Genomic DNA, 53,544 nt, shown 5'->3' on the forward strand with positions numbered 1-53,544 from the left:
CTGCCGAGGCGAAGCCCAGGCGCGGCCTGCTCCGCCCGTTGCTGATGTTCGGCGTGCCGCTGATCGTGCTCGCGATCGTCGGCTATCTCTGGCTGACCTCCGGCACCTCGGTGTCGACCGACAACGCTTACGTCCAGCAGGACAAGGTCTCGGTCTCGACCGACGTCGCCGGCCGCATCGTCGAGGTGGCGGTGAAGGAGAACCAGCACGTCAAGGCCGGTGACCTGCTCTTCCGCATCGATCCCGACCCCTATCGCATCGCGGTCGCCCAGGCCGATGCGGCGATCGCCAACGCACAGGTCGAGCTGCAGACGCTGCAGACCAGCTACCAGGGCACCGGCGCCGACATCCAGGCCGCGCGCGACAAGATCGCGCAGGCGCAGGAGGACTTCAACCGCCAGGCCGAGCTGATGAAGCGCGGCTTCACGACGCGCGCCAGCTACCAGGCGGCGCAGCACGCGGTCGAGCAGGCCAAGGCCCAGCTCCAGAGCGCCGAGTCCGACGCGGCCGAGGCCAAGTCGAAGCTCGCGACGGGCGCCGCCGTCCCCGGCGAGACCCCCGCCATCGCCGCCGCCCGCGTCCAGCGCGCCAAGGCGGTGCTCGACCTCGCGCGCACCGAGGTCCGCGCGCCGGTGAGCGGCTATGTCAGCCAGACCGGCAGCCTGCAGGTCGGCCAGCAGATGATCACCGGCCTTTCGGCCGTGACGATCGTCTCGGACAAGCCCGCCTGGGTCGACGCCAACTTCAAGGAGACCGACCTCAACAAGATGCGCGTCGGCCAGTGCGCGCTGCTGAGCTTCGACGCCTATCCGGGGCTCAAGCTCAAGGGTCACGTCCAGTCGCTCGGCGCGGGCACGGGCAGCGTCTTCTCGGTGCTGCCGGCGCAGAACGCCAACGGCAATTGGGTGAAGGTCACCCAGCGCGTGCCGGTGCGGATCGCGATCGACGAGAAGAGCCCGCGCGAAATGATCGCCGGCCTCTCGACCGACGTGACCGTCAAGTTCAGCGGACCGTGTAACTGAGATGGCCACGGCAGCTCCCGGCCGTGGCAGCCGGGCGGGCGAGGCGCCTCCCCCCACGCCCCCACGCCCGCAAGCCGGCGTCGCCGCGCTCGAGACCAGGAACCGCGGCCTGCTGACGATCGGCGTCATGATGGCGACGGTCATGCAGATCCTCGACACCACCATCGCCAACGTCGCGCTGCCGCACATGCAGGCGGCGCTCAGCGCGACGTCGGACACGATCACCTGGGTGCTGACGAGCTACATCGTCGCCTCGGCGATCGCGATCCCGATCACCGGCTGGCTCTCCGACCGGCTGGGCTCGCGCAACCTGTTCCTCTTCTCAACGATCGGCTTCGTCGTCGCCTCTGCGCTGTGCGGCGCGGCGCAGACGCTCACCGAGATGGTGGCCTTCCGCATCCTCCAGGGAATCACCGCCGCCTTCCTCAATCCCTTGAGCCAGACGGTGATGCTCGACATCAACCCGCCCGAGCGCCAGGCCAAGGCGATGTCGATCTGGGGCATGGGGATCATGGTCGGCCCGATCATGGGCCCGCTGATCGGCGGCTACCTCACCGACAATTTCAACTGGCGTTGGGTATTCTACGTCAACCTGCCGGTGGGCGTGATCACCATCGCCATCCTGTGGTTCCTCCTGCCCTCGCGCCCGATCCGCAAGCGGCCGTTCGACATCTTCGGCTTCACCCTGCTCTCGCTGGGCATCTCCTCGCTCCAGCTGATGCTCGACCGCGGCCAGCAGCAGGACTGGTTCGCATCGACCGAAATCTGGATCGAGGCGCTGGTCGCCGGGATCACGCTGTGGATGTTCGCCATCCACCTTGCGCTCGGCAAGCAGCCGATGTTCGACCGCGACCTGTGGAAGCACCGCAACCTCGTCACCGCGGTGTTCTTCATGCTCGTGATCGGCCTGGTGATGATGGCGACGATGGCGCTGCTGCCGTCGATGCTCCAGTCGCTCTACGGCTTCTCGGTGTTCGATACAGGGCTGCTGCTGATGCCGCGCGGCTTCGGCGTGGTGATCACCATGGCGCTCTCGGCGCAGCTCATCCAGCGCGGGCTCGATCCGCGCTGGACCGTCGGCATCGGCCTCGCGATCGCCGCCTATTCGCTGTGGGAGATGGCGGGCTGGACGATCGAGATGGGGACGATGCCGTTCATCATCTCGGGCGTCGTCCAGGGCCTCGGGCTCGGGCTGGTGTTCATGCCGCTCAACGGCCTCGCCTTCCAGGGCCTGCCCGCGCACTACCGCACCGAAGGCTCGAGCGTGATGAACCTCGCGCGCAGCGTCGGCGCGTCGGTTGGCATCTCGATCGTCACCACGCTGCTCGCGCGCAACATCCAGACCAGCCACCAATATCTGAGCGAGCACGTCACCGCGGGCACCATGTCGGGGCTCAACCTGCTCGGCCAGCTGCCCGTCCAGGCCGGGGCGGTGATGGGCATGGTCAACAACATCGTGAACCAGCAGGCTGCGATGATCGCCTATCTCAACGACTATTGGCTGATGGCGCTGGTCACCGCGGCAAGCGTGCCGCTGGTGCTGCTGCTGCGCGTCTCTAAGGGGCCGATAGAGCGCCCGGATCCGGCCGCGGCGGGGCATTGAGCGGACGCCGCAGCAACGGTTGCCGCCGGACGTAGGACAGGCTCCGCCACAGCCATTCGAGCGGCCCGCTGACGAAGACCTGCATCCAGGCGTTGGCGAGGACGATCAGCAGCGCGATCCCTGCGGTCGAGATCACCGCCATCTTCGCCCAGCCGAACGTCCCCCAGGCGAGCAGCCCCCAGGGCGCGAACAGGATGTACTTCCCCACGAACTGCTGGGTGAAATAGAGCGAGAAGGCCATCCGCCCCGGTGCGCGGAACACGCCCAGCGCGGCCTGGCCGGCGCGGGTCTGGTAAAGCCAGTTGACCAGCGCGAGGTGCCCAAGCCCCATCGCCAGCCGCGCGGGCTCGGCGGTGAACCATAGCGTCCGCGGCCCTGGCCCGAACGCCATCGTCTCGCCGATGCCGATCAGCCGCGCGGTGATGCCGAAGCCATAGGCGGCGAGCAGCATGCCCAGGTAGAAGCGCCTGCTCCGCCCGCCCTGGATCACCTGCCACTTCCACAGCGCGACGCCGATCAGCATCGTGCAGAAGGCCTCGACGACGTCCCAGACCAGCCAGGTCTGCGCAAGCACGCCCCAATAGCCCCAGGCCTCGCGCGCATAGGGGATGAGCCCGCCCTTGTGCGCGGCATGCTCCTCGGCGATCCGCTGGCGCATCTCGGGGCCGGGAGTGCGCTGCGCCTCGACCTTGCGCCAGTCGGCGAGCGCCTTCTGGTCCGTCTCCGTAAGCGCCGCGCCCGCCACCTGGCGCGCCTCGGCCGCCTCGACCTGGTGGACCAGCACCGTCCGCCCGGCATATTCGCGCGCGCCATATTCGGGAATGCCGACGATGCAGCACGCCATCCAGCCGAGCCCGAGCACCATCAGCCACTTCGGATCGAGCCGGCGAAACGGGAAGAGGAACAGCGCGGCGAGCGCATAGATGTGGAGGATGTCGCCCGGCCACAGCAGGACGAACACGTCGAACAGCCCGAAGCCGAGCAGCCAGAAGTTGCGGCGGTAATAGAGGTCCGACACCGCCACCGGCCCGTCGCCGTCCATTGCCTTGCGCGCGATCACCATCATCCCCGCGCCGAACAGCAGCTCGAGCAGGCAGCGCTGGGTGCCGGCGAAGAACAGGTTGACGAACGCCCAGGCGTGCTGGTCGGCGACCGACCAGCCGACCGAGCGGATGTCGGCCGAGAATTGCCAGATCGGCGCGGCCATATAGGGCACGTTGATGTAGAAGATGCCGAGGATCGCGATCCCGCGCGTCACGTCGAGCACGTCGATGCGCGCCTTCGCCGGCACCGGCGCCAACGCTGCTTCGCTCGACTCGCTCATCTTCGGACCCGCCACGCTCACTACGCGGGCGCAACTAACCTGGAGCAAGTCAATTTGGCGTAAAGACGCGCCTCCGGTTTAGCGGAAAAACCGGCCCCAGGCCTCCATCGGCGCGGCGTCCGCATAGGCCTCGGCATCCTCGGGCAGCGTTATCCAGGGCTGTTTGGTCGAGGTGAAGATGTGGACGACGGGGCTGAGCCGCTCGCTCCCGTCGATCGTGCCGGCGCGGACGATCACCAGCCCGGGCCGCGCCTCGTTGGTGTTGTAGAGCCGCGTGAGGCATTCGGGGCAATAGCGCTGGATGCTCCGCGACCCGCTCGGCCCCGTCATCGCGACTTCGAGCGGGCTGCCCTCGACGCTGAGCACCGCTTCGCGCACGGGCATCTGGTGCGCGAACGACGCGCCGGTCGAGCGCTGGCAGAGCGTGCAATGGCAGGCATAGGTGAGCGGCATCGCCTCGACGTCGAGGCTGTAGCGAGTCTTGCCGCAGCGGCAGCCCCCGGTGACGGTCATAGGTTCGTTCCCCCTTGGATGCGCCGGCAATGACTTCCCTTAAACCGTCATCCCGGCGCAAGCCGGGATGACGGTAGGTAGTTCTATCTCACCTCACCCTGCCCGCCTTGACCAGAGCGAGAAGAAAATCACGCCGCCTTCTTCAGATGGCGCCGCCCCAGCAATTCCGCGATCTGCACCGCGTTCAGCGCCGCGCCCTTGCGGAGGTTGTCCGAGACCACCCACAAGGCCAGGCCGTTGTCCACCGTCGGATCCTCGCGCACGCGGCTGACATAGGTCGCATATTCGCCGACGATCTCGACCGGGGTGACGTATCCCCCGTCCTCGCGCTTGTCGACGAGCATCACCCCCGGCGCCTCGCGCAAGATCGACTGCGCCTGCTTCGCGCTGATCTCGTCCTCGAACTCGACGTGCACGGCCTCCGAATGGCCGACGAACACCGGCACGCGCACGCAGGTCGCGACCACCTTGATCTTGGGATCGAGGATCTTCTTGGTCTCGACCACCATCTTCCATTCCTCCTTGGTGAAGCCGTCGTCGAGGAACTTGTCGATGTGCGGGATCACGTTGAAGGCGATCTGCTTGGTGAACTTCTGCGGCTCGGCGGTGTCGCCGACGAAGATGTTGCGGCTCTGCTCGAACAGCTCGTCCATCCCCGCCTTGCCCGCGCCCGAGACCGACTGGTAAGTCGCGACCACGACGCGCTTGATCTTCGCGGCATCGTGGAGCGGCTTCAGCGCCACCACCATCTGCGCGGTCGAGCAATTGGGGTTGGCGATGATGTTCTTGGCGCGATAGCCGTCGATCGCCTGCGGGTTCACCTCGGGGACGATCAGCGGCACGTCCGGGTCCATCCGGTAGAGCGACGAATTGTCGATCACCGTGCACCCCGCCTGCGCGAACCTGGGCGCGTGGATCGCAGTCGCTTCCGATCCGATCGCGAACAGCGCGATGTCCCAGCCGGTGGGGTCGAAATGCTCGATGTTCTTCACCTTGAGCATCCGCCCGGTCTCGCCGAACTCGATCTCGTCGCCGGTCGAGCGCGCGCTCGCGAGCACCGCGAGTTCGTCGATCGGGAATTCGCGCTCGGCGAGGATGTTCAGCATCTCGCGCCCGACATTGCCGGTGGCGCCGGCGACCACGACCCGATAGCCCATCGAATACTCCTCAAGGAAAGCGTGCCGCCGCTACGCCCGCATGGGCGGCGATGCAAGCACGAGGACCCCTAAGATGGGGTCGCGGTCCGGCGGCGCAATGGCTGGGCGGTTGGCTTTCGGTCGCGGGACATTTTCCATCAGGATCCGTCACCCTGAACTTGTTTCAGCGTCCAATTCTCCACGAGCGACACCGCCCGGAGGAGAGTTGGATGCTGAAACAAGGGCCCGTCATCATTTGCGAGACGGGATTGAGCACTCCCTAACCGTCATCCCGGCGAAAGCCGGGACCCAGGGTTACAAAGGGTGTTGCTCGCGGCCCTGGGTCCCGCCTTTCGCCGGGATGACGTCAGGGGGGTAGCCCGTTCAAGAGGACACGCTCAAGTTCGGCGTGACGGCTTGTTGGTTGGTAAAGGAACGGCAAAAGAGCCGAACGTCGATCCAGGCTACCCCCGCCGTCCCGGCTTGAGCACATGCGAGGTCATGTCCTCGAACAGCTCGACCACGTCGCCGCTCCGATCCGCACCGGGGAATTCGTCGGGATGGATGAACTCGTCGGCGAACCAGGGATAGCGCTTCGGGTCGAACGCGCCCTTCAGCCACTCCACCGCGGCGCGGATCGCCGGCGCGTTGCGCGCGCTGCTGTGATAGTAGATCCACAGGTCGAAGCGCAGCTGGAACGGCAGCGACAGCGGGATCAGCTGCTTGCTGAGCACGCGCGCATAGGTCGGGAAGGCGCCGATCCCCGCGCCGTTGATCACCGCCCAGTAGAGCGACATCGCCGAATTCGAGCGGATCGGCATGAACCCCGCCGGGCGATCGGTGCCGACGAAATAGTCGATCAACCCGGAATTAACGCCCGGAGCGAATTGTTCGACGAAGCGGTGGTTGCGGCGCAGGTCCGCGAAGGAATTGGGCTCGCCGAACTCGCGCAGATAGGATTGCGAGGCGAACAGCATGAAATGCAGCGCGCCCAGCCGGGCGCGGACCAGCTCGGGATTGCGCGGCTCGCGGAAGGTGATGCCGACGTCGACGTCGTGCCCCCGCTCGCTCGACGCGTCGTAGCTGTGCTCGAGCGAGATGGTCAGGTCCGGCAGCTTCTGGTTGAGCTCCATGATCTGCGGCGTGAGCCACACGCTGCCGAGCGCTTCGGTGCAGGCGATGCGAATCTCGCCGGGCTTGACCAGCACGTCGTCGCGCCCGTCGGCATAGGTGCTCGACGTGTTGCGCATCTCGCAGGCGACTTCGTAGAGCGCGGTGCCGGCGTCGGTCAAAGTAACGCCCTTGATCGCCCGGCGGAGCAGCGTCGCGCCCGATTCCGCCTCCAGGCGTTCCACCCTGCGACGCACGGTGTTCACCGAAAGCTGCAGCTGGACCGCCGCCGCTCGGAAGCTAAGTGCCTCGCAAACCGCCAGAAATGCCCGCAGGTCGTCCCAATGGACGTTGCGCGCGATCGCGCGCACCCGCTGGGCGTTCCACGCCGGAACGGGGCGTTCCAAACTTTGGATCGCCGGTTTCGCGTCCACCCCCGCTATCCTTCCGTTACCAACAACATGCACGTCCATCCATCGACCAAGGAGCCGCCCGTGCGATCAGATGTCATCCCCTCCGGAAGCGGGCATCTTGGCCGGATTCGCTTCTCGGAACAAGTCGAGCGCGTCATTGAGCGTTATCGGGCGCACGAACAGGATCGCCGGATCGCCACCTGGCCCGAAATCGTGGCCCAGCACAAGGCCGCGAATACCGCCTTTCCGCTCGCTTCGATCGATGCCGTGCGCGCCGTCTGGCAGCGCAATCCGAACGTCTTCTGGCTGGTCGGCGCCGCGGACGCGCCCAATCCCGCGCTGTTCGTCTACCTGCCGCTGACCGCGGTCGGCGCGTCGAAGCTCGTTTCCGGCGAGTTCGACGGGCGCGCGCCCGACCCCGCGCTGATCGCCACCCCCGGCGAACCGCCGGCCGCGCTCTATTTCTGGCTGACCCTCGCCGAGCACCGGATGCGCAAGGGCCTGCCCGGCCTCGCCCGCTGCATCGCCGACGCCTCGCCCGAGCCCGTCCCCTTCTTCTCGCGCGCGATGACCGACGCGAGCCGCACGATCAGCCAGGGCATGGGCTTCATCCAGGCGCGCGAGGCCTATCCCAACGCGCCCGAATGGCTGCTGGTGATCCTGCCCGAGGGCAAACCCGACCGCCGCACCCAGCCCAGGCTCGACGTGCGCATGGTCCGCAGCTTCGAGGACATGGCGACGATCGTCGCGATCCGAAGCGCGACTTATCTCGCCGAACAATTCTGCCTGTATTCGGAAGAATTCGACGGCAACGACTTTTGCGCGACTCAATTTATCGGCTATGTAGACGGCGATCCTGCGGGATGCATCCGTATGCGTTACTTTGGTGACTTCGTGAAGCTCGAGCGGCTCGCAGTCCGCCGCGAGTATCGTCACACTCGCCTCGCCTTCCGGCTGGTCCGCGAAGCGGCGCTGCTGGCACGGCGCAAGGGGTTCCGCCTCGCCTATGGCCATGCCCGCGAAGACCTCGTGCCCTTCTGGCGCATGTTCGGGGGCCGCGAGATGGAGGGCCGTCCCGCCTTCCGCTTCGCCGACATCAACTATCGCGAGATGACGATCGATCTCGGCGCGATGCGCAACGATGCGATCCGCCTGGGCGTCGACCCGCTCGTCTCCATCCGACCAGAGGGCGACTGGGATCGCGCCGGCCCATTGGAACTGTCGAACCTGCGGCCAAGCAGGGAACAGCTGATCAGGAAACACACCAGGACCATCCGGGGGAACATGAATGACTGACGCCAAATCCCGCCGAACGACCCTCGCGGAGCTGTTCACCGAAGCCGGCGACGGCCAGATCTCGCCGCTCAAGCGCGCCCAGGCGCTCTACGACATGCGCCGCGCGCGCGAGCCCTTCTTCGGCGGCAACGCCGACCTGTTCGGCGAGCCCGCGTGGGACATCCTGCTCGATCTCTACATCGGCCATGAGCGCGGGGTGGAGATGTGCGTGAGCGACGCATGCATCGGCGCCTGCGTGCCGCCCTCGACGGCGATCCGCTGGCTGGCGATCCTGGAGGAGCGCGGGCTGATCGAGCGCGATGCCGATCCGTTCGATGCCCGCCGGCGCTGCGTGCGCCTCACGCGCCGCGCGCGCGAGCTGCTCACGGCCTATCTGCTGTCCTGCTGACAAGCCAAGCGATCAAGGCTGAGCGGCGCGTCCGACGAGTTCGGCACGCGCCGCGTGCGCGCGCATGATGTCGAGCCCGGTCTCGACATGGACAGCGGCAAGCGGCAGCCCGGCCAGATCGCAGACCCGCACCAATTCCTCGCCGATCGCGATCGCCTGATTCAGCAACTCAACCTGACTCGCCACGCTGGATACTCCCGGAAACTGCCTCTCCGGCAGGCGCTCCTCTTAAGTCGAAGCGTCCGCCCGAAACAATTTCGATCCTGTACCTACAGGCGGCTTCACCCAGGATTAACCGCGTTTCATTCAAGTAACGTTCGCGCGCTTGAGCAAAGGCTGGCGCTGGACATAGGCGAGGCTGCGCCACAGCCATTCGAGCGGGCCCATCCGGAAGACGAGCAGCCAGAGGTTGGCGAGCACCACTTCCGCCGCGATCACGCCGAGCGCCACCGAATAGAGCCCGCCCCAGCTCAGCTTGTTCCACAGCCCCGGTCCCCACGGCGCGAACAGGATGTAGATGCCGACGATCTGCTGGAGGAAATAGAGGCTGAACGCCGTCCGCCCCGCCGCCTTGAACGGCGCGAGGACCAGCCGGCCCGCGCCCGAGCGCATCGCCAGGTTGATCAGCCCGACATGGCCGAAGGTCATCGCCATGCGGCCGATCTCGTAGGTGATCCAGCCGATCTTGGGAACCGGGTCCATCGTCAGCGTCTGGTCGGCGGCGATCCAGCGCAGCGGAATCGCGACGGCATAGCCCGCGAGCATCAGCGCCCAGTAGAAGCGCGCGCTCCGCCCGCCCTGAATGATCTGCCATTTCCAGAAGGCGATGCCGATCAGCATCATGCAGAACGCCTCGAGGATCGACAGCGGCAGCGAGGGATAGATGAACATGATCCAGGCGCCGATCTCGAACTGCGCATAGGCCAGGAAGCCGCCGGCGTGCGCGGGCTTCTCGGCGGCGCGCAACTGGCGGATCTCCTCGCTGTGGCCGTAGCGGTTGTCGACGATCTTCTTCCATTCCTCGAGCGCCTTCCTGTCGGCGTCGCTGAGCGGCTTGTGCGCTTGGCTGTGGGCCCAGGCGGTCTCCATCTTCGCCCTGGCCTCGACGCGCTCCTGGTATTGGAACGCGCCGACGCCCGCGACGACGAGCAGGTTCGCCATGCCGAGCGCGAGCAGCAGCTTCGGCCCCAGCTTGCGAAACGGGAAGAGGAACAGCGCGGCGAGCGCATAGATGTGGAGGATGTCGCCCGGCCACAGCAGCACGAAGATGTCGAACAGCCCGAAGAACAGCAGCCAGAGGTTGCGCCGCCAGTAGAGGTCGGCGACCGCCACGGGCCCATCGGGCGCCATCGCGCGCGCCGCGAACACCATCAGCCCCGCGCCGAACAGCAGCTCGAGCAGCCCGCGCTGCGTGCCTTCGAGCATCACCTGCACCGCGAACCAGCTCGCCGCGTCGGCAGGGGTCCAGCCGAAGATGCGGACGTCCATGAACTGGCTCGGGATCGAGAAGCCCATGAAGGGGCTGTTCATGAAGAAGATGCCGAGGATCGCGAGCCCGCGCATCACGTCGAGCACGTCGATCCGCGCCTTGCCGCTGACCGGCGCGAGCGAAACCGTCGATTCATTGTCGTTCATTGCCACGCCCACCCCCTGGCAAATGGAGCCGCAGGCTATTCCGCGCGCGTGACGGAGTCGAGACTCAGCGTGGCGCGCACCGGCCGAATAGCCAACGCGCGGCCGCGGTTTCGGCCCCCTCGGGCGTCGTCGCGGCATCGGGGAGGATCGCGCCGCGATAGTCGCGGCCGGTGCGGTCGCGCACGGCCGAGACGGTGACCACGAGCAGCGCGCCGTCGGCGAGCGGGAAGATACGGTTGACAGTGGCGAGCCCGGCGGTCGGTATGCCGAAGCTGCGCGTCCGCGCGCGACCGGCGAAGGCGATGGCAACCATCTCGCCCGAGCTCCCCGTCCGCGGGCCAACGAGCACCGCCAGCGGCGCCGCCGCGTGCGCCAGCCCGAAGCGCGCCGCTCCCGGGAAACGCCCCCAGGGCTCGGGCGAGCGCCCCGACTGCACGAAGAAGCCGAATGGCGGAGCGCCGAGCAGCGGATCGAGGCCCGCGAGCATCGGCCACATGTTGCCGCCGTCATTGGCCCTGAGGTCGATGATCCAGCCGCAGAGCGGCGCGCGGTCGAGACGCTCGAGCGCGGCCCGGAGCATGGCCGAATAGCGCGCGGCGCGCTCGGGTCCGTCGGCGGCCACAGTCAGAAGCCCGGGCAGCCGCACCACGCCGACCCGCCCGTCGCGCAACTCCGCCGCGGGCATCGGCGCCGGAGTGCCGCTCGCCGCCGCGCCCTTCGGGTCGAAGCGCAGCTGGTCGGCGGTCAGCAGGAAGCTGTGCCGCTCGCCGAGCGCCCTGAGCAAGCCGCGGATCGCCGGATAGACGTCCGCCCCGGCGCGCGCGCCGGCGATGCGGTCCTCGGCCCATGCCGTGAGCGCCGGCCATTCGACCGTAGCGCGATTGATATGGTTCGCCTCGAGGATGCCGATCGCGGCGCCGAGATAGGCCCGCGCCACTGCGCTCGGCGCCGGCGGCGGGATCGACTGCCAGAGCAGCGCCGCCGCCAGCATCGCCGCCGCTCGCCGCATCGACCCCTCCCGGCCCCGCCGCCGCGCCTAGCGGGCCGGCGCCGAGCGATCGAGGAAGTCGAGGATCGTGGTCCACAGATGCACCGCCACCGGCCCGCCGACGCGGTGGGTATAGCCGGGGTAGAGCATCATCTCGAACGGCACGTTCGCCTTCTGCAGCGTCGCGAACATCACGGTCGAATGCTCGAGCACGACATTGTCGTCGGCCATGCCGTGGATCATCAGCAGCGGGTCGGCGATCTTGCCTGCCTCGCCGATCGTGTTCGACGCCGCATAGGCCTCGGGCACCATGCGCGGATCGCCCATGTAGCGCTCGGTATAGGCCGTGTCGTACAGCTCCCAGCGCGTGACCGGCGCACCTGCGACGCCCGCGGCGAACACCCCCGGCGCCTTCTCCAGCAGCTTGAGCGACATGTATCCGCCGTAGGACCAGCCATAGGTCACGATCCGCCCGGGATCGACATAGTCGAGCGTCTTCAGATAGTTCGCCCCGGCAACCTGGTCCTCGACTTCGACCGAGCCCATCGCATGGTAGAGCGCGTCCTCGAACGCCTTGCCGCGGTTGGCGGCGCCGCGATTGTCGAGCTGGAACCAGATATAGCCGCGGCTCACCAGATATTGCTGGAGCGCCCCGCCCCATTGCCGGCTCACCGTCTGCGAATGGGGGCCGCCATAGTGCTGGAAGAACACGGGGTAGCGCCTCCCCGGCTCGAGCTTCGGCGTGATCATCTCCCAATGGAGCTCCGTGCCATCGGCGGCCCTGATGGTGCCGAAGGTCCGCTCGCGGTGCGCGGCGAGATAGGGGTGATAGGGATGCGCGGCATCCGTCACGGCGTTCTCGCTCACCCAGGCGAGCCGCTTGCCCGCGACGTCGGCGAGATAGACCTGCGCGGGCTGCGACACGTTCGAACGCGTGACGATCGCGCGGGTCGCGGCCCCGTCCATCGACGCGTCGTTCCACCAGCCCGCCTCGGTGAGCCGCGTCAGCGTACCGGGATGCTTGAGATCAAGCGCATAGAGGTGCCGCTCGAGCACGCCGTCCTTGTTGCCCGTCAGGTAGACCCGCCCCTTCGCTTCGTCGACGCCCACGAGATTGGCGACTTCCCAATCGCCCTGGGTCAGCTGGGTCCATTGCCCGGCCTTGAAGCGATAGAGATGGCCGTGGCCATCGCGCTCCGACCACCAGATCAGGCTGCCATCCTTGAGCGGCTCGAGGATCTTGGAGAGGTTGACCCAGCTCCTCTCGGCCGATTTCTCGCTGAACAGCAGCGTCGCCTTGCCAGTGGCGGGATCGATGCTGAGCAGGTCGAGGGTCTTCTGGTCGCGGCTCAATCGCTGGACGAGCAGCGCCTTGCCGCCCCAGGCCCATTGCACCCGCGCCAGATAGATGTCGGAGTCGCTCCCCAGATCGGCCTTCACGCGATGCTGGCCGTCGGGATCCATGATCCACAGCTCGACCAGCGCATTGTCGGTCCCCGCCTTGGGATAGCGCTGCTGGTAGACGGTGGTGGTCTCGGCCCCGATCGCGGTACGCGTGACGATGCCCACCGGCGCCTCGTCGAAGCGTTCGACCGCGATGCGGCGGTCGTCAGGGGACCACCAATAGCCCTTGAACCGGTCGAGCTCCTCCTGCGCGACGAACTCGGCCTCGCCCCAATGGATCGTGCCGGCGCCGTCGGTCGTCACTGCCGCGCCCGCCGCGCCGCCGATCGGCATGACGACGAGGTTCTGGTCGCGCACGAAGCTGACGTGGCCGCCCGCGGGGCTCACCTCCGGGTTGAGGATCGTCCCCTCGCCCGTCGCCAGCTCGCGCGCCTCGCCGTCGAGGCTCGCGAGGTAGAGCTTGCCGTCGAGCGGCACGAGGATGCCCTTGCCGTCGGGGGTCCAGTCGTAGCTGACGATTCCCTTGAGCCCGCTGATCCGAGCGCGCTCGCGCTGCATCTTCTCGGCCTCGCTCAGCGCTGCGCCCGATCCGATCCTCTTCGAATCCACCAGCATCCGCCACCGGCCCGTCGCCGTGTCGAGCGCCCAGAGGTCGTAGCGCTCCTTCTCCTCGTCGCGATTGCGCAGCAGCGTAAGCAGCTTGCCGTCGGGCGAGAGCTTCATCGCGCGCGGCGCGGTGCCGGCGAGATCGGGGCTGGCGAAGACACGCTCGAGCGTGAGCGCCGGCGGCGTCGCCTGCTGCGCCTCAGCCGGCATCGCCGCACCGCCTGCGATCCCCGCCGCCGCCGCCACCGCCACTCGCCATAGCCACCGCCACATGCCTCTCTCCGTTCGCGCAACGGCGGGCCTTATCGCGGGCGGCGATGCGCCGGTAAAGACCTCTGCCGGGGTTCAGACGGCCGGGCGGCGCGATGGCGAAAATATCCAAATAACGATACGGCTACGCAACAAATGAATAAATCAGCATTACAGTTGAAACCAAGTTCAACTCGCGATAGAATTGCGCGGGTTTCGTCAGCAGGCATCGCCATGACCTCCGGCCGGCGGCAGATGCTTCAGCGATCTGTGTGAATTATTGAGTAAATCATCAGGTCAATTTGATCTGGTGGAGAGAATATTTCTACGCATCGGAAACAAAATAAGAAAAATTCGTTACAAAGCCGGGCGAAATTAACGCTTTGTTAACTATTGTTATCGGATGCTTAACCTTCACCAATCCGCACAAAAGCGGGCTCCGGGTCGCGTGGTCTTGCAGGAGCTATGACGCAGATGTCGTCTCTGCACCGGATTGAACTGGCAGATGATCGGGGGGCGGCGATCATGGCGCGCGTCCTTCAGGCGCGGTGGCCCGCGCTCACCACCCTGACCCCGGCGAGCATCGGCGTCGCCGAGGGCACCGACGCGACGCGCGAATTCCTTCGCACGGTGCGCGAGCTGAGCGACGCGGGGTTGTTGAGCTATGAGGCGCTGGTGGTGGGCCCGACCGGCCCGGTGGTCATCGACGCGGCGCTCACCGCGCGCGGGCGCGAGGTCCTTCGCGCTTAGTCGGCATCGCGTTCAGCCGTCGGCTGGCGGCGCATAGTACAGCGCCCAGCTCTCCGAAGCGAGCAAGGCGAAGCGGCGAAGCAGGTCCAGGTCGCGCGAGGTGAAACTGCGCTCGCCCCGGCACATCACGATCAGTTCGCCGGCCGCGCCGTCATCCAGCCGAACCGGCACCCGCGCCTGCGAAGCGTAGCCGAGGTCGAGCGACCGGACCGGGTCAGTAACGGCATCGCCCTCGGGCGTCTCGCCGGCAGAAACCGCGATGACCAGCAGCTCGCCGTCGTCCTGCTGAATGTCGATTGCTGCGATGTCGGCGTCGAACACCGACATCACGAGGTCCGCGATACGGTCGAAAACGCGTTCGACCGACGGCGTCGCTTTGCCCGCGCCGAAATGGCTATCGGCCTCCGACAATGTACCCCCCTTGAACACCCCCAACATCTGGCTGCTCTCCGCCTGATCTTGCGATCATCTTTAGCGGCATAGCCAGTGTTATGGCGATTAAGGACAATTCCCGAAGCAAGCGCAACCCGATTGCAATGGCCGGAATGTAAATGCTGAACCGCTTCGGACCTAATGTGGTTCCTGCGAGCGGCATTTTCCGTGTCATTTCGGGACGGTGCGGTTTGATGCTGCGATGATTGCACAGTAGCGTCCCGCCATGGCCGAATACGACGCCTCGCCCGAAAACGGCTATGCCGGCCACCCCGAGACCGGGCTGATCTTCGCGCGCATGCTCGACGGGCGCGGCGGCGCCCGGCCGATCGACTGGGCGCATTGCGCCGGCTGGTCCCCCTCGACGCCGGGCGAGACCTTGTGGCTCCACATCGATCGCACCGCGCGCGGCGTCGAGCCCTGGCTGATCGCCGACCTCGGCTTTTCCCAAGCCACCGCGGAGGCGCTCACCGCCGACGAGACGCGCCCGCGCGCGTTCCGCGAGGGCGATGCGCTGGTCACGGTGCTGCGCGGGGTGAATTTCAATCCCGATGCCCAGCCCGAGGACATGATCACGCTGCGCATGTGGGCGAGCAACAACCGCGTGCTCACGCTCCGCCGCCGCCCGCTGCAGACGCCGCGCGACCTGCTCCTCCAGCTCGAGCGCGGGCACGGGCCGCGCACCACCGGCGACCTCGTCACCGAGATGATCGAGCAGCTCATCGCCAAGATCGGCGGCTCGATCCTCGACATGAACGCCAAGATCGACGAGCTCGAGCTCAGGTCCGACGACATGGACGCCGAGGAAGTGCTGGGCGTGATCGCCAACATCCGGCGCAACTGCCTGGGGCTCAAGCGCCACATGTCGCCGCAGCACGAAGCGCTCGAACAGATCGGCCGCAACCCGCCGCACTGGCTGAGCGAGAACAACCAGCGCGACATCCGCGAGACGATCGACCGGCTGAAGCGCTATCTGGAAGACCTCGACGTCTCGAAGGAAAGCGCGATCGTCCTCCAGGACGACATCAACAACCGCGCCAACGCCCGCTCGAACCGGACGGTCTATCTCCTCTCGGTCGCCGCCGCGATCTTCCTGCCGATCAGCTTCGTCACCAGCCTGCTCGGCGTGAACGTCGGCGGCATCCCGGGCACGCAGGAACCGATGGGCTTCTGGATCCTGATCGCGGCGCTGGTGGCGCTGGTCGTCGCTCAGCTCGCGATCTTCCGCTGGCTGAAGTGGCTGTAGGCGCCCCGCCGTTCTCCTTCTTCCGTCATGCTGAACTTGGGCATGTCATCATTTGCGAGGCAGGATTGCCCCGAATCGTCATCCCGGCGAAAGCCGGGACCCAGGGTTGCAGAGGGCGTCGCTCGCGGCCCTGGGTCCCGGCTTTCGCCGGGATGACGGCCTGGAATAGGCGGGCCGGGGTGGCGTTCACCCTTCATTGACTCTCTTCCCGCGGAAACGCCCGCGCGGCGCTGCGTTGGGGTGCGGCGAAGAGGAGTTTCCCCATGACCGCCAACCACGACGTCTCGAAGCTCGACGACCTGATCGTCACCACGATCGACAGCGCGCGCGGCTATGCCAATGCCGCCGACCATGCCGATGCCGAGCGCTACGCCGCCTTCTTCCGTGAGATGGCGACCGAGCGGCTCCACCTCGTCGACCTGCTCTCGGCGCAGAGCCGTGCCGAAGGCGGCACGCCGGCCGAATATGGCTCGACAGCCGCGACGATCCACCGCCGCTGGGAAGACCTGCGCACCGCGCTCGGCGGGGGCGACGCGGCGATCCTCGCTGAAGTCGAGCACGGCGAGGACTATCTGCTCGAGGAATGGCGCCGCGTGCTCGACGACGAGCGCATGTCGACGGACAGCCTCGCGGTGGTGCGCCCGGCGTTCGAGACGGTCCAGCGCGGCCACGCCCGCGCCAGGGCGCTCCGTGACGAACTGGCCGCAGCGAGCTAGGCGCGGCTGCGGGCGCTCCGCCGCGGTGGATCGCCATAGCGATTCGCGCCGGGCTGGCTCGGGACGAGGCCGACGACGATGAAGGTCGCAATCCCGATCAGTCCCCAGAACCAGTCGAACCAGGGCGAGACCGGGGCCGTGAGCGCATCCAGGATGAGCAATGCGGCCAGCAGCCACGCCAGCCGCCCGCTGCAGCCGAAATCCTGGAGCCGCGGTCCCACCGTGAGGATCACGACCGCTCCGAATCCGCCCCAGAACACGCCCGGCGCTTCGCGCAGCAAGAGGCTTGCGAGCGCAAGCGCGGCAGTGCCGGCGAGCAGCATCGTCCAATAGCGCTGGCGGTTGATCCGATCCTGCTTCCGCATCGCCGCCGCTTCTATCAGCGCCGCTGCCGCTTTGGAAGCAGCCCCGAGCCCGGCGCCGGCGGCTCGCCGAAGCGGTTGGCGGCGCGGTTGCCCGGCACGCTGCCCAGCACGACCAGCATCGCGAGGATCGCCACCACCAGCAGCCCGATCGCCTCGAGCATCGCCTCGACCGGGACGTTGGCGCGGATCAGCAGCCCGACGAAGACGATCTCGCCGGCGATCGGCATCGCGACCAGCCAGCCGGTCAGCCCGAGGTCGTGCAGCCGCGGCACCGCGAGCATCACCAGCGCGAGCTCGCCGAGCCCGGGTGGCGTCACCCCGAGCACGCGCGCGAGCAGGAACAGCCCGGCGAGGACCGCGAACAGCGTCCAGTAAGTCGCGCGGTTGCTCCGCCCCTGCAGCATCGCCCACATCGCCGGCCTCCTCTCGGCGACGAGCCTATCGCCGCAAGGCCCGAACGCAAGCGGGGCGCGGAAACCTTACGGCTTCCGCGCCCCGCGAATGGCTTGCGAACGCTCGCCTTATTCGGCGGCTTCGGCCTCGGTCGGACGATTGTCGCGGCGCTCGGCGATGCGCGCCGACTTGCCGGTGCGGCCGCGCAGATAATAGAGCTTGGCGCGACGCACGACGCCCTTGCGGACGACTTCGATGCTGTCGATGTTCGGCGAATAGAGTGGGAAGACGCGCTCGACGCCCTCGCCGAACGAGATCTTGCGGACGGTGAAGTTCGAGCCCATGCCCTTGTTGGCGCGGGCGATGCACACGCCTTCGAAATTCTGCACGCGGGTGCGGTCGCCTTCGACGACCTTCACGCCGACCTTGAGCGTGTCGCCCGGGCGAAACTCGGGGATCTTCTTCGCCGCGGTGAACTTGGCGATGTTCTCTGCCTCGAGAGTCTGGATCAGGTTCATTGGTCTTCGTCCTGCTTTCGTCGCCGCGCGCCAGAGGGAGGTTGGACCCGAGCGCCCTCATGGCGCTCCCAAAGGTCCGGCCTCCTTAGCCGTGTATCGGTCTCGGCCATCTGGCGTCGCCAGGCCTCGATCCTCGCATGATCCCCCGATCGCAGCACTTCGGGGATCGTGCGCCCTTCCCATTCGACAGGTCGGGTATATTGCGGATATTCGAGCAGCCCCGTCTCGAAGCTCTCGTCCATGCCGCTGGAAGGCGCGCCCATTACGCCGGGAATGAGGCGAATGCAAGCGTCAAGCAGCGTCAGCGCGGCCATTTCGCCGCCCGAGAGGATATAGTCGCCGATCGACACGGGCTCGACCGCGCGGCCTTCGAAGAAACGCTCGTCGATCCCCTCGAACCGGCCGCAGACGATCGTCACGCCTGGCCCCGCGGCGAGCTCTCGGACGCGCGCCTGGGTCAGCGGGGCACCGCGCGGCGTCATCGCCAGCACCGGCGCGGGCCCAAATTCCGGCGCCGCGACGCTGTCGAGCGCGGCGGCGAGCACATCCGTGCGCATCACCATCCCCGCGCCGCCGCCTGCGGGGGTGTCGTCGACCGAGCGGTGCCTGTCGGTGGCGAAGTCGCGGATCTGGACGGCGTCGAGGCTCCACAGCCCCTCGCGCAGCGCACGCCCGGCCAGCGAAACGCCAAGCGGGCCCGGGAACATCTCGGGGTAGAGCGTCAGCACGGTCGCAGCAAAGGCCATGCGCGCCCTTCGCGCCTCATCGCCCGCAAGGCAAGGGGGCCTGGCCGCGCGCCCATCCACGCGCGGCCAGGCCCGGCATCCGGCGCCTTTGGGGTCGCCCCGGATGGCGGCGCGGCGGCAAGGCCCCCGCCGCGCCGACCTCGTTTTCCGGATTCGTTAATAACGGACTACACAGTCGTTTTTTGAGTCGCAATAGCTGCGCGCGCAGAGGTGCGACGAGGATCAGATGCCGAGGTTGAAGGCAGGTGCGATGGCGGAACGGCGGCAGCGGATCGCGCTCGCCGCCTATCGTTGTTTCGTGCGCGAGGGGTTCGCCGCGGCGTCGGTCGACAGTATCTGCGCCGAGGCGGGGATCAGCAAGGGCGCCTTCTACGTCCATTTCAAGAGCAAGGAAGCGCTCGTCCATGCCGTCGCCGAGCTGCGGTCGGAAGCGATCCCGCCGCTCCCCGGCGATTCGGCCGAAACATTGGCCGACGCGATCGTCGAGCTGCTGATCGGCGGGATGATCGACGTGAAGGCCGCACGCTTCGAACTGGAGGCGATGATGGCGAGCATCGCCGACTCCGAGCTCGGCACCCGCGCGCGCGCCAATCTCGACGCGATCCGCGACCGCATCGCCGAGGCGCTCGCGCGCTTCGGCAATCCGGCGAATGCGGAAGGAGCGATGACGTTCTGCCTCGGCGTGATCCTCCGTTCGGGCACCTGGACGCCACCCGAGCGCGATGCGGTGCGCGAGGCGCTGGCGCGGCTGCTCTCGGCCTAGCCCCGCTTCCCCGCCACCGCGAGCGCGATCGGCAGCCCGACGACGAGGCAGAGTACGACCTGCACGGCGCCGCCGATGATCACCAGCCCGCCCAGCAGGCCCAGGCCGACGTGCACGTCGGGCGGCGGCGGGCCGAGATAGGCGGCGAACCCGAAGCCGATCCCGGCCGCGCCGGCGATCACCAGCGCGATCAGCAGCGCCAGCCCGACCGCCGCCTTGCGACGCGCGCTCCACTGCGGGCGAAGGCGCGCGACGAGCCAGGTCGCGCCCGCCGCACCTGCCGCAGCGACCACGCCCATCGCCATCATCACCACCCAGCCCGACATGCCGTCTCCATTCAGCTCCCGCCGCAGCCGCCGCAGCCGCCACCGCCGCCGCCGCCGCCGCCGCCGCAACCACCGCCACCGTCACCCCCGCCCGAGCCGCCATCGCCGCCCGAGCTTGCGCGCATCGCGTGATAGCCGCCCATGTCCGATCCGGCGAGCACGCCGGTGCCGAACAGCGCGACCGCAAGGCCGGCCTCGTCGGTGGCTGGCGCGCGCCGCAGCCGGTCCCCTCGCTTGCGCTCGGTGGCGAGGATCTCGCGCCCGCCGCGCGTCCGCCGGTCGACGACGATCAACCGCACCAGCGCGAACACGCCGGTCGCCACCATCAACAGCACCAGGAAGGCGACCGGCTTGCCGCGCGACAGCCCGACTTCGAGCTTGATCGCACCGAAGCCGAGCAGCAGCAGATAGGGGGTGACCTGCCAGAAGCGCATCTGCGCCACCGTGGCACTGTCCATCAGCAGCCCGGCGCCCACCAGCTGCTTCTCGGCCTCGCGGCCATGGGGCCTGAGCTCGCGGTCGATCTCGCTGAGCCTGGGTTGCGGCAGGCCGAGCACCTTGCGCTCGGCGTCGGTCTTCCAGGCCGTGCGCGAACCCACGACGAACTTCCGGCCCCCGCCCAGCCCCAGCGCGTCGGACGAGAGCAGCCGCGAGACGACCGAGTCCGAGAAGCGCGTCGCCCCGCCGGCGAGATAGGCGAGCAGCTCGGGATCCTTGACCGGCCGGGCATTGCCCTCGGGCCGGAGCCAGGCCGGGATGAGGATGCCCAGCAGGATCGCCACGGCGAAGAGGATTGCATAGAGGAAGAGGAATGAAGGTCCGGACAGGTCAAAGGGTCCGAGCGACATGACGTCAGCCTTCCTTTCTACCAAAGCAGCGGCACCAGTGCCGCGGCCGCAAGCGCCGCCAGCAGCGCGGCCCATGCCGCGCGCCGGGGCAGGATGAGCATTTCGCGCGGGTGCACGCGGCGTGCCCGGGGGGCTTCGACCAGCAGGTGGCGCGCCTCGGGCCAGATATCGGCCGGCGGCGATCCGAACTGCCGTTCGTAGCATCTGAGAGTCTCGGCATATTGCGCGAAGTGGCGGTTGCGCTCGTCCGCCCCGCCCGCGGTGGGGCCGTGGTGGAGCTTGCAGCCGAGCACCCGGGGGCAGAAGCGCTCCCAATAGTCGCGCGTATAGGTGAGATGGAGGTGCCACGCCTGGTCGACTGCGTCGGACGGCGTGACCTCGCGACCCTCGGTGGCGGCGAGGAAGCAGAATTTCTTATACTCGAGGATCACCCGCTCGGCATGCGCCTGCGTCCAGCCATTCTCGCGCGCGAGCCGCTGCGCGAAGCTCAGCGCAGTGCCTTCAGGGCCGATGGTGTAAGGGAAAAGCGATGCCCAGACCGGGTGATCCGGTTGCGAAGCCTGCTGGAATGCGGACTCGCTCATCTAGATTTCCTAGTAACACACTAGGCGTTGGGAGTCGATGGGAATTGAGGGTTAACGGCCCCCTCCCTACGATCATCGTCCCCACCTACCGTCATCCCGGCGAAAGCCGGGACCCAGGGCCGCGAGCGACGTCCTGCTTGGCCCTGGGTCCCGGCTTTCGCCGGGATGACGACTGTGAGCGGGAGAGCCCGTTGCAGTCGCTGGAGACGGGAACCTATTGCTCCACAAACCCCTCAGCCACCACCAGCCGAGCGTCATCCCATTCGGGCACCGCATCGGGCCGCATCGGCACCATGAAGGTCTTGCCGTCGGGCCGCTCGATCTCGATCACGTCGCCCGCGCCGAAATTCTCGACCGCGCGCACCTGACCCAGCGCCGTCCCCTCGCTGGAGACGGCGGGCAGTCCGATCAGGTCGACGTGATAATATTCGCCTTCGCCCAGCGGCGGCAGCGCCGAGCGCGGCACGGTCAGTTCCGTGCCGCGCAGCGCTTCGGCACCATTGCGGTCCGCCACTTCGGCGAAGCGCGCGATCGCACCGTTGGGCCCGTCGCGCAGGCTCCCGAGCGTCAGCGCGCCGCCGTTGAAGGCCTTGAACGCCTTCAGATCCTCGGCGAACACCTTGAGCCGGACCTCCCCCGTCACGCCGTGCGCGCCGATGACGACGGCGAGCGTGACGGGGCGCCCATTCACCAGGGCATTCACCAAGGGCTCAGCCCTCGGCCGGCGGAGTCTGCTCGGCGACTTCCTCGACGACCGCTTCGGCCTCGGGGGTCGGCTCCTCGGTGGCAGCCTCGACCTCGGCGGCGATCACCGCCTCGGCTTCCTCGGCCTTCGCCTCTTCGGCCGCGGCCTCGACTTCGGCCGGCGCCGCAGCGGCGGCAGCGGCCTCGGCCTTGGCGTCCTCGGCAGCCTTCAGCTTCTCGGCCCGCTCCTCGGCGCGCTCCTTGGCCTTCTCGCCCGGCTCGGCCTTGTTCGGGTTGTTGCGCGCGGCGCGCTCCTTGACGCCGGTCGCGTCGAGGAAGCGAGCGACGCGGTCGGTCGGCTGCGCGCCCATCTTGAGCCAGTGCGCAGCGCGCTCGGTGTCGAGCTTCACGCGCTCGGCATTGTCCTTGGCGAGCAGCGGGTTGTAGACGCCGATCTTCTCGATGAACTTGCCGTCACGGGGCGAACGCGCATCGGCGACCACGATCCGGTAATAGGGGCGCTTCTTCGAACCGCCGCGCGAGAGACGCATGCTGAGAGCCATGTTACTTCACTTTCCTTTTCTGAACCAAAGACTTGATTACTTTTTCCTGATGAAATTCTGAAAGCCGGGCGGCAAATTGGGCGCGCCGGGAAGGCCCGGAAGGCCGCCGCCCATCTTGCCCATCAGCGCGCCGATGTCGGGGCCGCCGCCGGGGCCGCCCTCGCCGCCTGGGCCGCCCGCGCCACCGGCACCGCCCATGCCACCCATGCCGCCGCCGCCACCGCCGCCGAGCATGCCCATCAGCCCCTTGAGGCCGCCCATCTTGCGCAGCCGCTTCATCGCGGTCTGCATCTCCTGGTGCATCTTGAGCAGCTTGTTGACGTCCTGAACGGTCGTGCCGCTGCCCTTGGCCACGCGGATCTTGCGCTTGGCGTTGAGCAGCTCGGGCTTGGCGCGCTCCTTGGGCGTCATCGACGTGATCATCGCGTCCATGCGCAGCAGGATGCGATCGTCGACGCCGCTCGCGTTCATCGCCGCCTGCGCCTTCTTCATCCCCGGGATCATCCCGGCGAGCGCGCCGATCCCGCCCATGTTGCGCATCTGGGCCAGCTGCTGGCGCAGGTCGTTCATGTCGAACTGGCCCTTGGCCAGCCGCGCCGCCATCTTCTCGGCGTCTTCCTGCTGGATCGACGCCGCCGCCTTCTCGACGAGGCTGACGACGTCGCCCATGCCCAGGATGCGGCCGGCGACGCGCTTGGGATGGAAGGGCTCGATCGCGTCGAGCTTCTCGCCCATGCCGGCGAACTTGATCGGCTTGCCGGTGACGGCGCGCATCGAGAGCGCCGCGCCACCGCGCGCGTCGCCGTCCATGCGAGTGAGGATCACACCGGTCAGCGGCACCTGCTGGCCGAAGCTGGTCGCGACGTTGACCGCGTCCTGGCCGGTCAGCGAGTCGACGACGAGCAGGATCTCGTTGGGCTTCGCGATGTCGGCGACCGCCTTCATCTCGTCCATCAGCGCCTGGTCGACGTGGAGACGGCCCGCGGTGTCGAGCATCAGCACGTCGAAGCCCTGGAGCTTCGCCGCCTGGAGCGCGCGCCGCGCAATGTCGACCGGCTGCTGGCCGGCGATGATCGGCAGCGTCGCGACCTCGGTCTGGGTGCCGAGCACCGCGAGCTGCTCCTGCGCGGCGGGACGGTTCACGTCCAGCGACGCCATCATCACCTTCTTGCCCTCGTTCTTCGAGAGCAGCCGCGCGAGCTTGGCGGTGGTGGTGGTCTTGCCCGAGCCCTGGAGGCCCACGAGCATGATGACGGCGGGCGGGGCGACCCCGATCTCGAGCTCGGCGGTGTCGGGCCCGAGCATGTCGACCAGCGCGTCATGGACGATCTTGACGACCTGCTGGCCCGGCGTGATCGAGCGCAGCACCTGCTGGCCGACCGCTTGCTCGGTGATCTTGTCGACGAACTCGCGCGCGACCGGCAGCGCGACGTCGGCCTCGAGCAGCGCGACGCGGACTTCGCGCATCGCGGTGCGGACATCGGCCTCGGTGAGCGCGCCACGCCCGCGCAGGCGCTCGAAGACGCCGCCCAGCCGTTCGCTCAGACTATCGAACATCGGTCGTGATCACTCCAAAATCCGCTCGCGAATCGCTAAACGCAAAATACGCCGGCGGACGAAACCTCGTCGGCCGGCGTACGCCCTTGGGCGCCTATGGTTCAGCGTTCCGTGGAACGGCTTGCCGGGGCCCATAGCTGGGAAGGGGGCGGAAGGCAAGCAAGGGTGTGGCTGCCCAATTCCTCCCCCAGCCTGCTGGGGGAGGGGGACCGCCGCGAAGCGGTGGTGGAGGGGCCGCCGTCGCAGACGGCGGACTTCGCTTCAGGCGAGGCCCGCGCCTTCGGCGCGGCCCCTCCACCATGCTTCGCATGGTCCCCCTCCCCCGCTACGCGGGGGAGGAACGGAACTCAATGCACCCTGACTGCCTTCAACCCATGCGCGGCGAGCAGCTCGCGGACATTGCCCGCCCCACCCAGATGCCCCGCTCCCACCGCGACGAACACCACGCCCGGCTTCGCCATCCGCTGCTCGATCCAGCTCGCCCAGCGCACGTTGCGGTCGGCGATGAGCCGCTTGAACAGCGCCGGCGTCCGGCTCATCTCGGCGTTCATCGCATCGCCCAGCGCGTCGGGCTGGCCCGCCGACCAGAGCTCGAGGATCCGCGCCGACACCGGCCCGATCCGGTCCATGTCGTCGAGCAGCGTGCCGAGATAGGCGATCTGCGCCTCCTCCGACGAGGCATCGAAATAGCCGAGCTGCTCGGCGGGCGCCTCGAAGCCGGTCAGCACCTTGCCTTCGCTCCGCGCGCGCTCGGCCAGCACGCGGTCGGCCCCGATCGTCGGGTCGTAGCCGAGCCTGGGCAGCGCCATTCCCGAGACGATCACGCTCGCGAACCAGGGCTCGAACCTGTCGAGCCCGTTCGCCGGCATGCCATAGCCCGCGAGCACCGTCGCCAGCTGCGCGCGCCGCGCCTCTGGGAGCGTCTCGGTCAGCGTCCTGCCATCGCTGCGCACCGCCAGCTTCATCACGATCGCCTGGAGCTCAGCCGGCGGCGGCTCGACCGTCTCGAGCATGAGTTCGCCGCTCGAGTCGAACGCCGACTTCACCGTATCGTCCATCCACTCGACGCCCGGCTTCATCACATGGACGGTGCCGAACAGATAGATCGTCGTGTCGCCGTCCTTCACCATCCACAGCGCGGGGTCGGCCTTGGGCGGGGCCGCCGCCGAAATCGAGGCGCACGCCACCACCAGCGCGGCGATCACGCCGCACAGCATCCTGATCATCGATTGTCTCCAGGTTGGATTGAGAGGTTGGATTGAGGGCTCAACCATCAGTCGTCATCCCGGCGAAAGCCGGGACCCAGGCAGCAAAGGCCGTCGCTCGTGACCCTGGGTCCCGGCTTTCGCCGGGATGACGGCTCGGGGTCGCGGCGAGCTTCTGTTCAGCCTCCGCGGAACTTCCGCCAGAGGAACCTGCCGGTGATCGACAAAATCAGCAGCACATAGAGCAGTTCGTGGCTCGGCTCGGGCACCAGCTGGCCGCGCCACAGGAAATACCAGGGCGGGTAGAGGAAGCCGATCACCACCGCCCCGAACGCCATAGCGCGCACCGAATTGCGCAAGTCGAACTCGTCCGACGTCCGTCGCGACACGCGCCGGGCGAGCAGCAGCATGCCGAGATAGATCAGCGTGAAGGCGATCCCCCACGCCGGCGTCACGCGGCCGCCCGGCTCCTTGGACAGGGCGGTCCCGACGATCAGCACCACCCCAACCGCCACTGCACTGGCGAGGATGATGCGCGAGCTCCGCCGCCGCGCGGCTTCGCGCTGCTCGCCCTCACCCATGGCTTGCCTCGTCATCGAAAATCTCCTCGATCGTGAGACCGAACAGCCGCGCGATCCGGAAGGCGAGCGTGAGCGAGGGATCGTGCTTCCCCGTCTCGATCGCATTCACGGCCTGGCGCGACACGCCGATCCGCCCGCCCAGCTCCGCCTGACTCCAGTCGCGCTCAGCCCGCAGCACTTTCAGCCGGTTCTTCATCCGCGCTTCCTGTGTCTCGATACCCTGACACTATGTCAGGTGAACATGACTTATCGCGAGTCGCCGTGACTGTCAAGAAAACCTGACACAGCGAAAAACGGTGCGGAAAGCGGATGCGAGTTTAACCCGATCTATACCCTCGGCGTGAGAGAAGCGCCCGCTCGTTCACCGTTGCGCCTGGGGGAATCGGAAACCGAATGTCGCTGGACCAGGAAGCAGACGTTCCGACTCACTCCGGACGCGGCCGCCAGGACCTGGTGACCGGCGCGATCAGCGTCGCGGCGATCCTGATGTTCGTCGGCACGGGCAGCTCGGTGCTGTCGACGACGCTCCAATATTATTTCGAGGACGGCGCCCCCACCGATCGCACGCTGGTGATCGCGCTGCTGCTCAATGTCGCGCTCATCCTGTTCGGCTGGCGCCGCCACAATGCGCTGCGCGACGAGGTCCGCGTCCGCGCCGCCGCCGAGGAGCGCGCGCACCTGCTCGCGAGCCGCGACCCGCTCACCGGCTTCCTCAACCGCCGCAGCCTCGCCGAGGAAGGCGCAGCGATGTTCGTCCGCGCCCAGCGCCGCCGCAAGGCGATGGTGCTGATGATGCTCGACCTCGATCACTTCAAGACGATCAACGACATGCACGGCCATGCCGTGGGCGATGCGCTGCTCCGCGCGGTCGCCGCCGAGATCGCCTCCGCCATGCCGCCGATCGCGCTCACCGCGCGGCTGGGCGGCGACGAATTCTCCTGCGGCTTCCTGTTCGATCCCGCCCAGCCCGACACGGTCGAGCGGATCGCCGAGCGGCTCGTCGGCCGCATGTCGCAGCCGTTCGACGTCGAGGGGCTTCGCCTCCACATCTCCTGCTCGCTGGGCGTCGCGCGCTCGGACTTCGAATGCCCGAGCATCGACGCGCTGATCCGCTCGGCCGACATCGCCATGTATGCGGCGAAGAAATCGGGCCGCAACCGCTTCGCCTGGTTCGACCAGTCGATGGAGCGCGAGCTCCAGACGCGCAACGAGCTCGAGAATGGCCTCCGCACCGCGATCCCGCGCCAGGAGATCGTGCCCTATTTCGAGCAGCAGATCGACCTCACCACCAATCGCCTCCACGGCTTCGAGGTGCTCGCGCGCTGGGAACATCCGACCCGCGGCACGATCAGCCCCGAGCTGTTCATCCCGATCGCCGAGGAGACCGGGATGATCGCCGAGCTCTCGCTCTCGATCATGCGCCAGTCGTTCCTCGCGGCGCGCGACTGGGATCCGTCGCTGTCGATCTCGATCAACATCTCGCCGTGGCAGCTGCGCGACGCGTGGCTGGCGCAGAAGATCATCAAGGTGCTCACCGAGACCGGCTTCCCCGCGAACCGGCTCGAGGTCGAGATCACCGAGAGCTCGCTGTTCGACAATCTCGCGCTGGCGCAGTCGATCGTCGGCAGCCTCAAGAACCAGGGCGTGCGCATCGCGCTCGACGATTTCGGCACCGGCTATTCGTCGCTTGCGCATTTGCGCGCGCTGCCGTTCGACCGGATCAAGATCGACAAGAGCTTCGTCATGTCGCTCAACGAGAATGCCGATTCGGCGGCGATCGTGAACGCGATCATCAGCCTGGGCGCGAGCCTCAACCTGCCGATCACGGCGGAGGGCGTCGAGGATGCCGCGATCGAGGAGCGGCTGCGCGGCGTCGGCTGCGCCAAGGCCCAGGGCTGGTATTACGGCAAGCCGCTCTCGATCACCGGCGTCCGCCGCCTGCTCGCCGAGCGCCGGCTGCTGCAGATCCCTGCGTCGTCGGCGCCGGCGGAGGCGGCCGGCCAGCGGCTGGCGGGCTGAGGCCCGCTCCTTCTCAATCCGTCACCCCAAATCCTGAACCGTCATCCCGGCGAAAGCCGGGACCCAGGGCCGCGAGCGATGCCCTCCGTAACCCTGGGTCCCGGCTTTCGCCGGGATGACGGTGTATTTTGGCGAGTGGAGAAGCGCATCGGTTCACCACCCCGAACCCGGCTGGCTCAGATACTCGAGTTCCGCCGCCGTCGACTCCCGCCCCAACGTCGCATTTCGGCTCGGAAACCTTCCGAACCGCGCGATCACCTCGGCATGCGCCCGCGCATAGTCGAGCGCCTCCGCATCCCCCAGCGCCTCGAACTTCTCGAGGCTCAGCGCCTGCGTCGCCGCATCCTCGGCGTGCTCGAACGGCAGGTACACGAACCGCCGCCGCTCGAACGGCACCTGTGCATCCCAGCCTTTCGCGACCATCGCCAGCGCCAGCTCGCGCGCGCGTGGATCGGCCGCGAACGCCTCGGCGCTGCCCCGATGAAGGTTGCGGCTGAACTGGTCGAGCAGGATGATCGCCGCGAACAGCGTCTCGGCATCCTCGCGCCACCCGACCGCACCCGACGCCAGCACCGCATCGCGCAACGCCCCGAAGCGCGCGCGCAGCTCGGCATCCAGCGCGTCGGACTTGGCGAACTGCTGCTCGGGCGTCAGCGCGAACCAGAAGGCCAGCACCTCGCGGGCGCTCGCGTGGACATCGATCTCGGGTGCGCCTAGAGCGTCGGCCAAATGTCTTCCCCTCATGTCATCAGCCTGGGTTGCCGGCTCAACCTCGCAGAAAGCGAGACGATCCGCACCTTGCTGGGCGAGCGCGACACGATCGTGATCAACAGCTGCGCCGTCACCAACGAGGCCGTCAAGCAGACGCGCCAGGCGATCCGCCGCGCGCGGCGCGAGCGGCCCTCGGCGCAGCTTGTCGTCACCGGCTGCGCGGCGCAGATCGACCCGCAGGGCTTCGCCGCGATGCCCGAGGTCGACCGCGTGCTCGGCAATGCCGAGAAGCTCAGCCCCGCCGCCTGGGCCGCGCCCGAGCGCGTGCAGGTGCAGGACATCCTCGCCGTGCGCGACACCGCGCCGCACCTCGCCGCCAGCTTCGCCGCGCACGCCCGCGCCTTCGTCGAGGTGCAGAACGGCTGCGACCATCGCTGCACCTTCTGCGCCATCCCCTATGGCCGCGGCAACAGCCGCTCGGTGCCCGCCGGCGCGGTGATCGAGCGGATCGCCGGCCTCGTCGACGCGGGCCATGCCGAAGTCGTCCTCACCGGCGTCGACCTCACCAGCTACGGCGCCGACCTCCCCGGCACGCCCCATCTCGGCCAGCTCGTCGAGCGCATCCTCCGCCACGTGCCGGGCCTGAAGCGCCTCCGCCTTTCCTCGCTCGACGGCGTCGAAATCGACGACCGGCTCTTCGCGCTGCTCACCCAGGAGCCGCGGGTGATGCCGCACGTCCACCTCTCGCTCCAGGCCGGCGACGACATGATCCTCAAGCGGATGAAGCGCCGCCACAGCCGCGCCGAGTCGGTCGCGCTCGCCCGGCGCCTCAAGGCCGCGCGCCCCGACATCGCGATCGGCGCCGATCTCATCGCCGGCTTCCCGACCGAGACCGAGGCGATGTTCGCCAACACGCTCGCGCTGATCGCCGATTGCGACCTGGTCCACACCCACATCTTCCCGTTCAGCCCGCGCTCGGGCACCCCGGCCGCGAAGATGCCCCAGGTCGAGCCCGAGATCGTCAAGGCCCGCGCCCGGCTTCTCCGCGAGCGTGCCGCCGAGCAGCGCACCGCCTGGCTCGCGCGCCAGCTCGGCTCGACCCAGCAGATTCTGGTGGAGCGCCCGGGCGATCGCGGCCATGCGGGGAATTTCGCGCACGTGCGGCTTCCCGTCGCGCCAGTCGGCACTATTGCTGACGTCAGAATCGAACGCCTCGAAGGTGAGACCTTGATCGCAACCCCCATCCCTCAGGCAAGCGCATGAGCGGCCCCTCCTGGCACGAGCGGCTGCTCGGCGGCCTCAAGAAGACCTCCGATCGCCTGCTCGGCAACCTCGCCGGGCTCACCGCTGCGCGGCTCGACGAGGCGACGCTCGACGAGATCGAGGAAGCGCTGATCGCTTCGGACCTCGGCCCGGAGATGGCCGCGCGCGTCCGCGCCCGCCTGGCCGACGGGCAGTATGAGCGCGACCTCGAGGACCTCGGCATCCGCCTCGTCGTCGCCGACGAGATCGCCAAGGCGCTCGAGCCTGTCGCCAAGCGGCTGCAGATCGAGGCCTTTCCGCGCCCGCAGGTGATCCTCGTCATCGGCGTCAACGGATCGGGCAAGACCACCACCATCGCCAAGCTCGCCAACCTGTTCATGGAGCAGGATTATTCGGTGATGCTCGCCGCCGGCGACACCTTCCGCGCTGCCGCGATCGGCCAGCTGCGCACCTGGGCCGAGCGGATCGGCGTCCCCATCGTCTCGGGCGCCGAGGGCGGCGACGCGGCGGGGATCGTCTTCGAAGCCGTCAAGCAGGCGACCGACAAGGGCACCGACGTGCTGATCGTCGACACTGCCGGGCGGCTCCAGAACAAGCGCGAGCTGATGGACGAGCTCGCCAAGATCCGCCGCGTGCTCGGCCGGCTCAACCCGGCGGCGCCGCACGACGTGGTGCTCGTGCTCGACGCGACCACCGGCCAGAATGCGCTCAGCCAGATCGAAGTGTTCAAGGAAGTCGCCGGGGTCACCGGCCTCGTCATGACCAAGCTCGACGGCACCGCGCGCGGCGGCGTGCTCGTCGCGGCCGCCGAGAAATACGGGCTGCCGATCCACGCGATCGGCGTCGGCGAGAAGGTCGACGACCTGCGCCCGTTCAACGCCAACGAAGTCGCCCGGATCATCGCGGGCGTGGAGGATCGCCACCGTGGCTGACGCGCCGACCCCGACCGAAGCCAAGAAGGCCCCCGAAGCCTCGCCGCTCACCCAGCTGCTCGTCGACTTCGGGCCGATCCTGGTCTTCTTCCTGTTCAGCATCTTCACCCCCGGCCCGGCGATCGTGAAGGGGATTACCGCCACGATCGCCTTCATGGTGGTGATGCCGATCGCGCTGATCTACTCGTGGATCCGCATCCGCCACATCTCGCTGGTCCTGTGGATGACCGCGGTGCTCGTGCTCTTCTTCGGCGCACTGACGATCTATTTCCATGACCTCAACTTCATCCAGCTCAAGCCGAGCTTCCTCTACGCGATCATGTCGGTGGGCCTGGGCTATGGCCTGGCGAGCGGCAAGCCGCTGCTCGAGCTGTTGATGGGCAAGGCCTATCCCGGCCTCAGCGACCGCGGCTGGCGCATCCTGACGATCAACTACATGATCTTCTTCGCGGCGATGGCGGTGGCGAACGTCGTGGTGTGGTGGCTGTTCAGCTACACCGTCTGGACCTGGTTCAAATTCCCGGGCGTGCTGATCCTCACCTTCCTGTTCGGCGCCGCCAACATCCCGATGCTGATGAAGCACGGCCTCCAGCTCGAAAAGCCCGCCGAGGAGGCGCCCAGCCCGCCCCAGCCCTGAGCCATCTTGGGCGTGTCATCAATTGCGAGATGGATTTGGGGCGCTCTCAACCGTCATCCCGGCGGAAGCCGGGACCCAGGGTTACGAAGGCATCGCTCGCCGCCCTGGATCCCCGCTTTCGCCGGGATGACGATTTGAGAGAGGGCGCATCCCTCGCTCGTGGCCTTTCCAAAGGACCAAAGTGATGACACGCCCTTGTTCTTTCGACGATCAAACGGGGGATGATCACCGATGCGAATGAAGCTGCTGCTCGCCGCCTGCGCGCTCGGCGCCGCCGCGCCTGCGCAGGCCCAGGCCTGGCTCGACGACAGCACCGAGTTCTGGCGCCTGGGGCCCGCGGGGATCGTGGCGCGCGGCCCGAACAGCTGCACCACCGACCTCGGCCGCGACGGCTATGACCGCAACGGCGAATGGACCGCCGTCGACATGTCGCTCGTCCAGCTGCCCGACGACCGCACGGCGCTGCTGTTCGAGGGCGATGGCCTGCTGGCCCCCAACGGCCGCCCGCGCCGCGACTTCACCCTCACCTTCTTCAAGCGCGACAATGGCGCCAAGGTCCCCGCCTCGGCGCATTATCCGCTCCGCCTCTCGGTCGACCGCAACGCGCGCGCCTGGATCGTGCTCGACGCCAAGCAGCGCAACGAGCTCGAGAATGCGCCCGGAATCGACCTGACCCCGGCCGGGCAGGACGGCTCCTTCCATGTCGAGCACGAGGTCCGCGCGGTCCAGATGCGGACGTTGCGGCGCTGCATGAGCGAGGCGCAGCGCGCCGACCGCGGCTCGGGCAAGCCGATGGTGACGCCGCCCAAGCCGCTGGTCCCGGTCGCCGCGCTCATCTTCATGGAGGATTATCCGCCCGATGCGCTGTGGAAGGAAGTCTCGGGCCGCGTGTCCTACCGGCTCACGCTCTCGGCCAAGGGCCTGGTGACCGACTGCACGTCCAAGCTCATGGGCGCGCCGGTCAAGGACTATGACCTTGTGATCGACACCTGCAACATCCTCTCGGCCCGCGCCCGCTACGTCCCCGCGCTCGATGCCGATGGCAAGCCGACGCAGGGCCAGGTCGACGGCGTGGTGTCCTGGCAACTGTGAGATACGAAAAGGGCGCCGGACTCGCGTCCGGCGCCCTTTCAATTCCGTTCGCAGCGATCAGCCCTGGTCGGCGCGGCTCACGCCCTTGCCGTCGAGGTTCTGCGCGACGAAGTCCCAGTTGATCAGGTTCGCGGTCACCGTCTCGAGATACTTGGGACGCGCATTGCGATAGTCGATGTAATAGGCGTGCTCCCACACGTCGATCGTGAGCAGCGGCACCATGCCCTCGTGCACCACCGGCGTGTCGGCGTCGTGCAGCGAGCCGATCTTGAGCGTGTCGCGATCGAGGATCAGCCAGCCCCAGCCGCTCGCGAAGTGGCCGACCGATTCCTCGATCAGCTTCTTCACCAGCGTGTCGGTATCGCCGAAGCTCTCGGCGATCATCTCCGCGAGCTTGCCCGACGGGGTCTGCTTCTCCGGCGACAGGCCCTGCCAGAAGAAGCTGTGGTTCCAGATCTGCGCCGAATTGTTGAACAGGCCCTTGTTCCCCGTCTCCTTGGCGGCGGCGATCACGTCGGCGAGGCTACGGCCTTCGAGCTCGGTGCCGGCGATCAGGCTGTTGGTCTTGTCGACATAGGCCTTGTGGTGCTTGCCATGGTGGTATTCGAGCGTCTCGGCCGACATGTGCGGGGCGAGCGCATCCTGGGCGTAGGGGAGAGCGGGAAGTTCGAATGCCATGGCGTTTCCTCCGGGGGTTTCCGCCGGCTGAAACGAGCCGACGCTGCGATTGGTCCCTCCCCTAGCCGCCTAGCGGGAGTGGTTCGCCGCAGCAATCGTTACATGGCGCAAACGAGGGCTTTGGAGCGGGTATAACCCAACAGTCTGGAAACTACCCTCCCGCCCCCAGCAGCTCGTGGCGCTTCAAAGCATGCCGCAACTGGTCATAGGTCAGCCCCAGCCCCTCGGCGGTCGCGCGCTGGTTGAAGCGGTGCTCGGCGAGCGCGCGCGCCAGCAGGTCGCGCTCGAAGCGCGCGACTCGCGACTTGAAGTCATAGCTGTCGTCGATCGGCATCGCCGGCACCTCGACCGGCGCCGCGTCGTTCGCCGGCGACACCACTTCCTCCCGCTCGACCTTCGCGGTCTGCGTCGGCGAGGTGCGCGGGCGGAAGGGCGACTGGAAGGGATCGATCTCGATCGCGTCGATCGGCCCGTCCGCCTCCCAGCGATATACTGCGCGCTCGACGACGTTGCGCAGCTCGCGGACATTGCCCGGCCAGCCGTAGTTCTCGAGCGCGTCGGTCGCGTGCGGCCCGAACCCCGGCCAGTCGCGCCAGCCCACTTCGGCGGCCATGCGCCGGCCGTAGAATTCGGCGAGCACCATCACGTCGCCGCGGCGTGCGCGCAGCGGCGGCAGCGTCACCACTTCGAACGACAGCCGGTCGAGCAGGTCGGCGCGGAACTTCCCCTGCTCCACCCGGTCGGGCAGATGCTCGTTGGTCGCCGCGACGATGCGCACGTCGACCTGCACCGGCCGCGACGAGCCGATCCGCGTCACTTCGCCATATTCGACCGCGCGCAGCAGCCGGTCCTGCGCCGCCATCGATAGGGTGCCGAGCTCGTCGAGAAACAGCGTGCCGCCGTGCGCTTCCTCGAAGCGGCCCGTCCGCGCCTTGGTCGCGCCGGTGAAGGCGCCCGATTCATGCCCGAACAGCTCGGCTTCGATCAGCGTCTCGGGCAGCGCCGCGCAGTTCATCACCACCAAAGGCTGGTCCCACCGCGGACTCAGGCGGTGGAGGCGCTCGGCGACGAGCTCCTTGCCGGTGCCGCGCTCGCCGATCACGAGCACGGGCCGATCGAGCGCGGCCGCACGGCTCGCGCGCTCGAGCGCATCGAGAAAGGCCGAGGACTGGCCGATAACCTGGGTGACGCGTTCCATATTTCACCAACCCTTTGGCGCGTTTTACCAACTGTTGGTAAGACTACAAATGTAAACTTAACGCACCCTGAACAGGAAAATTGGCAGAAAACGGCAGATTTCTGCGGTTTTCAGAAATTGGCACGCCTCCTGCTTAGGATGAGGCAAGCCCGATGACGGGCCAATCGAAACGCCAAGGTTCAAGGAACAGGACAATGACCTACACCGCCACCAATTTCCGCAACATGTTCGTCGCGGTCGCTCTCACCTTCGCCGTCAGCGTGGTCTTCCTCGCCGGCGCGGTCGGTCCGGCGGTCGTCGCGTAACACGGAATTCCCCGCTCGCTCGCCCCGGCGAGCGGCCCCCGCCGGGAGGGGACCCCCTAGACCCTCCCGGCGGCACCACAGTACGAAGGAGTGAACACCGATGGGCATCTTCTCGCGAACCCGCGACATCATCGCAGCCAACGTCACCGACCTGCTCGACAAGGCCGAGGACCCGGCGAAGATGATCCGCATGATCATCCTCGAAATGGAAGAGACGTTGGTCGAGGTCCGCGCCTCCGCCGCGCGCACCATCGCCGACCAGAAGGAGATGCGCCGCCACATCAGCAAGCTCGAGAAGCTCCAGGAGAGCTGGACCGAGAAGGCCGAGCTGGCGCTTTCCAAGGATCGCGAGGACCTCGCCAAGGCCGCGCTGATGGAGAAGCAGAAGGCCTCCGACATGTGCGAGCAGCTCGCCGAGGAGATCACGGTACTCGACGAGGCGCTCAAGGCTTCGGAGGAGGACATCAACAAGCTCCAGTCGAAGCTGCGCGAGGCGCGTGCCCGCCAGAACTCGATCGTCGCCCGCATGGAGAGCGCCAACAACCGCGCCCGGATGCGCGAGATGTACAACGGCGGCCGCATGAACGACGCCTTCTCGCGCTTCGACATGCTCGAGCGCCGGGTGGACCTGGCCGAGGGCCGTGCCGACGCGGCGGGCCTGGGCAGCGCGCCCAAGACGCTCGAGGAGGAGATCGCCGAGCTCAAGTCGTCCGAGAAGGTCGACGCCGAACTGGAAGCGCTGAAGCAGCGCGTCGCGAAGAAGGGCTGATCCGATGGAGGATGTGTTCCTTCCGATCATGATCGTGGGGATGCTCTTCATCGGGCTCCCCTGGGTGATCATGCACTATATCACCAAGTGGAAGCAGGCCGCGACGATCACGGGCGAGGACGAGAAGCTGCTCGACGAGCTGCACTATCTCGCCCGCCAGCTCGAGGACCGGCTCCAGACCGTCGAGCGCATCGTTGCCGCCGACAACCCGGATTTCCGCCCGCGGCGCGAGCCCGAGCCCGATCCGTACGACTTCTCACGGAGGAATTGAGATGGCCAGCCGCACCAAATTCTACCTCGACAAGCAGAATGCCAAGTGGCTGGGCGTCTGTTCGGGCCTGGCGGACTACACCGGCATCGAAGTGATCTGGCTCCGCCTCGGCTTCGTGCTGCTGACCTTCGCGATGTTCCCGTTCAACCTCGTCGCCTATCTGCTGATCGCCTGGATGGCGCCGGCGGCGCCGCGGGGGCTCTACGAGACGCCGGAGGAAGCGAAATTCTGGCAGGGCGTGCGCTCGAACCCGAAGCGCTCGACCTCGGAGATCCGCTCGAAGTTCCGCGACATCGATCGCCGCCTTGCCGACATCGAAGTCTATTACACCAGCCGGAATACCCGGCTCGCCGATGAGATCGACAGCCTGCGCTGATCCAGCCGCGGCTGCCAAAGGGAGGAAACAATGGAACATATGGGTTGGCTGGTACCGGTGCTGATCGTCGGCGTCGTGATGGCCTCCAGGGCGTTCCAGACCTGGGTTCGCGCCAAGCATGGCTACCCGGTCGAGGATGATTGCCCGTCGAGCCGCCTCACCGGGCGGGCCCGGGGAGCCCAGGACGGGGGCCTGGCAGCCGAACGCAAGATCGCGCTGCTCTCGTCCGAGAATGAACGGCTGACCGGCCAGATCCACCGGCTCGAGGAGCGGCTCGCCGTGCTCGAGCGGATCGCCACCGATCCCGCCGAGCGGGTTGCCCGCGAAATCGACGCACTGCGCTGAGGGGAGACACGATAATGGACTCGGAGAAAGTAGCGTTCCTGCAGAGCCTCTCGGGCATCTTCCCGATGATCGCAGTGATCGTCTCGGTTGCGGTGGGCGCCTGGGTGTTCACCACCTGGCTCCGGATCAAGAACGGCTACCCGCTCGAGAACAGCTGGGGCAAGCCGATCTATCCGAAGACCGACGACGAGGCGATGGAGCGGATCAAGCTGCTCAGCCAGGAAAATGCCCAGCTCCGCGCGGAGCTCGGCTCGATCAAGGACCGGCTCGCCAACGTCGAGCGTATCGTGACCGACAGTGCGCATGGCCTGGATCGCGAGATCGAGCAGCTGCGCGGCACGCGGAACTGAGGAGAAACTGGGATGAGCCCGTTCTGGATACCGATCCTGGGGATCTGCTGCGGCCTGGTGGCCATCATCGGCGGCGTGTTCGTGAAGCCCTGGATCGAGCTGCAACGGCGCAAGATGGAGCTCGAGGCTCAGATGGTGGCAGAGAAGGCGGCGCAATATGCCGCCCACACCGAGCGGCTCGAGCAGCGGGTGAGGGTTCTCGAAAGGATCGCGACCGATCGCGGCGCCGATCTCTCCGAAGAGATCGACAGGCTTCGCGACGAGCCGCTGAACTGACCAACCGCCGGCACGCCCGGCGAACCGAAGGAATAGAGACATGTTGATGGTTGTTGCCGTACTGGCGGTCCCCACCGCCATCGGGGTCTGGCTGGCCGAAAAACGCGATCGCCCGCGCCGCCGCGCGATGCAGGCGACCGATCGGGTCCAGCCCGCCGAATAAGCAAGAAACGACGCGAAGACAGGGAGTTCCACGCCAATGAATCCGTTCGAAATGGTTGTCGCGATCATCGTCGTGGTCACCATCGGCAGCGTGCTCAAGGCCCGCTACGGGGTCCGCAAGGACCAGTGGGGCAACGAGGTCCACGTGCCGACCGGCGCGGACACGGCCGAGAACGCCCGGCTTCGCGACGAAATCCGCACGCTCCGGGACCGTATCCAGGTCCTCGAGCGCGTGGTCACCGACAATGAGAGCGGCGCCCGCATCGATCGCGAGATCGAAGCGCTCCGCGACAAGAACAAGGTTTGATGGGAGGCTGATGTGATCATGGACGCCCATGTCTACACCACCGTCGCGCTGTCGAGCCTCGCCGGCGTGGCGATGGTCACTGCAGCGGGGCTCTCGGGCTGGCGCGGCTGGCTGCGGCTCAAGCAGCTCGAGCTCGGCGACCGCCGTCCCTCGCCCGACGCGCACCCGATGCCGACCGGCTCGGCCGCGTCGCGGATCGAGATCGCCGACCTGAAGGAGCGCATCCGCAAGCTCGAGGCGATCGCGGCCGGGGTGGACCTCTGAGGCCCACCCGGCTAGCGGGGCCGGCATGCCGACCCTCGCCGAGCTCCAGGAGGAATATGAATTCCTCGACGCGGACGACCGCTACCGATTGCTGATCGATCTCGGGCGCGGCCTGGAGCCGATGCCCGAAGCCCTCAAGACCGATGCGACACTGGTGCGCGGCTGCTCCGCCGCCGTCTGGGTCTATCCCACCCGCAACGACGCCGAGGGCGGCTCGCTCCACTTCCTCGCCGATTCGAATGCCGCGATCACCAAGGGCATTATCGCGCTGGTGCTGATCGCGGTGCAGGACAAGGCGCCCGCCGCCATCCTGGCCACGGACATCGAAGCCGCCCTCGCCCCCTTCGACCTGCGCAACCAGCTCAGCTCGAACCGCACCCAGGGCATCCCCAACATGATCGCGCTGATCCGCGAAACCGCCGAGCGCTACGCGTAAGTTGGCAGGGAGAGCCGGTCGGCTCTGATCCGCGCGGCCGGCGACTTGCAAAATAGGAGTTCAAAGGCGAGCCTGCTCGCCGCTCTTTCGCATCGTCGATCCACGCCAGCCTCCCTTTCGGAGCCAACACGCGTCCGCTGACGCCAAACGGTTTTTCACATGATTGGTGTCAACCGTGTAAACTGTATTATCTCAATACCACACCAGGATCTTCTCGCCCAAGTGTCGCCGATCGTTGGGCAATGAACGACTACGCCGTCCATACGATCGCGGTGTGCCAGCTCTTCGTGACACCCTCGGCGGCCTTATTAAGATCAGGACCGCCCGCAGGCCCCGTTGACCCCGGGGCCCGCCGAACGCCGCCCATCCGTTGACGCACCCGGACGGATCAAGCATCGTCGACGAGCCTTGCACGAGGCGGCGGTGATACGAGGTGCGCCATGAATTTCATGCCGTTGGTAGCGCTGGCCCTGGTCGCGCTCGCACCTCCGCCGCCGCCCGAGACCCGAATCGTCGAGCCCAAGGAGATCAAGGGGCCGGCGGGGCTGAAGTCCGGCGAGGGCGTGCTCCGCCTGTCGCTGCGGTCGCAGCGGCAGTTCATCGAGACCGCCTATCTCTACCTGGTCGAAGTCAGGCCCGACGGCGCCGACGGCCCCCTGGTCCTCCGCTTCGAGCGGGGTGCCGGCGTGCCCGTGATGGGCACCAACATGATCGACGTGAAAGCGCGCTACTATCGCGTGCCGCGGGGCCGATACCGGCTGCTCGCCTATACGGTCGCGTGCAACACGGTGCCGCCGCCCGGCACGGCTTGTCTGTTCGGCGCACGCGCACTGCCAACCGAAGCCTATGTCGGCGGATCTCCGACGCTCGAAGTCGCCGAGGGCGCCGTGACCGACGGCGGCGACTTCGTGATCGAATATACCAAGGAGGTGGACCTCGATAAGGTCGACCTGTTCGACGACAGTTTCTCGGACGAAGGTTATGGCGTCCGCTGGCGGGCGATTAAGCCGGCGATCGCGCCGCCGTTCGCAGCGCTCCGGGCGGGGCCCGCGCCTGTCGTCCCGCCAGAGTTCCGCTCGCGCATCGAATGCGAGCAGCGGCCGAAGAGCATGAAGATCCAGTTCCCCTTCCGCTGCCCCGCGACGAACTGAGCGTTCAGCGAGTCTCCGGACGCGAATCCTCGCCCAGCCCCAGCGCCTCGCCTACCTCTTCCACCGGCGTGCCCTTCTCTACCAGCAGCCAGCCGTGGGGGTCGTTGCCGTTGACTACCGTAACCGCGCCGCGCGGGCAGACCCCCAGGCACTTCACTTCGACGATGCCGGCGCGGCTCTTGCGGCCCTTCTTGAGCCCGAAGGCCTTGCGCAGCGCCTTGGCCAGCCCGGTCTTGCCCTTCGGCCCGAAGCCGCCGTCGAGCTTCTTCGAGCATTTGGCGCAGACGAGGATCGCGTCGTCCCAGTTCGAACGGATCGGCCGCGTGCTCAATCGCCCTTCCAGCTCCGCCGCTCCTCGGCGGCCTTGAGCACGTCATAGGCGGCCTGGATTCCGTGGAAGCGCTTGGCGGCCTCGGCGTCGCCCGGGCGGACGTCGGGGTGGTTGGCCTTGGCGAGCCGACGATAGGAGACGCGGACCGCTTCGAAATCGGCATCCGCCTCGAGTTCGAGCACTTCCAGCGCGCGCATCTCGTCGCGCGAGCGGCTGCCGTCGCCGGGGCCCGCCCAGCCATAATGCGAGGCTTCAGCGAAGCCGTTCGCCGAGCGCCGCTCGTCGGCTTCGCGCTTGGCGGCTTCCTCGGCGGTCAGGCCTTCGAAGTAATTCCAGTTGCGATTGTATTCGGCGGCGTGCGTCTCGCAGAAATACCAGCGCTCGGGGCTGTTGGGCGATTTGGGCGCAGGCCGGTCGCCGGGTTCCTGGCAGCCGTCGCGGTCGCACAGGCGCACCTGCTGCGCCTCGCGCGCGGCGCCATACTCGCGCCAGCGGGGGAATCCCCAATCCATCGATCGCGTCGAACGGGCCATCGAACCGAGATAGGCAAAGGATGTGACAAGCGCCACCTGGGGCGAGCCCGGAAGCGAAAAAATTAACGAATGAACGGTGCCGTCCGGTATCCAAACAAGCCCGCTCCTTCCATCGTCATCCCGGCGAAAGCCGGGACCCAGGGCCGCGGGCGACTTCCTCTGTAACCCTGGGTCCCGGCTTTCGCCGGGATGACGGCTGGGTAGATGGCGCCTGGAGTTTCGACGAAAGAGCACGAACACTGCCAGAGGGCCTGTAAGCCGGGTTCTGTCCTCGCCTTTCGGCGATGGGCGACCATTCCTCTAGGCGACGGATCGCTCCGCCGCTCAAGCAACCAACCCGGGCGCCGGGGCCGGAACATGGCCCATGTGGCGCCCCTATTCGGTCTTGCTCCCGGTGGGGTTTGCCGTGCCGCTTCCGTTGCCGGTCGCGCGGTGCGCTCTTGCCGCACCCTTTCACCCTTGCCCCTCGCCCGAAGGCCGGTTGGCGGTCTGCTCTCTGTGGCACTTTCCCTGGGGTCGCCCCCGCCGGGCATTACCCGGCACCGTCGTTCCATGGAGCCCGGACTTTCCTCGCGTGCTTGCGCACCCGCGGCCGCCCGGCCCTCTGGCAGTGGAGGCGCTATAGCGTCCGGCGGCGCGCGTGCAAGCCGGTCAGGCGGCCGGCGGTTGCTCGTCCTCGGCCTCGCCGTCGCTTGCGTCCGACTTCTCGGATTCAACGGCGTTGTACGCCACTGCCGTGCCCGAGGCGGTGACGACGATATGCGTAAGGCTGCCGAGCGGCCCGGCGGCAAGCGCGGCGGCGCGATAGTCGGTCGAGGGCTTGAGCACCGCGTCGGCGCCCACGACGCGCGCCATCCGCTCGAGCGCGCTCGACGCCTCGGCCACGGTCGGCGCCGTCACCGACGGCAGCGGCTTGCCTTCGCCATCGGTCCGCGCGACGCCCGTCAGCCGCACCCGCACGGGCCCCATGGTGGTATATTGCGATCCCAGGCCCTGGTTCGAGTGCAGCATGATTTCCTCCAACGCTGCATTAACCCCGCCGCGATGACAGAGGCGTAACCAACCTGCGTAAAGGCGCAGGTAACCGAGTTGAAAGGGATTGGCTCCTTCTACGCGCGTAACTAGGTTCGGCCCATGAACGGACGCATTCTTCTGGGGTTCGCGGCGATCCTGACTTACCTCGCCGCGGCTCCCGCCCAGGCGCAGCAGGCAGGCGACGGAACCAGGCCGATGAAGCAATTCGCCATACCGAAGGAGCGGATGAAGCGGCTGGTCGACGACAACAGCGTGGCGATCGCCAGCGACCGGATCACGGTCGACGGCCACAAGGTGGGCTATATGTACCGCGAGGCGCCGCACGATCCGGTCGACAGCGGCTGGCGCTTCCTCGCCGGGGACGAGGACGACGCCTATATGGACAATGCCGCGAACCACGGCGTCTATACGGTCAACACGATCGCCAACTACGACCCCGAGATCATCCCCTTCCTCGAGGCACCGGCGGGAAGCGCGTTCATCCGCGTCGACGGCAAGCTGGTCCCCGACCCCAAAGGCGCGCCGGCACCCCGCGACTAATCGTCGCCCTGCGGCTTGGGGAGGAGCAGCGCCAGGAGGATGCAGCGCAGTTCCATGTCGATCTCGCCGTCGATATGCTCGGGGCGGAAGCGGCGCTGGAAGGCTGTCACTGCCGCCTCGGGATCGGTCACGTCATAGCCGAAGCGGTCGAGCGCCATCAGGAAGCCGGCGTCGGTCCAGCCGGGGTCCATGAGGTTCTTGGTCGGCCGCGGCAGCGCGAGGCGCAGGCGCGCGAGGCTGTGCCAGGGGAAGAGCTCGCCCGGGTCCTGCTTGCGCGCCGGGGCGATGTCCGAATGGCCGACGACGTTGCCGCGGGTGATGGCGTAGCGCTGCTTGATCTCGGCGACGAGCGGGATCACCGAGGCGATCTGCTCGTCCGGAAAGGGGCGATAGCCGAACTCATGACCAGGATTGACGATCTCGATCCCGACGCTCGCGCTGTTGATGTCGGTGGTACCGCGCCAGTGCGAGCGGCCGGCGTGCCAGGCGCGCTTGTCCTCGTTCACCAGGCGCAGGATCGTCCCGTCCTCGGCGACGAGATAGTGCGCCGAGACCTTCGCCGCGGGATCGCGCAGCCGATGGATCGCCGATTCGGCATCCTGCATGCCGGTATAGTGGAGGACGATGATCGAGACCGGCAGCGCCCGTTCGTCGAAATTGGGCGACGGCGCCTCGATGATGGTGAGCCCGCTGTCCATGCGCGGCTTAGAGACGAAATGGCCTCGGGGTTCAACCCGCGACGCGAACCACCTTGGGCGCGAATTCGTCGATCGAATGGTAGAAGCCGCGGTAGCGGTCGCTCGGCACGAAGCGGTCGGTCTGGCCGATCACCGTCTCGCCGGCGCCGAGCACGAGCAGCCCGCCCGGGCGCAGCGCCTCGAACAGCCGCTCGAACACCTGGCGGCGCACGTCGAGCGTGAAATAGAGCATGACGTTGCGGCACAGCACCACGTCGAACTTGCCCGGCGGCGGCGCATCGGAGGCGAGGTTCTGCTGGCGGAACTGGATGCGGTTCACCAGGTCGCTGTTCGCGGTCCAGTCGCCGTTGGTGCCTTCGAACCAGGAGATCATCCGGCGCACCGAAAGCCCGCGCTGGATCTCGAACTGCGAATAGCGCGCCGCCTTGGCGCGGGCCAGCGCGCTCGCCGAGATGTCGGTCGCGACGATCTCGGGGATGGTGGCGTTCGCCCCCCCTGCCCGCTCGAGCAGCAGCATCGCCAGGCTCAGCGGCTCCTGCCCGTTCGAGCAGCCCGCGGACCAGATGCGCAGGCGCCGGTGCGGCTGCTCCGCGCGCATGTCGGTGACGGCGTCGGCGAGCAGGTCGAGCACCGCGGCGTCGCGGAAGAAGCTCGTTTCCTGGTTGAGGAGGGCATCCACCACCATGTCCGCAAGTTCCCCCGTTCGTGCGACGACCATGGCCGCGATCAGATCGTCCAGACTATGGAGCCCGCGTTCGCGCATCAGCGGCTTGAGCGCCGTCTCGATGCGCCAGGCCCGGTTTGCCGCGAGTTGCTGGCCGGTACGTTCCTCGAGCAATGCCGAAATCGCGTTCAGCGCCGAGGACGAGGTCGGCATGCTCGGCGCGGGCGCGTGATAGCTCATGACGGCCTCCGCCGGCTGGCGACGAGCTTGCCGATCTCCTCGGGCGGCAGCACCGCGCTGGCGCGACCGGCGCTCGCAACGCTGCCGGGCATGCCCCAGACGACCGAGCTCTCGCGATCCTGCACGACAATGCGCGCGCCGGCATCAACCAGCCTGGCGGCGCCCTCGCTGCCGTCGCGGCCCATGCCCGAGAGCACGATGCCCAGCGCACGGGCGCCGTAGACTTCGGCGATCGACTCGAACATCGGATCGACCGAGGGCATGCAGCCGCTCGTGCAGCGCTCCTCGGTCAGCCGGATCGCGGTGCCTTCGGAGGTGCGGACGACGCGCATGTGCGCGGTGCCGGGCGCGACGATGATTCGGCCCGGCCGGATGCGCATGCATTCCGCGGCGACGTCGCACGGCCGGCTGCCGAGCACCGCGAGCTGCGCGGCGAAGAAGCTCATGAACGAAGGCGGCAGGTGCTGGGTCACCAGGATCGGCACCTGGAAGCTCTGCGGAATCGCGCGGAGCAGCTGGCTGAGCGCGTGGATGCCGCCGGTCGAGGCGCCGATCGCGACGATGTCGAAGTCATCGTGCAATGCCGGTACCGTCGAGGTCGGCAGTGACGGGGCGGTCTCGGCGTGCGGCTCCATCAGTCGCTCCAGCCGCTCCTCGAGCACTTCGGCGAAGCGCCCGCCGAACGCGCCGACGCCGGGCTTGACCAGCGTGTCGGCCGCGCCGAGCGCGAGCGCCTGCACGGTGGCGGCGGCGCCTTCTTCGGCGGAGGAGGAGACGATCAGCACCTTGGCGCCTCGGCCCGCAGCAAGCAGGTCGGGCAGCGCGGTCAGCCCGTCGACGCCGGGCATCTCGATGTCGAGCAGGATGATCTCGACGTCATGGCGCGTGAGGAAGGTGAGCGCCGCGCGCGCGTCGCTGACCGCGCCGGCCACGGTGAAGTGGCGCGTGCCTTCGATCATCCGCCCGATCACCGACCGGGCGACGACCGAATCGTCGACGATCAGCACGCGGGCCGGCGCACCATGGTGCGCGCCCGGGCCGACTTCGACGATATTGGTGTTCCGCGCCATCACGCCGCTCCTCGCGGGCTCGCTCAGGCGACGCCGACGATCTGCAGCTTGCTCTCGAGCGTCTCGCGATCGAACGGCTTCATGACATATTCGTCGGCGCCCGCTTCGATCGCGGCGCGGATATAGGCCATGCCGTTCTCGGTGGTGCAGAACACCACCTTCGGACGCTGGGGCAGCCCCGAATCCTTGAGCGCGCGCAGGAAGTCCATGCCGCTCATCACGGGCATGTTCCAGTCGAGCAGAATCACGTCGGGCGGTGTCGCCAGGCACGAATCGAGCGCCTCGCGCCCGTCGCCGGCTTCGCGGACTTCGAAATCCAGGGTTTCAAGGATGTGCCGGGCGACCTTGCGGATCACCTTGGAGTCATCGACGACGAGGCAAGTCTTCATATTCCCCTGTTCCCCAAGCTTCCGGGCGTGCAACAATTGGTCTGACATGAAACCCGTAAGCGCCGCGTTAATTGCGGCGTCCGGGAATCACGCGGCGGCAGCGGAATGTCCCGGCACCAAAGCAGTGAGATCGATCGCGAGCACCGGCTCGCCGTCGCGCTCGACGAGGCCGCGGCCGACGTGGCGCCAGGCGCGCTCGAGCGAGATCCCGCCGGCGAGCGGCAGCAGCTCGAACGGCGCGACGTCCTCCAGCGCATCGACGAGCAGCGCATAATGATGGCCTTCGATCTGGGTGATCACCGCGCGGCGCCCCTCGGTCTCGGCTGAGGGCAGCCCGAGCGCGGCGTGGGTGTCGACCACCGTCACCACGCGGCTGCGCAGCGCGGCGAGCCCGCGGACGTGCTCGCTCGCGCGCGGCACAGCGGTCACTTCGCCGATGTCGACCACCGATTCGACCTGGTCCGAGTCGATCGCGACCCAGCGGCCGGCGATCTGGGCGATGAGATAGAGATGAGTCATGCGCGGCCTCCCGCGACGCGGGCTTCGAGCGCGGAGAGCAGCCCCATGCGGTCATAGCGATAGACGCTGTCGTCCGAAGCGCCGCGCGGGGCCTTGCGGCGGCGCAGCCGCACCACCGGCATGGCCGCACCGTCGGCCTCGGCGAGGTCGCTCTGGGTAAGCACGACCGCGGCAGTCTCGCCCGAGGCGAGCTGGGTCACGACGCGATAGCCAGCCGCCTCGAGCATCGGGCGGACGAACGAGGCCATCCAGCCGTCGCTGTCGCCCGCGAGCAGGCAGACCGGCGCGACGTCTTCCTCGTCGTCGCTGCCGAACTCGCCGAACACCCAGAAGGCGTCGAGCAGTTCGACCTGCTCGCCATCGAGCAGCACCACGCCCGCGACCGGGCCGGGCTCGCGCGCCGGGGCGATCTCTTCGGGCAGGATGACGATGTCGAGCGCTTCATCGATCGCATAGGCGACTTCGTTGTCGCCGTCCTTGAGGCGGAGCACGCTGAGCTTGGCGCGCGTGCCGACTTCGCCCTGCGCGGCGAGCGGCAGGATGCGGCCGTCGATCGAGAGGCGATGGCTGCCGGCGGAGAAGCGGACGCTCGCGCTTTCGACCTGCTCGACGCGGTCGACGATGGCGAGCGGCACCGCGCGGCGCTTGCCGTCCAGATCGGCGAAGAGCAACGCGGGCGTGCCTGGCGTCTCGCCGACGGCATCCTCGTCCTCATCGTCGTGAAGCGTGTCGCGGTGGAAGATCAGCCCTGCGGCGCGCGCCATGCCTGCGCAATCGAGCATGAGCATCGGGAGCCCCGAGTCGGGCAACGTCTGGCCGGCATAGACGCCTGTCGTCATCACCGCGGGGGAGGCCGGCTTGATCACCAACTCCTCATTGTCGAGCACGGTGTCGACGGCCAGGGCATAGCTGCCCTCGGAGACGCTGACGATCGCGAGCATCTGTGCTTCTCCGAACGCCTGGCGGTGCTCGATGCCGAGCAGCTCGCCGAGGTCGACGAGCGGGATGCGTCGGTCGCGGACGGTGGCGATCCGGCTCCCGCCGAGCATGTCGATGCGGATCTGGTCGCCGCGCTCGGTGACGATCTCCTCGATCGCCTGGCGCGGCAGCGCGAACCGCTGCTTGCTCACGCCAACGACGATCGCCGAGATGATCGAGAGCGTGAGCGGCACATGGATCGCGATGCGCAGGCCCTTGCCCGGCGCATTGTCGAGGTCGATGCGCCCGCCGATCTGCTCGATCGAAGCGCGGACGATGTCCATGCCGACGCCGCGGCCCGAGATGTCGCTGACTTCGTCCTTGCTGGTGAGCCCGGGCTGGAAGATCAGGTCGAGCTTGGCGCGTTCGGGGAGCGCGCGCAACTCGCGCTCGTTGCGGCCCTGCGCGATGAGCTTGCGGATCAGCCGCTCGGTGTCGATGCCGCGGCCGTCGTCGGCGATCTCGACGATGATCTGGTTGCCCGACTGGCGCGCCGAGACCGAGAGCCGGCCGTTCTCGCGTTTTGCTGCGGCGCGGCGCTCGGCGGGCGATTCGATGCCATGGTCGATCGCGTTGCGCACGATGTGCACCAGCGGATCGCGCATCACTTCGATCATCTCGCGGTCGAGCTCGACGTCCGAACCCTCAACCTGGAGCATCACCGACTTGCCGAGGCCGGCCGCGGTGTCGCGCACCATCCGCGGCAGCGCGGAGAAGAGCGCGTCGATCTTCTGCATGCGCGTGCGCGTGACCGTGTCGCGCATCTCGCCGACGGTGAGCGACAGCCGTTCGAGCGCAGCCTCGACCGCGGGATCGATCTCGCCCTGGCGCAGCCTTCGGGCGAGCTCGTTGCGCGCGAGCACCATGTCCGACATGCCCGACATCATCCGGTCGAGCAGCTCGACGTTGAGACGGACGCTGCGCGAGGCGACGCGCTGGATCGCGCCGTTCGACGCCTGTGCGACTTCGGCCGAGCCTTCGGCGAGGGCAGCGATCAGCAGGTCCTCGCCGGTGTCGTCGAGGCTCGCGCCCGCGTCGATCGCTTCGACCAGCTCGCCGATCCTGTCGACCACCGCGAGCACGGCGTTGACCAGCGCGCGATCGGGCTTGCGGTCGCCCGAGCGCACCTGGGCGAGCACGTCCTCGGCGGAATGGCTGAGCCGGCCGAGGCGCGGCAGGTCGAGGAAGCCGCAGCTTCCCTTCACCGTATGCACGAATCGGAAGATCGCATCGAGCCGCGCGCGATCCTCGGGATGCGCCTCCCAGGCGACGATCTCGCCCGAAAGCGCCTCGAGCGTCTCGCGCGTCTCGGCGATGAATTCCTGAAGCAGGTCGTCCATGGGGTCCCGGCGCCAATTTGCAGCAGGCACCATGGGCGCTCAGAGTTAATTCCCGGTTAGTGGGTCGATCGGTTGTTGCGCGCTCCTCAGCCGCGCAGCACCGTTACGCCGACGCGATATTCGCAGCTCTGGCGCAGCTCCGCATCGACCGGCGCGGCCGGATCGGCGAAGGCCGAGTGGAAGCAATTCCCCGGCGGATGCGGCGTCTTCCAGAATTCGGCGAGCTTGAAGACCAGCATCTCGTCTGCCGTCATCCGCGGATAATAATACCAGCGCTGCCCGGGGTTGAAGCGCAGCGACAGGTGATGCGTCTCGCGGCCCTCGGGCGCGATGCCGGTGAGGCCGGTGGGGACGAGGTCCTCGGGCGAAAGCGTGGAGATGTCGCACAGCGCGAGCGGCATGTGCTCGAGCGGCGCGTCCATGTTGGTCGTCCGCCAGAAGTCGACCCACACCACGCCCTCGACCTGGTCGCGCGAATAGATGTCGCGGAACCAGGCCGCGGCCTGGTTGCCCGCGAAGGCGCCGATGTTGTGGGCATAATCGTCGAGCCCCACGCCGCCGTCCGAATGGACGCCGTCGGCATAGGCGGGCACCGGCGTGTCGCGGCCGCGGCGGAGCACGCCCGGGTAGAGGTCGAATGCGACGCGCTTGTCCGGGAACAGCCGCTCGCGGATCAGCGTGCCGACCTCGGGAAGGTAGACGCTCGCCATGTCGGCGTCCCAGTCCTTCACCGCCGTGACATGCGGCAGCAGCACGAAGCCATGCTCGGCGAAGAACTCGCTGTCGGACTTGGCCGCGGCCTGCATCGGCCGCGCGTCGGCGATCTCGATGCTGCGGCCGCCCATCGGTCCGGCGGCGGTGCCCACCGGCCCGCGCAGCCGGTCCTCGGCCACGAAATCCTCGGGCAGGAAGCCGTTCAGCCAGGCGACGGTCATGGTCTCGATCCCCTCTCCGGGGACGTGCTTATACCTTGAAGCTCGCCCCGAACAGCAGCACTTCGGCGTCGGGCGGGCTCACCTGGAGCGCGCCGCCGCCCTGCTCGACCAGCGCGTTGACGAGGAACGCCGCCGCCGAGCGCGGCGTGACCGGCAGCTCGTCACGGCCCCCCGCCAGCGCGCTGCGCAGCTCCGGATCGAGGACGATGCGCGGGCCGTCGGCGCGAACGACGATCTCGATCGTGTTCGCCGCCTTCTCTGCACCGATATCGAGCTGACCGCCGCGGATCAGCGCGTCGCCGGCGATCAGCGAGAGGTTGAGCAACACCTTGATCGCGCTCTTGGGCAGCACCGGATCCTCGACCAGCCAGCCGATCTTCACGCGGTGGTTGTCGCCGAACAGCCCCTCGATCGCGGCATGCGCCTCGCGCGTGTCGACGGTCTCGCCGAAGCCCCCCGCGGCGCCGAAAGCCAGGCGGAAGAACTTAAGCTTGTTGGCACTGGCTTTCGCACTCTCGCTCAGCAGCTCGAGGCAGCGCTGACGCATCTCCGGGTCGTGCTCGTCGGCGAGCAGCTCGATCCCGTTGTTGAGCGCGCCCACGGGGCTGAGCAAGTCGTGGCAGAGCCGCGAACAGAGCAGGCTCGCGAAATCGGTGGGGCTGATGTTCATGTTCTGGCTCCCGGCTTTGTGCCTCTTAGGCACAGCCGCTGGCGCGCTTCAAGCCGTGGAGAACCGAAAAGTCGCAGAAAGGCGCGCGCTACTTGGCGACGGGCCGGGTATAAAGCGCGCGCATGTCGGCTTCCATCCGGGCGCGGTCGACTTCGAGCACCACCGTCTGCGCCTGTTCGCCGAGGTGCGGGCGATAGGCTTCGGTCCAGGAGAGCGTGTCGCCATAGGCCGCGGCCATGCTCGTCTCGAAGTCGATCCACAGCGTCTCGCTGCGCGTCACGATCGCGGGATCGAGCCACACCATCGCCGCCAGTTCGTCCCACATCGGAAAGCCCGGGCTGATCGACTTGCCGAGCGCCTGGGCGAGCGGTGACGGCACCGCCTGGATCGTCGCGAGATAGTCGCTCGACCATTGCGTCCCGGTGGACGGATCGACCGGGATCATCGTGACCTTGCGCCACGGCGCATGCGCGACGATCCGCGCCGCCTCGGGGTCCCAGCGGATGTTGAACTCGCGCCGCGGCGAATTGACGAACTCGCGCGCGAACTGGTCGGCGGAGGCGTTGCGGATGCGCTGGGTGGGGTTGAGACTCCCGCCCATATAGACGAGCTCCTTGATGTTCCTCGCGAAATCCGGATCGAGGCTGGAGGCCAGCGCGATGTTGGTCATCGGGCCGGTGGCGAAGAGCGTGATCTCGCCGGGATGCGCCCTCGCCATGCGGATCAGGAACAGCGCCGCCACCTCGGCCGAGGGCTTGAGCGTGGGGTTGCCCTCGGGAAGGTCGGGCACGACCCTGGGATCGGTGGCGCCGGGGTGGTCCTGGATCGTATCGCCGGGCCAATAATCGGTCCAGGGTCCCTTGAAGACGAGCCGGCCGTACATCCCTTCCCAGCGCTTCACCTGCTCCTGGCTGTTGAGCAGCGGGAAGGTCGCGCCCGGCACCACGGGCACCTTGGTGCGCCCCAGGATCTCGAGCGTGCGCAGCGCATGCGCGGTCGCGGTGTCGCGCCACACCGATCCGCTGGTTGTGGTGATGCCGAGCACCTCGACGCCCGGCGCCTGGAGCAGCAGGGTAGGTACGCCGTTCAGGCCGATCACGTCGTCGTCGATCAGTACCAATCGCCTGGGCGAGTCGGCGGGCCGGGCGGCAGCGGGAACGGAAAGCAACAGGATAAGCAGGGCAAGCAGGCGCATCAGGGGCTCCGACGGAAAGGGCCTCTCCCGAGATCGCCTTTTTGCGCTAGATTGGCGGCGCACCGGGACCTCCGTCAATCCACCTAGCTGGCCACGGTATCTGGACTTCTCACGCCGGTTAATTATATACCGCTTGTTATGGAAGCAGCAATTCTCTCGCATTCGAAGGGTCGTCCGCGCGAATTCTGCGTCGACACCGCCCTCGCCGCCGCGCTGCGCGTCTTCTGGAGCAAGGGTTATGAGGGCGCCTCGATGGCCGACCTCACCGATGCCATGGGGATCACGCGCCCGAGCCTCTACGCCGCCTTCGGCAACAAGGAATCGCTCTTCCGCAAGGCGCTCGATCTCTATGAGCGCGAGAAGATGTGCTACATGGCGGCCGCGCTCGACGCGTCGACGGCGCGTTCGGTGGCTGAGAAACTGCTCACCGGCGCGCTCGAGAACCAGACCAGCAACGAGGAGCCGCGCGGCTGCCTCGGCGTGATCAGCTCCGTCGCGTGCGGTGCCGAGGCGCAGACGATCCGCGAGGAAGTGATGGCGCGTTCGCAGGCTGCGCATCGCTCCATGGTCGAGCGGATGCAGCGCGCGATCGACGAAGGCGACTTCAACGCGCCGGTCGATGCGGAGGGCATCGCCAAATATCTCGTCGCGATCGTCCAGGGCATGGCCGTGCAGGCCGGCGCCGGCGCGACCCGTGAAGAGTTGCAGCGGTTGGTCGACACGACGCTGGCCGTCTGGCCGTCGCGATAGGGCTTGACCCAAGCGGCGCTTTAGGTGCACCGCAAAAAAATATCGCCCGGTACAGAATTCAACCTTGACGCAAGTTGAACCGATTTCTATACTGCTTGGTATAGAACGGATGGAGTCCTCCGGATACGATGTGCCGAGCGGCACATCCCAAAGGATGGCTTGGTCCATGTGGGTGGTTGCGTAAACAGAACGTCCGACGGGGCCGGCATTCGCTGCTGCGCCGGAGGAAAGAATGCATCGGAGAGGGATCCGAGCTGGCGCGGGGCCATCCGCGCCGGGATGCGCGGCCGTGCGCCGTGATCCCGGGTCCCGAGACTGGGTGGAGACAAAAGGTGGCCTATCTCGATTTCGCAGTGCATGCGGGTCTTGGCGTCGCGCCGGTTGCGGCAGCGCGCGAGGATGTCGCGACAGCGCTGTCGCCGCTCGAATGGTCGGTGGTGACGCTGGCGCGCCGGGACGGCCGCGCGTCGATCCGCCCGTCGGGCTTCCTCTCGCGGCTCGCCCGGTTGGTCGCCGGCGGCGCGCCGAAGACGCCGCTTTCCAATCCTCGCCTCGAGGCGCTGCGGCGCTTCGCGGTGCTCGCCTGGACCTCGGCGCGTCCGATCGCCTCCGAGGACCGCAACGCCTTCCTCGCCGCCGGCTTCAGCGCCGGCCAGACCGAAACCCTGCTCTCGCACGTCGGCGCCGCGCGCGCCCTCGCCCCCCGGAGATTCCGCGCATGAACATGATCGCTCCCATCGACACGGCCGAGACCAAGCCCGCGCAGACCGAGGCCGAGGCCAATCGCTCGCGCCTCGTCCGCCGCGCCGCCTGGATCGTCGGCCCCGTCGCGCTGGTCGCGGCCGGCTATGGCCTGTTCCACCGCGACGCGCCGGTGCTCGCCGCACCGCCGCCCCCCACAGTCACCGTCGCCGCGCCGCTCGCACAGGACGTGACCGAATGGGACACCTATGTCGGCCGCTTCGAGCCGAGCCGCTCGGTCGAAGTGCGTCCGCGCGTCTCGGGCGCGGTGGTCGCGATCCACTTCAGGGACGGCGAGATGGTCCGCCAGGGCCAGGCGCTGTTCACGATCGACCCGCGCCCCTACACCGCCGCGCTCGCCGAGGCGCGTGCCGGCGTCGCCACCGCGGTGAGCGACTTGGCGCTGGCCCGCACCGACTATGAGCGCGCGCTCAAGCTGGTCTCGGCCGATGCGGTGTCGCAGAGCGAAGTCGATCGCCTCCGCGCGCGCGTCCAGGCAGCCCAGGCATCGCTCGCCGCGGCCCAGGCCCGCGTCCGCGCCCGTGCGCTCGACGTCGAGTTCACCGTCGTCCGCGCGCCGATCAGCGGCCGCATCTCGGACCGCCGCGTCGATGCGGGCAACCTCGTCGCGGCGGGCGAAGGCCAGGCGAGCACCTTGCTCACCACGATCAACGCGCTCGACCCGATCTACTTCACCTTCGACGGTTCGGAGGCGCTGTACCTCAAGTCGAAGCGCGCCGGGTCGGAGACCGCCGCGCCGGTCGAGATCAAGCTTCAGGACGAAGGCGATTATCGCTGGAAGGGCCATCTCGACTTCACCGACAACGGGCTCGACCAGAAGTCCGGCACGATCCGCGCCCGCGCGGTGATCGCCAACCCGGACAATTTCCTCGCGCCCGGCCTGTTCGGCAACATGCGGCTCGCGGGCGGCGGCACCACCCGCGCGCTGCTGGTGCCCGACACCGCGATCTCGACCGACCAGGTCCGCAAGATCGTGCTCACCGTCGGCAAGGACGGGACGGTCGCGCCCAGGGAAGTCACGCTCGGCCCCGTCGTCAACGGCCTCCGCGTGATCCGCAGCGGGCTGACCCCGGCCGACCGCGTCGTCATCACCGGCATCCAGTTCGCCCAGCCGGGCGGCAAGGTGCTCACCGTCAACGGCAGGATCGCCCCGCAGCAGACGGGCGGTACGAGCGACACCGTCGCTCCGCCGCCGGCCGGCGAGGCAACGCTCGCGCACTGATCCGCGCGAACCACTGCTGATCATTCGCCTCTCGTAGAGGAACAGGAATCATGCGCCTCTCGCGCTTCTTCATCACGCGCCCGATCTTCGCATCGGTCATCGCGATCATCATCACGATCATCGGCGCGATCGCCTATTTCGCGCTGCCGGTGTCGCAATATCCCGAC

At 67.8% G+C, this 53,544-nt stretch carries 66 protein-coding genes and 1 other RNA gene (2 of these 67 only partly in view); 29 read left to right on the top strand and 38 right to left on the bottom strand.

Annotated features, from left to right (window positions below; translation table 11 throughout):
* Together J7495_RS08290 and J7495_RS08295 are read left to right on the top strand one after the other, a co-directional pair.
* A protein-coding gene (locus tag J7495_RS08290) for an HlyD family secretion protein (RefSeq protein ID WP_294056006.1) crosses the window boundary here: on the top strand, positions 1–1,022 show its 3' portion. It extends 61 nt beyond the left edge of the window; only the last 1,022 of its 1,083 coding nucleotides appear in the window; its start codon lies beyond the left edge, outside the window; the stop codon is at positions 1,020–1,022.
* A 1-nt stretch (position 1,023) separates the two neighbouring features.
* A complete protein-coding gene (locus tag J7495_RS08295; RefSeq protein WP_294056007.1) occupies positions 1,024–2,625 on the top strand; it encodes a DHA2 family efflux MFS transporter permease subunit in 1,602 nt (533 codons plus the stop codon).
* Here the strand turns inward: J7495_RS08295 and J7495_RS08300 are convergent.
* The 4 genes from J7495_RS08300 to J7495_RS08315 all read right to left on the bottom strand — a co-directional run bounded on the left by J7495_RS08300 (position 2,579) and on the right by J7495_RS08315 (position 7,115).
* Positions 2,579–3,964 carry a DUF418 domain-containing protein gene (locus J7495_RS08300; RefSeq protein WP_294056008.1) on the bottom strand — a complete coding sequence of 462 codons (1,386 nt, stop codon included), beginning with the start codon at positions 3,962–3,964 and terminating at the stop codon, positions 2,579–2,581. The two genes, J7495_RS08295 and J7495_RS08300, sit on opposite strands and share 47 nt — an antisense overlap.
* 63 nt (positions 3,965–4,027) lie before the next feature.
* Positions 4,028–4,462 (bottom strand): GFA family protein, encoded by a 435-nt coding sequence (locus J7495_RS08305; protein ID WP_294056009.1) that lies wholly within the window; start codon positions 4,460–4,462, stop codon positions 4,028–4,030.
* A 128-nt stretch (positions 4,463–4,590) separates the two neighbouring features.
* On the bottom strand, positions 4,591–5,619 hold the full coding sequence (locus tag J7495_RS08310; RefSeq protein ID WP_294056010.1) for an aspartate-semialdehyde dehydrogenase: 1,029 nt from the start codon (positions 5,617–5,619) through the stop codon (positions 4,591–4,593).
* A 443-nt stretch (positions 5,620–6,062) separates the two neighbouring features.
* Entirely contained in the window at positions 6,063–7,115 is a 1,053-nt protein-coding gene (locus J7495_RS08315; protein ID WP_294056011.1) for a LysR family transcriptional regulator, read from the bottom strand.
* 219 nt (positions 7,116–7,334) lie between these two features.
* On the opposite strand from J7495_RS08315, the gene J7495_RS08320 reads away from it, so the two are divergent.
* Positions 7,335–8,417, top strand: coding sequence for a GNAT family N-acetyltransferase (locus tag J7495_RS08320; protein WP_294056012.1), 1,083 nt, complete (start codon positions 7,335–7,337; stop codon positions 8,415–8,417).
* A complete protein-coding gene (locus tag J7495_RS08325; protein WP_294056013.1) occupies positions 8,410–8,805 on the top strand; it encodes a transcriptional regulator in 396 nt (131 codons plus the stop codon). The genes J7495_RS08320 and J7495_RS08325 overlap by 8 nt, the downstream gene beginning before the upstream one ends.
* Positions 8,806–8,817: 12 nt before the next feature.
* On the opposite strand, the gene J7495_RS08330 is transcribed toward J7495_RS08325, so the two are convergent.
* From J7495_RS08330 to J7495_RS08345, 4 genes are all read right to left on the bottom strand, one after another.
* A complete protein-coding gene (locus J7495_RS08330) occupies positions 8,818–8,991 on the bottom strand; it encodes a hypothetical protein (protein ID WP_294056014.1) in 174 nt (57 codons plus the stop codon).
* Positions 8,992–9,111: 120 nt separating this feature from the next.
* On the bottom strand, positions 9,112–10,440 hold the full coding sequence (locus tag J7495_RS08335) for a DUF418 domain-containing protein (protein ID WP_294056015.1): 1,329 nt from the start codon (positions 10,438–10,440) through the stop codon (positions 9,112–9,114).
* Between the two features lie 64 nt (positions 10,441–10,504).
* Complete coding sequence (locus J7495_RS08340) at positions 10,505–11,449, bottom strand: S41 family peptidase (protein WP_294056016.1); 945 nt, start codon at positions 11,447–11,449, stop codon at positions 10,505–10,507.
* A gap of 27 nt (positions 11,450–11,476) precedes the next feature.
* Positions 11,477–13,648: a S9 family peptidase gene (locus J7495_RS08345; protein ID WP_294056071.1), complete on the bottom strand. Its 2,172-nt coding sequence runs from the start codon at positions 13,646–13,648 to the stop codon at positions 11,477–11,479.
* 564 nt (positions 13,649–14,212) lie between these two features.
* Here J7495_RS08345 and J7495_RS08350 point away from each other — a divergent pair.
* The gene (locus J7495_RS08350; protein WP_294056017.1) at positions 14,213–14,437 is read left to right on the top strand and encodes a hypothetical protein; all 225 of its coding nucleotides are present in this window, start codon (positions 14,213–14,215) and stop codon (positions 14,435–14,437) included.
* A gap of 12 nt (positions 14,438–14,449) precedes the next feature.
* On the opposite strand, the gene J7495_RS08355 is transcribed toward J7495_RS08350, so the two are convergent.
* Positions 14,450–14,875, bottom strand: coding sequence for a GAF domain-containing protein (locus J7495_RS08355; RefSeq protein WP_294056018.1), 426 nt, complete (start codon positions 14,873–14,875; stop codon positions 14,450–14,452).
* Positions 14,876–15,095: 220 nt separating this feature from the next.
* Between J7495_RS08355 and J7495_RS08360 the strand changes: the two genes are divergently transcribed.
* Both J7495_RS08360 and J7495_RS08365 read left to right on the top strand, forming a co-directional pair.
* Positions 15,096–16,115: a zinc transporter ZntB gene (locus J7495_RS08360; RefSeq protein WP_294056019.1), complete on the top strand. Its 1,020-nt coding sequence runs from the start codon at positions 15,096–15,098 to the stop codon at positions 16,113–16,115.
* Positions 16,116–16,378: 263 nt separating this feature from the next.
* Entirely contained in the window at positions 16,379–16,831 is a 453-nt protein-coding gene (locus J7495_RS08365) for a PA2169 family four-helix-bundle protein (protein WP_294056020.1), read from the top strand.
* Here the strand turns inward: J7495_RS08365 and J7495_RS08370 are convergent.
* The 4 genes from J7495_RS08370 to trmD form a co-directional block, all read right to left on the bottom strand.
* Complete coding sequence (locus J7495_RS08370) at positions 16,828–17,196, bottom strand: DUF805 domain-containing protein (RefSeq protein ID WP_294056021.1); 369 nt, start codon at positions 17,194–17,196, stop codon at positions 16,828–16,830. The two genes, J7495_RS08365 and J7495_RS08370, sit on opposite strands and share 4 nt — an antisense overlap.
* A 14-nt stretch (positions 17,197–17,210) precedes the next feature.
* Positions 17,211–17,609: a DUF805 domain-containing protein gene (locus J7495_RS08375; RefSeq protein ID WP_294056022.1), complete on the bottom strand. Its 399-nt coding sequence runs from the start codon at positions 17,607–17,609 to the stop codon at positions 17,211–17,213.
* A gap of 108 nt (positions 17,610–17,717) precedes the next feature.
* On the bottom strand, positions 17,718–18,107 hold the full coding sequence (gene rplS / locus J7495_RS08380; protein WP_294056023.1) for a 50S ribosomal protein L19: 390 nt from the start codon (positions 18,105–18,107) through the stop codon (positions 17,718–17,720).
* The gene (trmD, locus tag J7495_RS08385) at positions 18,104–18,853 is read right to left on the bottom strand and encodes a tRNA (guanosine(37)-N1)-methyltransferase TrmD (RefSeq protein ID WP_294056024.1); all 750 of its coding nucleotides are present in this window, start codon (positions 18,851–18,853) and stop codon (positions 18,104–18,106) included. The genes rplS and trmD overlap by 4 nt, the downstream gene beginning before the upstream one ends.
* A 226-nt stretch (positions 18,854–19,079) precedes the next feature.
* Here trmD and J7495_RS08390 point away from each other — a divergent pair, with 226 nt between their 5' ends.
* A complete protein-coding gene (locus J7495_RS08390) occupies positions 19,080–19,616 on the top strand; it encodes a TetR/AcrR family transcriptional regulator (protein ID WP_294056025.1) in 537 nt (178 codons plus the stop codon).
* Here the strand turns inward: J7495_RS08390 and J7495_RS08395 are convergent.
* From J7495_RS08395 to J7495_RS08435, 9 genes are all read right to left on the bottom strand, one after another.
* A complete protein-coding gene (locus J7495_RS08395; RefSeq protein ID WP_294056026.1) occupies positions 19,613–19,942 on the bottom strand; it encodes a hypothetical protein in 330 nt (109 codons plus the stop codon). The two genes, J7495_RS08390 and J7495_RS08395, sit on opposite strands and share 4 nt — an antisense overlap.
* Positions 19,943–19,953: 11 nt before the next feature.
* Complete coding sequence (locus J7495_RS08400) at positions 19,954–20,790, bottom strand: TIGR04222 domain-containing membrane protein (protein ID WP_294056027.1); 837 nt, start codon at positions 20,788–20,790, stop codon at positions 19,954–19,956.
* A gap of 17 nt (positions 20,791–20,807) precedes the next feature.
* Complete coding sequence (locus J7495_RS08405) at positions 20,808–21,374, bottom strand: hypothetical protein (protein WP_294056028.1); 567 nt, start codon at positions 21,372–21,374, stop codon at positions 20,808–20,810.
* Positions 21,375–21,588: 214 nt separating this feature from the next.
* Positions 21,589–22,068, bottom strand: coding sequence for a ribosome maturation factor RimM (rimM, locus tag J7495_RS08410; RefSeq protein WP_294056072.1), 480 nt, complete (start codon positions 22,066–22,068; stop codon positions 21,589–21,591).
* Positions 22,069–22,084: 16 nt separating this feature from the next.
* Positions 22,085–22,621, bottom strand: a complete 537-nt coding sequence (gene rpsP, locus J7495_RS08415; protein ID WP_294056029.1) for a 30S ribosomal protein S16 — start codon at positions 22,619–22,621, stop codon at positions 22,085–22,087.
* 36 nt (positions 22,622–22,657) lie between these two features.
* Positions 22,658–24,178 carry a signal recognition particle protein gene (gene ffh, locus J7495_RS08420; protein WP_294056030.1) on the bottom strand — a complete coding sequence of 507 codons (1,521 nt, stop codon included), beginning with the start codon at positions 24,176–24,178 and terminating at the stop codon, positions 22,658–22,660.
* Between the two features lie 347 nt (positions 24,179–24,525).
* Positions 24,526–25,404 carry a TraB/GumN family protein gene (locus tag J7495_RS08425; protein ID WP_294056031.1) on the bottom strand — a complete coding sequence of 293 codons (879 nt, stop codon included), beginning with the start codon at positions 25,402–25,404 and terminating at the stop codon, positions 24,526–24,528.
* 158 nt (positions 25,405–25,562) lie between these two features.
* Positions 25,563–25,979: a hypothetical protein gene (locus J7495_RS08430; protein WP_294056032.1), complete on the bottom strand. Its 417-nt coding sequence runs from the start codon at positions 25,977–25,979 to the stop codon at positions 25,563–25,565.
* Positions 25,957–26,160: a helix-turn-helix transcriptional regulator gene (locus J7495_RS08435; RefSeq protein WP_294056033.1), complete on the bottom strand. Its 204-nt coding sequence runs from the start codon at positions 26,158–26,160 to the stop codon at positions 25,957–25,959. Before J7495_RS08435 ends, J7495_RS08430 begins: the two co-directional genes overlap by 23 nt.
* Before the next feature lie 197 nt (positions 26,161–26,357).
* On the opposite strand from J7495_RS08435, the gene J7495_RS08440 reads away from it, so the two are divergent.
* Positions 26,358–27,983, top strand: a complete 1,626-nt coding sequence (locus tag J7495_RS08440) for an EAL domain-containing protein (RefSeq protein WP_294056034.1) — start codon at positions 26,358–26,360, stop codon at positions 27,981–27,983.
* A gap of 153 nt (positions 27,984–28,136) precedes the next feature.
* Here the strand turns inward: J7495_RS08440 and J7495_RS08445 are convergent, their stop codons facing one another.
* On the bottom strand, positions 28,137–28,712 hold the full coding sequence (locus J7495_RS08445; RefSeq protein WP_294056035.1) for a DUF924 family protein: 576 nt from the start codon (positions 28,710–28,712) through the stop codon (positions 28,137–28,139).
* Between J7495_RS08445 and mtaB the strand changes: the two genes are divergently transcribed.
* The 4 genes from mtaB to J7495_RS08465 all read left to right on the top strand — a co-directional run bounded on the left by mtaB (position 28,713) and on the right by J7495_RS08465 (position 32,618).
* Entirely contained in the window at positions 28,713–29,957 is a 1,245-nt protein-coding gene (gene mtaB, locus J7495_RS08450; protein WP_294056036.1) for a tRNA (N(6)-L-threonylcarbamoyladenosine(37)-C(2))-methylthiotransferase MtaB, read from the top strand. It abuts the gene before it with no gap.
* Positions 29,954–30,889 (top strand): signal recognition particle-docking protein FtsY, encoded by a 936-nt coding sequence (ftsY, locus tag J7495_RS08455; RefSeq protein WP_294056037.1) that lies wholly within the window; start codon positions 29,954–29,956, stop codon positions 30,887–30,889. The genes mtaB and ftsY overlap by 4 nt, the downstream gene beginning before the upstream one ends.
* Complete coding sequence (locus J7495_RS08460) at positions 30,882–31,526, top strand: septation protein IspZ (RefSeq protein ID WP_294056038.1); 645 nt, start codon at positions 30,882–30,884, stop codon at positions 31,524–31,526. The genes ftsY and J7495_RS08460 overlap by 8 nt, the downstream gene beginning before the upstream one ends.
* 237 nt (positions 31,527–31,763) lie before the next feature.
* Entirely contained in the window at positions 31,764–32,618 is an 855-nt protein-coding gene (locus J7495_RS08465; protein ID WP_294056039.1) for a hypothetical protein, read from the top strand.
* A gap of 57 nt (positions 32,619–32,675) precedes the next feature.
* Here the strand turns inward: J7495_RS08465 and J7495_RS08470 are convergent, their stop codons facing one another.
* Together J7495_RS08470 and pspF are read right to left on the bottom strand one after the other, a co-directional pair.
* Positions 32,676–33,296, bottom strand: coding sequence for a superoxide dismutase (locus J7495_RS08470; protein ID WP_294056040.1), 621 nt, complete (start codon positions 33,294–33,296; stop codon positions 32,676–32,678).
* Positions 33,297–33,447: 151 nt separating this feature from the next.
* On the bottom strand, positions 33,448–34,494 hold the full coding sequence (gene pspF / locus J7495_RS08475; protein ID WP_294056041.1) for a phage shock protein operon transcriptional activator: 1,047 nt from the start codon (positions 34,492–34,494) through the stop codon (positions 33,448–33,450).
* Positions 34,495–34,899: 405 nt separating this feature from the next.
* On the opposite strand from pspF, the gene pspA reads away from it, so the two are divergent.
* The 11 genes from pspA (at position 34,900) to J7495_RS08530 (ending at position 39,506) form a co-directional block, all read left to right on the top strand.
* A complete protein-coding gene (gene pspA, locus J7495_RS08480) occupies positions 34,900–35,568 on the top strand; it encodes a phage shock protein PspA (RefSeq protein ID WP_294056042.1) in 669 nt (222 codons plus the stop codon).
* 4 nt (positions 35,569–35,572) lie between these two features.
* Complete coding sequence (gene pspB / locus J7495_RS08485) at positions 35,573–35,839, top strand: envelope stress response membrane protein PspB (protein ID WP_294056043.1); 267 nt, start codon at positions 35,573–35,575, stop codon at positions 35,837–35,839.
* A gap of 1 nt (position 35,840) precedes the next feature.
* Positions 35,841–36,215: an envelope stress response membrane protein PspC gene (gene pspC, locus J7495_RS08490; protein WP_294056044.1), complete on the top strand. Its 375-nt coding sequence runs from the start codon at positions 35,841–35,843 to the stop codon at positions 36,213–36,215.
* A 39-nt stretch (positions 36,216–36,254) separates the two neighbouring features.
* Positions 36,255–36,560, top strand: a complete 306-nt coding sequence (locus tag J7495_RS08495; protein ID WP_294056073.1) for a hypothetical protein — start codon at positions 36,255–36,257, stop codon at positions 36,558–36,560.
* A 65-nt stretch (positions 36,561–36,625) separates the two neighbouring features.
* Positions 36,626–36,910, top strand: a complete 285-nt coding sequence (locus J7495_RS08500; protein WP_294056074.1) for a hypothetical protein — start codon at positions 36,626–36,628, stop codon at positions 36,908–36,910.
* A gap of 12 nt (positions 36,911–36,922) precedes the next feature.
* Positions 36,923–37,186 carry a hypothetical protein gene (locus J7495_RS08505; protein WP_294056045.1) on the top strand — a complete coding sequence of 88 codons (264 nt, stop codon included), beginning with the start codon at positions 36,923–36,925 and terminating at the stop codon, positions 37,184–37,186.
* A gap of 40 nt (positions 37,187–37,226) precedes the next feature.
* Positions 37,227–37,349, top strand: coding sequence for a hypothetical protein (locus tag J7495_RS08510; RefSeq protein ID WP_294056046.1), 123 nt, complete (start codon positions 37,227–37,229; stop codon positions 37,347–37,349).
* Between the two features lie 36 nt (positions 37,350–37,385).
* Entirely contained in the window at positions 37,386–37,655 is a 270-nt protein-coding gene (locus tag J7495_RS08515) for a hypothetical protein (protein ID WP_294056047.1), read from the top strand.
* Between the two features lie 15 nt (positions 37,656–37,670).
* Positions 37,671–37,919, top strand: a complete 249-nt coding sequence (locus J7495_RS08520) for a hypothetical protein (protein ID WP_294056075.1) — start codon at positions 37,671–37,673, stop codon at positions 37,917–37,919.
* 25 nt (positions 37,920–37,944) lie between these two features.
* Positions 37,945–38,355: a SufE family protein gene (locus J7495_RS08525; protein WP_294056048.1), complete on the top strand. Its 411-nt coding sequence runs from the start codon at positions 37,945–37,947 to the stop codon at positions 38,353–38,355.
* Positions 38,356–38,795: 440 nt separating this feature from the next.
* Entirely contained in the window at positions 38,796–39,506 is a 711-nt protein-coding gene (locus J7495_RS08530; protein WP_294056049.1) for a hypothetical protein, read from the top strand.
* A gap of 4 nt (positions 39,507–39,510) precedes the next feature.
* Here the strand turns inward: J7495_RS08530 and J7495_RS08535 are convergent, their stop codons facing one another.
* The 4 genes from J7495_RS08535 to J7495_RS08550 form a co-directional block, all read right to left on the bottom strand.
* The gene (locus J7495_RS08535; protein WP_294056050.1) at positions 39,511–39,837 is read right to left on the bottom strand and encodes a (2Fe-2S) ferredoxin domain-containing protein; all 327 of its coding nucleotides are present in this window, start codon (positions 39,835–39,837) and stop codon (positions 39,511–39,513) included.
* A complete protein-coding gene (locus J7495_RS08540; protein ID WP_294056051.1) occupies positions 39,834–40,370 on the bottom strand; it encodes a J domain-containing protein in 537 nt (178 codons plus the stop codon). The genes J7495_RS08535 and J7495_RS08540 overlap by 4 nt, the downstream gene beginning before the upstream one ends.
* A 238-nt stretch (positions 40,371–40,608) precedes the next feature.
* An RNA gene (rnpB, locus tag J7495_RS08545) (RNase P RNA component class A) lies at positions 40,609–40,978 on the bottom strand.
* A 43-nt stretch (positions 40,979–41,021) separates the two neighbouring features.
* Positions 41,022–41,381 carry a hypothetical protein gene (locus tag J7495_RS08550; RefSeq protein ID WP_294056052.1) on the bottom strand — a complete coding sequence of 120 codons (360 nt, stop codon included), beginning with the start codon at positions 41,379–41,381 and terminating at the stop codon, positions 41,022–41,024.
* Between the two features lie 123 nt (positions 41,382–41,504).
* Here J7495_RS08550 and J7495_RS08555 point away from each other — a divergent pair, with 123 nt between their 5' ends.
* Positions 41,505–41,945 carry a DUF2185 domain-containing protein gene (locus J7495_RS08555; RefSeq protein ID WP_294056053.1) on the top strand — a complete coding sequence of 147 codons (441 nt, stop codon included), beginning with the start codon at positions 41,505–41,507 and terminating at the stop codon, positions 41,943–41,945.
* On the opposite strand, the gene J7495_RS08560 is transcribed toward J7495_RS08555, so the two are convergent.
* The 9 genes from J7495_RS08560 to J7495_RS08600 form a co-directional block, all read right to left on the bottom strand.
* Positions 41,942–42,643 (bottom strand): N-acetylmuramoyl-L-alanine amidase, encoded by a 702-nt coding sequence (locus J7495_RS08560; RefSeq protein ID WP_294056054.1) that lies wholly within the window; start codon positions 42,641–42,643, stop codon positions 41,942–41,944. The genes J7495_RS08555 and J7495_RS08560 overlap by 4 nt on opposite strands.
* A 31-nt stretch (positions 42,644–42,674) precedes the next feature.
* Positions 42,675–43,547 carry a protein-glutamate O-methyltransferase CheR gene (locus J7495_RS08565; RefSeq protein ID WP_294056055.1) on the bottom strand — a complete coding sequence of 291 codons (873 nt, stop codon included), beginning with the start codon at positions 43,545–43,547 and terminating at the stop codon, positions 42,675–42,677.
* Positions 43,544–44,617 carry a chemotaxis-specific protein-glutamate methyltransferase CheB gene (cheB, locus tag J7495_RS08570; RefSeq protein WP_294056056.1) on the bottom strand — a complete coding sequence of 358 codons (1,074 nt, stop codon included), beginning with the start codon at positions 44,615–44,617 and terminating at the stop codon, positions 43,544–43,546. Before cheB ends, J7495_RS08565 begins: the two co-directional genes overlap by 4 nt.
* A gap of 23 nt (positions 44,618–44,640) precedes the next feature.
* The gene (locus tag J7495_RS08575) at positions 44,641–45,006 is read right to left on the bottom strand and encodes a response regulator (RefSeq protein ID WP_271239577.1); all 366 of its coding nucleotides are present in this window, start codon (positions 45,004–45,006) and stop codon (positions 44,641–44,643) included.
* An 87-nt stretch (positions 45,007–45,093) separates the two neighbouring features.
* Positions 45,094–45,525 carry a chemotaxis protein CheW gene (locus J7495_RS08580; RefSeq protein WP_294056057.1) on the bottom strand — a complete coding sequence of 144 codons (432 nt, stop codon included), beginning with the start codon at positions 45,523–45,525 and terminating at the stop codon, positions 45,094–45,096.
* A complete protein-coding gene (locus J7495_RS08585) occupies positions 45,522–47,843 on the bottom strand; it encodes a chemotaxis protein CheW (protein ID WP_294056058.1) in 2,322 nt (773 codons plus the stop codon). Before J7495_RS08585 ends, J7495_RS08580 begins: the two co-directional genes overlap by 4 nt.
* A gap of 86 nt (positions 47,844–47,929) precedes the next feature.
* Positions 47,930–48,778, bottom strand: coding sequence for a CmcJ/NvfI family oxidoreductase (locus J7495_RS08590; RefSeq protein ID WP_294056059.1), 849 nt, complete (start codon positions 48,776–48,778; stop codon positions 47,930–47,932).
* A gap of 28 nt (positions 48,779–48,806) precedes the next feature.
* Positions 48,807–49,448, bottom strand: coding sequence for a histidine phosphotransferase family protein (locus tag J7495_RS08595; protein ID WP_294056060.1), 642 nt, complete (start codon positions 49,446–49,448; stop codon positions 48,807–48,809).
* Between the two features lie 88 nt (positions 49,449–49,536).
* Positions 49,537–50,643, bottom strand: coding sequence for a nucleoside hydrolase (locus J7495_RS08600; RefSeq protein WP_294056061.1), 1,107 nt, complete (start codon positions 50,641–50,643; stop codon positions 49,537–49,539).
* A 138-nt stretch (positions 50,644–50,781) separates the two neighbouring features.
* Here J7495_RS08600 and J7495_RS08605 point away from each other — a divergent pair, with 138 nt between their 5' ends.
* The 4 genes from J7495_RS08605 to J7495_RS08620 all read left to right on the top strand — a co-directional run.
* Positions 50,782–51,393 (top strand): TetR/AcrR family transcriptional regulator, encoded by a 612-nt coding sequence (locus J7495_RS08605; protein WP_294056062.1) that lies wholly within the window; start codon positions 50,782–50,784, stop codon positions 51,391–51,393.
* Between the two features lie 332 nt (positions 51,394–51,725).
* Positions 51,726–52,115, top strand: coding sequence for a hypothetical protein (locus J7495_RS08610; RefSeq protein WP_294056063.1), 390 nt, complete (start codon positions 51,726–51,728; stop codon positions 52,113–52,115).
* The gene (locus J7495_RS08615) at positions 52,112–53,377 is read left to right on the top strand and encodes an efflux RND transporter periplasmic adaptor subunit (protein ID WP_294056064.1); all 1,266 of its coding nucleotides are present in this window, start codon (positions 52,112–52,114) and stop codon (positions 53,375–53,377) included. The genes J7495_RS08610 and J7495_RS08615 overlap by 4 nt, the downstream gene beginning before the upstream one ends.
* Positions 53,378–53,427: 50 nt before the next feature.
* Positions 53,428–53,544, top strand: part of the annotated coding region (locus tag J7495_RS08620; protein WP_294056065.1) for an efflux RND transporter permease subunit (this coding region is incomplete at its 3' end). Its footprint extends 2,380 nt past the window's final position; 117 of its 2,497 annotated nt are in view.

Source organism: Sphingomonas sp. (assembly GCF_017745215.1).
Lineage (GTDB): Bacteria > Pseudomonadota > Alphaproteobacteria > Sphingomonadales > Sphingomonadaceae > Sphingomonas.

Bases quoted from the DNA above. Each gene is read 5' to 3' on its own strand.
- pspF (WP_294056041.1), bottom strand. From the start codon at position 34,494: ATGGAACGCGTCACCCAGGTTATCGGCCAGTCCTCGGCCTTTCTCGAT.
- J7495_RS08400 (WP_294056027.1), bottom strand. From the start codon at position 20,790: ATGTCGCTCGGACCCTTTGACCTGTCCGGACCTTCATTCCTCTTCCTC.
- J7495_RS08335 (WP_294056015.1), bottom strand. From the start codon at position 10,440: ATGAACGACAATGAATCGACGGTTTCGCTCGCGCCGGTCAGCGGCAAG.
- rplS (WP_294056023.1), bottom strand. From the start codon at position 18,107: ATGAACCTGATCCAGACTCTCGAGGCAGAGAACATCGCCAAGTTCACC.
- J7495_RS08350 (WP_294056017.1), top strand. From the start codon at position 14,213: ATGGCGCGCGTCCTTCAGGCGCGGTGGCCCGCGCTCACCACCCTGACC.
- J7495_RS08375 (WP_294056022.1), bottom strand. From the start codon at position 17,609: ATGTGGGCGATGCTGCAGGGGCGGAGCAACCGCGCGACTTACTGGACG.
- trmD (WP_294056024.1), bottom strand. From the start codon at position 18,853: ATGGCCTTTGCTGCGACCGTGCTGACGCTCTACCCCGAGATGTTCCCG.
- J7495_RS08600 (WP_294056061.1), bottom strand. From the start codon at position 50,643: ATGCGCCTGCTTGCCCTGCTTATCCTGTTGCTTTCCGTTCCCGCTGCC.
- J7495_RS08295 (WP_294056007.1), top strand. From the start codon at position 1,024: ATGGCCACGGCAGCTCCCGGCCGTGGCAGCCGGGCGGGCGAGGCGCCT.
- J7495_RS08360 (WP_294056019.1), top strand. From the start codon at position 15,096: ATGGCCGAATACGACGCCTCGCCCGAAAACGGCTATGCCGGCCACCCC.
- J7495_RS08565 (WP_294056055.1), bottom strand. From the start codon at position 43,547: ATGAGCTATCACGCGCCCGCGCCGAGCATGCCGACCTCGTCCTCGGCG.
- J7495_RS08525 (WP_294056048.1), top strand. From the start codon at position 37,945: ATGCCGACCCTCGCCGAGCTCCAGGAGGAATATGAATTCCTCGACGCG.
- J7495_RS08365 (WP_294056020.1), top strand. From the start codon at position 16,379: ATGACCGCCAACCACGACGTCTCGAAGCTCGACGACCTGATCGTCACC.
- J7495_RS08370 (WP_294056021.1), bottom strand. From the start codon at position 17,196: ATGCGGAAGCAGGATCGGATCAACCGCCAGCGCTATTGGACGATGCTG.
- J7495_RS08465 (WP_294056039.1), top strand. From the start codon at position 31,764: ATGAAGCTGCTGCTCGCCGCCTGCGCGCTCGGCGCCGCCGCGCCTGCG.
- J7495_RS08325 (WP_294056013.1), top strand. From the start codon at position 8,410: ATGACTGACGCCAAATCCCGCCGAACGACCCTCGCGGAGCTGTTCACC.
- J7495_RS08515 (WP_294056047.1), top strand. From the start codon at position 37,386: ATGAATCCGTTCGAAATGGTTGTCGCGATCATCGTCGTGGTCACCATC.
- pspC (WP_294056044.1), top strand. From the start codon at position 35,841: ATGGCCAGCCGCACCAAATTCTACCTCGACAAGCAGAATGCCAAGTGG.
- J7495_RS08345 (WP_294056071.1), bottom strand. From the start codon at position 13,648: ATGCCGGCTGAGGCGCAGCAGGCGACGCCGCCGGCGCTCACGCTCGAG.
- J7495_RS08430 (WP_294056032.1), bottom strand. From the start codon at position 25,979: ATGACGAGGCAAGCCATGGGTGAGGGCGAGCAGCGCGAAGCCGCGCGG.
- pspB (WP_294056043.1), top strand. From the start codon at position 35,573: ATGGAGGATGTGTTCCTTCCGATCATGATCGTGGGGATGCTCTTCATC.
- J7495_RS08495 (WP_294056073.1), top strand. From the start codon at position 36,255: ATGGGTTGGCTGGTACCGGTGCTGATCGTCGGCGTCGTGATGGCCTCC.
- cheB (WP_294056056.1), bottom strand. From the start codon at position 44,617: ATGGCGCGGAACACCAATATCGTCGAAGTCGGCCCGGGCGCGCACCAT.
- J7495_RS08390 (WP_294056025.1), top strand. From the start codon at position 19,080: ATGCCGAGGTTGAAGGCAGGTGCGATGGCGGAACGGCGGCAGCGGATC.
- J7495_RS08500 (WP_294056074.1), top strand. From the start codon at position 36,626: ATGATCGCAGTGATCGTCTCGGTTGCGGTGGGCGCCTGGGTGTTCACC.
- J7495_RS08560 (WP_294056054.1), bottom strand. From the start codon at position 42,643: ATGGACAGCGGGCTCACCATCATCGAGGCGCCGTCGCCCAATTTCGAC.
- J7495_RS08530 (WP_294056049.1), top strand. From the start codon at position 38,796: ATGAATTTCATGCCGTTGGTAGCGCTGGCCCTGGTCGCGCTCGCACCT.
- J7495_RS08585 (WP_294056058.1), bottom strand. From the start codon at position 47,843: ATGGACGACCTGCTTCAGGAATTCATCGCCGAGACGCGCGAGACGCTC.
- J7495_RS08435 (WP_294056033.1), bottom strand. From the start codon at position 26,160: ATGAAGAACCGGCTGAAAGTGCTGCGGGCTGAGCGCGACTGGAGTCAG.
- J7495_RS08340 (WP_294056016.1), bottom strand. From the start codon at position 11,449: ATGCGGCGAGCGGCGGCGATGCTGGCGGCGGCGCTGCTCTGGCAGTCG.
- ftsY (WP_294056037.1), top strand. From the start codon at position 29,954: ATGAGCGGCCCCTCCTGGCACGAGCGGCTGCTCGGCGGCCTCAAGAAG.
- J7495_RS08310 (WP_294056010.1), bottom strand. From the start codon at position 5,619: ATGGGCTATCGGGTCGTGGTCGCCGGCGCCACCGGCAATGTCGGGCGC.
- J7495_RS08550 (WP_294056052.1), bottom strand. From the start codon at position 41,381: ATGCTGCACTCGAACCAGGGCCTGGGATCGCAATATACCACCATGGGG.
- J7495_RS08405 (WP_294056028.1), bottom strand. From the start codon at position 21,374: ATGAGCGAGTCCGCATTCCAGCAGGCTTCGCAACCGGATCACCCGGTC.
- J7495_RS08395 (WP_294056026.1), bottom strand. From the start codon at position 19,942: ATGTCGGGCTGGGTGGTGATGATGGCGATGGGCGTGGTCGCTGCGGCA.
- J7495_RS08355 (WP_294056018.1), bottom strand. From the start codon at position 14,875: ATGTTGGGGGTGTTCAAGGGGGGTACATTGTCGGAGGCCGATAGCCAT.
- J7495_RS08305 (WP_294056009.1), bottom strand. From the start codon at position 4,462: ATGACCGTCACCGGGGGCTGCCGCTGCGGCAAGACTCGCTACAGCCTC.
- J7495_RS08615 (WP_294056064.1), top strand. From the start codon at position 52,112: ATGAACATGATCGCTCCCATCGACACGGCCGAGACCAAGCCCGCGCAG.
- J7495_RS08555 (WP_294056053.1), top strand. From the start codon at position 41,505: ATGAACGGACGCATTCTTCTGGGGTTCGCGGCGATCCTGACTTACCTC.
- J7495_RS08595 (WP_294056060.1), bottom strand. From the start codon at position 49,448: ATGAACATCAGCCCCACCGATTTCGCGAGCCTGCTCTGTTCGCGGCTC.
- J7495_RS08425 (WP_294056031.1), bottom strand. From the start codon at position 25,404: ATGATCAGGATGCTGTGCGGCGTGATCGCCGCGCTGGTGGTGGCGTGC.
- J7495_RS08580 (WP_294056057.1), bottom strand. From the start codon at position 45,525: ATGACTCATCTCTATCTCATCGCCCAGATCGCCGGCCGCTGGGTCGCG.
- J7495_RS08605 (WP_294056062.1), top strand. From the start codon at position 50,782: ATGGAAGCAGCAATTCTCTCGCATTCGAAGGGTCGTCCGCGCGAATTC.
- J7495_RS08540 (WP_294056051.1), bottom strand. From the start codon at position 40,370: ATGGCCCGTTCGACGCGATCGATGGATTGGGGATTCCCCCGCTGGCGC.
- J7495_RS08590 (WP_294056059.1), bottom strand. From the start codon at position 48,778: ATGACCGTCGCCTGGCTGAACGGCTTCCTGCCCGAGGATTTCGTGGCC.
- pspA (WP_294056042.1), top strand. From the start codon at position 34,900: ATGGGCATCTTCTCGCGAACCCGCGACATCATCGCAGCCAACGTCACC.
- J7495_RS08505 (WP_294056045.1), top strand. From the start codon at position 36,923: ATGAGCCCGTTCTGGATACCGATCCTGGGGATCTGCTGCGGCCTGGTG.
- J7495_RS08510 (WP_294056046.1), top strand. From the start codon at position 37,227: ATGTTGATGGTTGTTGCCGTACTGGCGGTCCCCACCGCCATCGGGGTC.
- mtaB (WP_294056036.1), top strand. From the start codon at position 28,713: ATGTCTTCCCCTCATGTCATCAGCCTGGGTTGCCGGCTCAACCTCGCA.
- J7495_RS08575 (WP_271239577.1), bottom strand. From the start codon at position 45,006: ATGAAGACTTGCCTCGTCGTCGATGACTCCAAGGTGATCCGCAAGGTC.
- rpsP (WP_294056029.1), bottom strand. From the start codon at position 22,621: ATGGCTCTCAGCATGCGTCTCTCGCGCGGCGGTTCGAAGAAGCGCCCC.
- J7495_RS08470 (WP_294056040.1), bottom strand. From the start codon at position 33,296: ATGGCATTCGAACTTCCCGCTCTCCCCTACGCCCAGGATGCGCTCGCC.
- ffh (WP_294056030.1), bottom strand. From the start codon at position 24,178: ATGTTCGATAGTCTGAGCGAACGGCTGGGCGGCGTCTTCGAGCGCCTG.
- J7495_RS08440 (WP_294056034.1), top strand. From the start codon at position 26,358: ATGTCGCTGGACCAGGAAGCAGACGTTCCGACTCACTCCGGACGCGGC.